Origin of the sequence: Kineococcus deserti (assembly GCF_050871945.1) — a bacterium.
GTDB lineage: Bacteria > Actinomycetota > Actinomycetes > Actinomycetales > Kineococcaceae > Kineococcus.
The window spans coordinates 1-57,671 of the sequence record NZ_JBJLSI010000006.1; the positions used below are offsets into that span (position 1 = coordinate 1).

The 57,671-nt window shown below is 72.9% G+C and carries 52 protein-coding genes, 1 tRNA gene and 1 pseudogene (1 of these 54 running past the window's edge); 29 read left to right on the plus strand and 25 right to left on the minus strand.

Annotation, left to right across the window (positions count from 1 at the left end; all coding sequences use genetic code 11):
* Positions 1 to 223: 223 nt before the first annotated feature.
* A complete protein-coding gene (locus tag ACRYR2_RS06465) occupies positions 224 to 1,123 on the minus strand; it encodes a sigma-70 family RNA polymerase sigma factor (protein ID WP_432562017.1) in 900 nt (299 codons plus the stop codon).
* 252 nt (positions 1,124 to 1,375) lie between these two features.
* Between ACRYR2_RS06465 and ACRYR2_RS06470 the strand changes: the two genes are divergently transcribed.
* From ACRYR2_RS06470 to ACRYR2_RS06510, 9 genes are all read left to right on the plus strand, one after another.
* Positions 1,376 to 1,723 (plus strand): hypothetical protein, encoded by a 348-nt coding sequence (locus ACRYR2_RS06470; RefSeq protein ID WP_432562018.1) that lies wholly within the window; start codon positions 1,376 to 1,378, stop codon positions 1,721 to 1,723.
* A gap of 97 nt (positions 1,724 to 1,820) precedes the next feature.
* Entirely contained in the window at positions 1,821 to 2,312 is a 492-nt protein-coding gene (flgN, locus tag ACRYR2_RS06475; protein WP_432562019.1) for a flagellar export chaperone FlgN, read from the plus strand.
* 26 nt (positions 2,313 to 2,338) lie between these two features.
* A complete protein-coding gene (gene flgK, locus ACRYR2_RS06480) occupies positions 2,339 to 3,721 on the plus strand; it encodes a flagellar hook-associated protein FlgK (RefSeq protein WP_432562020.1) in 1,383 nt (460 codons plus the stop codon).
* Positions 3,722 to 3,758: 37 nt separating this feature from the next.
* Positions 3,759 to 4,658, plus strand: a complete 900-nt coding sequence (gene flgL, locus ACRYR2_RS06485; RefSeq protein WP_432562021.1) for a flagellar hook-associated protein FlgL — start codon at positions 3,759 to 3,761, stop codon at positions 4,656 to 4,658.
* Positions 4,659 to 4,733: 75 nt separating this feature from the next.
* Positions 4,734 to 5,135, plus strand: coding sequence for a flagellar assembly protein FliW (locus tag ACRYR2_RS06490; protein WP_432562022.1), 402 nt, complete (start codon positions 4,734 to 4,736; stop codon positions 5,133 to 5,135).
* 207 nt (positions 5,136 to 5,342) lie between these two features.
* Positions 5,343 to 5,750, plus strand: coding sequence for a flagellar assembly protein FliW (locus ACRYR2_RS06495; protein ID WP_432562023.1), 408 nt, complete (start codon positions 5,343 to 5,345; stop codon positions 5,748 to 5,750).
* Positions 5,751 to 5,844: 94 nt separating this feature from the next.
* Positions 5,845 to 6,351, plus strand: coding sequence for a YbhB/YbcL family Raf kinase inhibitor-like protein (locus tag ACRYR2_RS06500; protein ID WP_432562024.1), 507 nt, complete (start codon positions 5,845 to 5,847; stop codon positions 6,349 to 6,351).
* Complete coding sequence (locus ACRYR2_RS06505) at positions 6,348 to 6,887, plus strand: YbaK/EbsC family protein (RefSeq protein ID WP_432562025.1); 540 nt, start codon at positions 6,348 to 6,350, stop codon at positions 6,885 to 6,887. Before ACRYR2_RS06500 ends, ACRYR2_RS06505 begins: the two co-directional genes overlap by 4 nt.
* Positions 6,884 to 7,255 (plus strand): SRPBCC family protein, encoded by a 372-nt coding sequence (locus tag ACRYR2_RS06510; RefSeq protein WP_432562026.1) that lies wholly within the window; start codon positions 6,884 to 6,886, stop codon positions 7,253 to 7,255. The genes ACRYR2_RS06505 and ACRYR2_RS06510 overlap by 4 nt, the downstream gene beginning before the upstream one ends.
* Here the strand turns inward: ACRYR2_RS06510 and ACRYR2_RS06515 are convergent.
* The 5 genes from ACRYR2_RS06515 to ACRYR2_RS06535 all read right to left on the minus strand — a co-directional run bounded on the left by ACRYR2_RS06515 (position 7,214) and on the right by ACRYR2_RS06535 (position 13,109).
* Positions 7,214 to 8,179 (minus strand): NAD(P)H-dependent glycerol-3-phosphate dehydrogenase, encoded by a 966-nt coding sequence (locus tag ACRYR2_RS06515; RefSeq protein WP_432562027.1) that lies wholly within the window; start codon positions 8,177 to 8,179, stop codon positions 7,214 to 7,216. The two genes, ACRYR2_RS06510 and ACRYR2_RS06515, sit on opposite strands and share 42 nt — an antisense overlap.
* 1 nt (position 8,180) lies before the next feature.
* On the minus strand, positions 8,181 to 8,756 hold the full coding sequence (locus ACRYR2_RS06520; protein ID WP_432562028.1) for a Uma2 family endonuclease: 576 nt from the start codon (positions 8,754 to 8,756) through the stop codon (positions 8,181 to 8,183).
* Positions 8,757 to 8,760: 4 nt separating this feature from the next.
* Complete coding sequence (locus ACRYR2_RS06525) at positions 8,761 to 9,582, minus strand: TrmH family RNA methyltransferase (protein WP_432562029.1); 822 nt, start codon at positions 9,580 to 9,582, stop codon at positions 8,761 to 8,763.
* Positions 9,583 to 9,830: 248 nt separating this feature from the next.
* The gene (locus tag ACRYR2_RS06530; RefSeq protein ID WP_432562030.1) at positions 9,831 to 11,405 is read right to left on the minus strand and encodes a methyl-accepting chemotaxis protein; all 1,575 of its coding nucleotides are present in this window, start codon (positions 11,403 to 11,405) and stop codon (positions 9,831 to 9,833) included.
* A 105-nt stretch (positions 11,406 to 11,510) separates the two neighbouring features.
* Positions 11,511 to 13,109, minus strand: coding sequence for a putative bifunctional diguanylate cyclase/phosphodiesterase (locus tag ACRYR2_RS06535; RefSeq protein WP_432562031.1), 1,599 nt, complete (start codon positions 13,107 to 13,109; stop codon positions 11,511 to 11,513).
* A 298-nt stretch (positions 13,110 to 13,407) separates the two neighbouring features.
* Here ACRYR2_RS06535 and ACRYR2_RS06540 point away from each other — a divergent pair, with 298 nt between their 5' ends.
* On the plus strand, positions 13,408 to 16,011 hold the full coding sequence (locus ACRYR2_RS06540; RefSeq protein WP_432562032.1) for a fibronectin type III domain-containing protein: 2,604 nt from the start codon (positions 13,408 to 13,410) through the stop codon (positions 16,009 to 16,011).
* Entirely contained in the window at positions 16,008 to 17,432 is a 1,425-nt protein-coding gene (locus ACRYR2_RS06545) for a GGDEF domain-containing protein (RefSeq protein WP_432562033.1), read from the plus strand. The genes ACRYR2_RS06540 and ACRYR2_RS06545 overlap by 4 nt, the downstream gene beginning before the upstream one ends.
* A gap of 4 nt (positions 17,433 to 17,436) precedes the next feature.
* Here ACRYR2_RS06545 and ACRYR2_RS06550 read toward each other — a convergent pair whose 3' ends face one another.
* The gene (locus tag ACRYR2_RS06550; RefSeq protein ID WP_432562034.1) at positions 17,437 to 18,123 is read right to left on the minus strand and encodes a response regulator transcription factor; all 687 of its coding nucleotides are present in this window, start codon (positions 18,121 to 18,123) and stop codon (positions 17,437 to 17,439) included.
* A complete protein-coding gene (locus tag ACRYR2_RS06555) occupies positions 18,123 to 19,742 on the minus strand; it encodes a sensor histidine kinase (RefSeq protein ID WP_432562035.1) in 1,620 nt (539 codons plus the stop codon). The genes ACRYR2_RS06550 and ACRYR2_RS06555 overlap by 1 nt, the downstream gene beginning before the upstream one ends.
* Positions 19,743 to 19,906: 164 nt before the next feature.
* On the opposite strand from ACRYR2_RS06555, the gene ACRYR2_RS06560 reads away from it, so the two are divergent.
* Positions 19,907 to 21,328 (plus strand): CitMHS family transporter, encoded by a 1,422-nt coding sequence (locus tag ACRYR2_RS06560; protein WP_432562036.1) that lies wholly within the window; start codon positions 19,907 to 19,909, stop codon positions 21,326 to 21,328.
* Here ACRYR2_RS06560 and ACRYR2_RS06565 read toward each other — a convergent pair.
* From ACRYR2_RS06565 to ACRYR2_RS06580, 4 genes are all read right to left on the minus strand, one after another.
* Positions 21,312 to 22,451: an anhydro-N-acetylmuramic acid kinase gene (locus ACRYR2_RS06565; protein ID WP_432562037.1), complete on the minus strand. Its 1,140-nt coding sequence runs from the start codon at positions 22,449 to 22,451 to the stop codon at positions 21,312 to 21,314. The two genes, ACRYR2_RS06560 and ACRYR2_RS06565, sit on opposite strands and share 17 nt — an antisense overlap.
* Before the next feature lies 1 nt (position 22,452).
* Positions 22,453 to 24,186: a selenocysteine-specific translation elongation factor gene (gene selB, locus ACRYR2_RS06570; RefSeq protein WP_432562038.1), complete on the minus strand. Its 1,734-nt coding sequence runs from the start codon at positions 24,184 to 24,186 to the stop codon at positions 22,453 to 22,455.
* Positions 24,186 to 25,478, minus strand: coding sequence for an L-seryl-tRNA(Sec) selenium transferase (selA, locus tag ACRYR2_RS06575; RefSeq protein WP_432562039.1), 1,293 nt, complete (start codon positions 25,476 to 25,478; stop codon positions 24,186 to 24,188). Before selA ends, selB begins: the two co-directional genes overlap by 1 nt.
* Before the next feature lie 38 nt (positions 25,479 to 25,516).
* Positions 25,517 to 25,612: transfer RNA gene (locus ACRYR2_RS06580), tRNA-Sec, on the minus strand.
* 51 nt (positions 25,613 to 25,663) lie between these two features.
* On the opposite strand from ACRYR2_RS06580, the gene selD reads away from it, so the two are divergent.
* Positions 25,664 to 26,635, plus strand: a complete 972-nt coding sequence (selD, locus tag ACRYR2_RS06585; protein WP_432562040.1) for a selenide, water dikinase SelD — start codon at positions 25,664 to 25,666, stop codon at positions 26,633 to 26,635.
* Between the two features lie 148 nt (positions 26,636 to 26,783).
* Here selD and ACRYR2_RS06590 read toward each other — a convergent pair whose 3' ends face one another.
* The 4 genes and pseudogenes from ACRYR2_RS06590 to fdh all read right to left on the minus strand — a co-directional run.
* Positions 26,784 to 27,581: a formate/nitrite transporter family protein gene (locus ACRYR2_RS06590; protein ID WP_432562041.1), complete on the minus strand. Its 798-nt coding sequence runs from the start codon at positions 27,579 to 27,581 to the stop codon at positions 26,784 to 26,786.
* A 16-nt stretch (positions 27,582 to 27,597) separates the two neighbouring features.
* Positions 27,598 to 28,599: an NrfD/PsrC family molybdoenzyme membrane anchor subunit gene (nrfD, locus tag ACRYR2_RS06595; RefSeq protein WP_432562203.1), complete on the minus strand. Its 1,002-nt coding sequence runs from the start codon at positions 28,597 to 28,599 to the stop codon at positions 27,598 to 27,600.
* Between the two features lie 98 nt (positions 28,600 to 28,697).
* Entirely contained in the window at positions 28,698 to 29,852 is a 1,155-nt protein-coding gene (locus tag ACRYR2_RS06600) for a 4Fe-4S dicluster domain-containing protein (protein ID WP_432562042.1), read from the minus strand.
* A 218-nt stretch (positions 29,853 to 30,070) separates the two neighbouring features.
* A pseudogene (gene fdh / locus ACRYR2_RS06605) lies at positions 30,071 to 33,316 on the minus strand (formate dehydrogenase); the annotation flags it as partial.
* Positions 33,317 to 33,344: 28 nt separating this feature from the next.
* Here fdh and ACRYR2_RS06610 point away from each other — a divergent pair.
* Together ACRYR2_RS06610 and ACRYR2_RS06615 are read left to right on the plus strand one after the other, a co-directional pair.
* On the plus strand, positions 33,345 to 34,223 hold the full coding sequence (locus tag ACRYR2_RS06610; RefSeq protein WP_432562043.1) for an aldo/keto reductase: 879 nt from the start codon (positions 33,345 to 33,347) through the stop codon (positions 34,221 to 34,223).
* 16 nt (positions 34,224 to 34,239) lie between these two features.
* Complete coding sequence (locus ACRYR2_RS06615; RefSeq protein WP_432562044.1) at positions 34,240 to 35,349, plus strand: DNA glycosylase AlkZ-like family protein; 1,110 nt, start codon at positions 34,240 to 34,242, stop codon at positions 35,347 to 35,349.
* A 20-nt stretch (positions 35,350 to 35,369) separates the two neighbouring features.
* On the opposite strand, the gene ACRYR2_RS06620 is transcribed toward ACRYR2_RS06615, so the two are convergent.
* Complete coding sequence (locus ACRYR2_RS06620; RefSeq protein ID WP_432562045.1) at positions 35,370 to 36,755, minus strand: Gfo/Idh/MocA family protein; 1,386 nt, start codon at positions 36,753 to 36,755, stop codon at positions 35,370 to 35,372.
* A 469-nt stretch (positions 36,756 to 37,224) separates the two neighbouring features.
* On the opposite strand from ACRYR2_RS06620, the gene ACRYR2_RS06625 reads away from it, so the two are divergent.
* From ACRYR2_RS06625 to ACRYR2_RS06655, 7 genes are read left to right on the plus strand one after another with little or no spacing between them, the layout of a single operon-like run.
* Positions 37,225 to 38,544 carry an ABC transporter substrate-binding protein gene (locus tag ACRYR2_RS06625; RefSeq protein ID WP_432562046.1) on the plus strand — a complete coding sequence of 440 codons (1,320 nt, stop codon included), beginning with the start codon at positions 37,225 to 37,227 and terminating at the stop codon, positions 38,542 to 38,544.
* 21 nt (positions 38,545 to 38,565) lie between these two features.
* Positions 38,566 to 39,534, plus strand: coding sequence for a carbohydrate ABC transporter permease (locus ACRYR2_RS06630; RefSeq protein ID WP_432562047.1), 969 nt, complete (start codon positions 38,566 to 38,568; stop codon positions 39,532 to 39,534).
* Positions 39,527 to 40,477 carry a carbohydrate ABC transporter permease gene (locus ACRYR2_RS06635; protein WP_432562048.1) on the plus strand — a complete coding sequence of 317 codons (951 nt, stop codon included), beginning with the start codon at positions 39,527 to 39,529 and terminating at the stop codon, positions 40,475 to 40,477. Before ACRYR2_RS06630 ends, ACRYR2_RS06635 begins: the two co-directional genes overlap by 8 nt.
* Complete coding sequence (locus ACRYR2_RS06640) at positions 40,474 to 42,069, plus strand: glycoside hydrolase family 43 protein (protein ID WP_432562049.1); 1,596 nt, start codon at positions 40,474 to 40,476, stop codon at positions 42,067 to 42,069. The genes ACRYR2_RS06635 and ACRYR2_RS06640 overlap by 4 nt, the downstream gene beginning before the upstream one ends.
* Complete coding sequence (locus ACRYR2_RS06645) at positions 42,066 to 43,124, plus strand: LacI family DNA-binding transcriptional regulator (protein ID WP_432562050.1); 1,059 nt, start codon at positions 42,066 to 42,068, stop codon at positions 43,122 to 43,124. The genes ACRYR2_RS06640 and ACRYR2_RS06645 overlap by 4 nt, the downstream gene beginning before the upstream one ends.
* Positions 43,121 to 43,993 (plus strand): DUF6807 family protein, encoded by an 873-nt coding sequence (locus tag ACRYR2_RS06650; RefSeq protein WP_432562051.1) that lies wholly within the window; start codon positions 43,121 to 43,123, stop codon positions 43,991 to 43,993. The genes ACRYR2_RS06645 and ACRYR2_RS06650 overlap by 4 nt, the downstream gene beginning before the upstream one ends.
* Positions 43,990 to 45,153, plus strand: coding sequence for a Gfo/Idh/MocA family protein (locus ACRYR2_RS06655; RefSeq protein WP_432562052.1), 1,164 nt, complete (start codon positions 43,990 to 43,992; stop codon positions 45,151 to 45,153). The genes ACRYR2_RS06650 and ACRYR2_RS06655 overlap by 4 nt, the downstream gene beginning before the upstream one ends.
* 66 nt (positions 45,154 to 45,219) lie before the next feature.
* Here ACRYR2_RS06655 and ACRYR2_RS06660 read toward each other — a convergent pair whose 3' ends face one another.
* From ACRYR2_RS06660 to ACRYR2_RS06680, 5 genes are all read right to left on the minus strand, one after another.
* Entirely contained in the window at positions 45,220 to 45,591 is a 372-nt protein-coding gene (locus tag ACRYR2_RS06660) for a hypothetical protein (RefSeq protein WP_432562053.1), read from the minus strand.
* A gap of 212 nt (positions 45,592 to 45,803) precedes the next feature.
* Positions 45,804 to 46,922 carry a glycoside hydrolase family 16 protein gene (locus ACRYR2_RS06665; RefSeq protein WP_432562054.1) on the minus strand — a complete coding sequence of 373 codons (1,119 nt, stop codon included), beginning with the start codon at positions 46,920 to 46,922 and terminating at the stop codon, positions 45,804 to 45,806.
* Between the two features lie 567 nt (positions 46,923 to 47,489).
* Positions 47,490 to 48,467, minus strand: coding sequence for a zinc-dependent alcohol dehydrogenase (locus tag ACRYR2_RS06670; RefSeq protein WP_432562055.1), 978 nt, complete (start codon positions 48,465 to 48,467; stop codon positions 47,490 to 47,492).
* A complete protein-coding gene (locus tag ACRYR2_RS06675; protein ID WP_432562056.1) occupies positions 48,464 to 49,621 on the minus strand; it encodes an alpha/beta hydrolase in 1,158 nt (385 codons plus the stop codon). The genes ACRYR2_RS06670 and ACRYR2_RS06675 overlap by 4 nt, the downstream gene beginning before the upstream one ends.
* 20 nt (positions 49,622 to 49,641) lie before the next feature.
* A complete protein-coding gene (locus ACRYR2_RS06680; RefSeq protein WP_432562057.1) occupies positions 49,642 to 50,022 on the minus strand; it encodes a DoxX family protein in 381 nt (126 codons plus the stop codon).
* 105 nt (positions 50,023 to 50,127) lie between these two features.
* Between ACRYR2_RS06680 and ACRYR2_RS06685 the strand changes: the two genes are divergently transcribed.
* From ACRYR2_RS06685 to ACRYR2_RS06700, 4 genes are read left to right on the plus strand one after another with little or no spacing between them, the layout of a single operon-like run.
* Entirely contained in the window at positions 50,128 to 50,643 is a 516-nt protein-coding gene (locus tag ACRYR2_RS06685) for a hypothetical protein (RefSeq protein ID WP_432562058.1), read from the plus strand.
* Positions 50,644 to 50,678: 35 nt separating this feature from the next.
* Positions 50,679 to 51,116: a peptide-methionine (R)-S-oxide reductase MsrB gene (msrB, locus tag ACRYR2_RS06690; protein WP_432562059.1), complete on the plus strand. Its 438-nt coding sequence runs from the start codon at positions 50,679 to 50,681 to the stop codon at positions 51,114 to 51,116.
* Positions 51,116 to 51,919, plus strand: coding sequence for an aldo/keto reductase (locus ACRYR2_RS06695; RefSeq protein WP_432562060.1), 804 nt, complete (start codon positions 51,116 to 51,118; stop codon positions 51,917 to 51,919). The genes msrB and ACRYR2_RS06695 overlap by 1 nt, the downstream gene beginning before the upstream one ends.
* Positions 51,920 to 51,936: 17 nt before the next feature.
* Positions 51,937 to 52,251, plus strand: coding sequence for a hypothetical protein (locus ACRYR2_RS06700; protein ID WP_432562061.1), 315 nt, complete (start codon positions 51,937 to 51,939; stop codon positions 52,249 to 52,251).
* 3 nt (positions 52,252 to 52,254) lie between these two features.
* Here ACRYR2_RS06700 and hemQ read toward each other — a convergent pair whose 3' ends face one another.
* The 3 genes from hemQ to hemE are packed head-to-tail and all read right to left on the minus strand — an operon-like array spanning position 52,255 to position 55,397.
* Positions 52,255 to 52,962, minus strand: coding sequence for a hydrogen peroxide-dependent heme synthase (hemQ, locus tag ACRYR2_RS06705; protein ID WP_432562062.1), 708 nt, complete (start codon positions 52,960 to 52,962; stop codon positions 52,255 to 52,257).
* 15 nt (positions 52,963 to 52,977) lie between these two features.
* Entirely contained in the window at positions 52,978 to 54,345 is a 1,368-nt protein-coding gene (hemG, locus tag ACRYR2_RS06710; protein WP_432562063.1) for a protoporphyrinogen oxidase, read from the minus strand.
* On the minus strand, positions 54,333 to 55,397 hold the full coding sequence (hemE, locus tag ACRYR2_RS06715; RefSeq protein ID WP_432562064.1) for a uroporphyrinogen decarboxylase: 1,065 nt from the start codon (positions 55,395 to 55,397) through the stop codon (positions 54,333 to 54,335). Before hemE ends, hemG begins: the two co-directional genes overlap by 13 nt.
* A 64-nt stretch (positions 55,398 to 55,461) precedes the next feature.
* Between hemE and ACRYR2_RS06720 the strand changes: the two genes are divergently transcribed.
* The 3 genes from ACRYR2_RS06720 to ACRYR2_RS06730 form a co-directional block, all read left to right on the plus strand.
* On the plus strand, positions 55,462 to 56,046 hold the full coding sequence (locus ACRYR2_RS06720; RefSeq protein WP_432562065.1) for a DUF3000 domain-containing protein: 585 nt from the start codon (positions 55,462 to 55,464) through the stop codon (positions 56,044 to 56,046).
* A gap of 144 nt (positions 56,047 to 56,190) precedes the next feature.
* Complete coding sequence (locus ACRYR2_RS06725; RefSeq protein WP_432562066.1) at positions 56,191 to 56,793, plus strand: response regulator transcription factor; 603 nt, start codon at positions 56,191 to 56,193, stop codon at positions 56,791 to 56,793.
* Between the two features lie 64 nt (positions 56,794 to 56,857).
* Positions 56,858 to 57,671, plus strand: partial view of a ribonuclease D gene (locus ACRYR2_RS06730; protein WP_432562067.1) — the 5' portion only. It continues 455 nt past the right edge of the window; the window shows 814 of its 1,269 coding nt (coding positions 1-814); the start codon lies at positions 56,858 to 56,860; its stop codon lies off the right edge, out of view.

Below are 57,671 nucleotides of genomic sequence, written 5' to 3' on the forward strand. Positions count from 1 at the left end.
CCCCCCCCCCCCCCCCCCCCCCCCCCCCCCCCCCCCCCCCCCCCCCCCCCCCCCCCCCCCCCCCCCCCCCCCCCCCCCCCCCCCCCCCCCCCCCCCCCCCCCCCCCCCCCCCCCACGACTGCTCTTCCATGGAACCACAGAGGGTGACGAGTTGTCGCGCTAAGTGAGGAACGACGAAGGCCCCGCTCGACCAGGTCGGAGCGGGGCCTTCAAGGGGCGTGGATCAGGCGGTGCGCGCCACCGCCGGCGCGGCGTACGACCCGAAGGCCGACAGCGCCAGGCGCGACTTGAAGTCGCTCTGCGCCCCGACGGCCGCGTAGTAGGACTCCTTGCGCTTGGTCGCGGCACCGGCGCCCTTCGGGGCGACGACCATCTCGGGCGCGAGGTGCGTGTTCATCCCGTCGCGCAGCAGGACCAGCGCCTCGGCGCGCATCTGCGAGATGCGGGACTCGGTGACACCCAGCTCCTCGGCCAGCTCGGCCATCGGCCGCTCCTGGATGAAGTAGCCCTCGATGACGACCTTCAGGCGCTCGGGCAGCACCGCGATCGCCGAGCGCAGGTAGCCGATGCGCTCGCGGTGCAGCAGCTCCTGCTCCGGGCCGGGGGTGTGCGTGGGCAGGTGGTCGTCCAGGGAGGCGCCGTCGGCGGTGAAGCCCTGCATCGACAGGACCATGGAGCGCTGCGCCTCGTCGCGGGTCTCGGCCAGCTCCTTCTCCGAGACGCCGAGCGTGGCGGCCAGCTCGGAGGCGGTGGGCGTGCGCCCGAGCTCGACGGTCAGCTGGTCCTCGGTCTGCGACAGCTTGCGCTGGCGGCTGCGGACACCGCGGGAGGCCCAGTCGGCGCCGCGCAGGTCATCCAGGATCGCGCCGCGGATGCGGGTGTTGGCGTAGCGGTTGAACGGCACGCCCGTGTTGGGGTCGTAGGACCGGGAGGCCTGGAACAGCGCCATGAGACCGGCCGAGGTGAGGTCGTCGCGGCTCACGTGCGACGGCAGACGGCCGATGAACTCGCTGGTGATGTAGCCGACGAGCGGCAGGTTCTTCTCCACCAGCGCATGGCGCTGGGCAGCAGAAAGCTCGATGATGGGGAGCTCCCGGGTGGCGGAGGCGGTGTCTGCGGTCACACACGCCTTCTCGGCAGGACACCCCATGGGACTTGAGCGCCTATCGGGGGTCAACGTACCCCAACCGCGCTGGGCCGATCGAGTTGCATCGTTCCACGCCGTGTCGTCACCGACCGCGGAACGGGTGACAGCCGTCACCCACGGACCCCTCCCCTTCAGCTGAGACGTTCCACCAGCCGAATGAGTGACGTCGCGCGCATCTTCTGGCGTGACCAGCGTCGCTGGAGTGTTTCGAGTGGTTGGAGGGACGGCGTGAAGCCGCTGTGGGAGGTCGTGCGCGACCTGGAGTTCGCTCACCAGAAGGGCCGGCTGACGCCGACCTTCATCGACGAGTACGCGGTCAAGCACGGTGAACGCGTCAGTGCTCTCTACGCCCTGTGCGCGAAGAACTTCCTCGAGGTCGAGCACGAGATCGGGCGCAACGACCACATCGCCCGCGAGCGGACGATGGGCGTGGACCAGCGAGCCGTCGACCGCGCCATGGAAGAAGAGGCGCGAATCCTGCACCAGGAGCTGCGGAGCGCACGCGAGGACGGCCGGCCCTACGCCCTGCGCAAGCCCGGCAAGAACGCCCAGTTCATCCGCAAGACCGGGCGCTGAGTCTCCCGTTCCGCCCACGCCGGCGCCTCAGCTCGTGGTACCGGAAGCCGATGGACAGCCCGAGCACGTCACGTTGAAGGCACGAGGAAGGACACGCATGGGACTCGCCGAGGTCTCCGGCATCCTCTGGAAGGAGCGGGAGCTGCTGGAGCTGCTCCTGTTCAAGCTCGAGGAGGAGCAGCTGGTGCTGGCCAGCGGCCGGACCCGCTGGCTGGCGCACGCGACCCGCGAGGTCGAGTTCGTCATGGAGCAGATCCGGATGACCGAGCTCCTGCGTGCCACCGAGGTCGACGCGATCGCGGCAGAGCTCGAGCTGGAGCCGGGCCCGAGCCTGAACGCCATCGCCGAGGCCGCCCCGGACCCGTGGGGGGACATCTTCCGCGGCCACCGCGACTCCTTCCTCACGCTGACGGCCGAGATTCAAGACCTCGCCGACGCGAACCGAGACCTTCTCAACGCCGGTTCCCGCGCCCTGCGCGAGACCCTGCTCGGGCTGGACCAGCCCCTCGACACCTACACCTCCCGGGGCAAGAACACGGCCACGTCGGCCGGCGGGTCCCGCGCCCACTTCGTCGACGAAGCCCTCTGACCGGGCCCTGAAAGGAACTGCTGACGATGAGCACCTTCTCCGGCATCAACACCGCCGCCCGCGCCCTGTCCGCCTCGCAGCGCGGCATGGAGGTCACCGGCCAGAACATCGCCAACGCGAACACCGAGGGCTACTCCCGCCAGCGGGTCGACCAGAGCGCCAGCGTTCTGAACCAGACCGGCCAGTTCTCGCAGAAGTTCACGCCGGGTGACGGGGTCGTCGTCAACGGCCTCACCCGCATCACCGACGCGCTGTCGACCGCGACCGCCCGCCAAGACTCGGCCAACGCCAAGGAGCAGTCGACCGCGGCCACCATCTGGGCCGGCGTTGAGAACGCCATCGGTGACACCGGCACTTCCGGCCTGTCGCAGAACCTCGCCGACCTGTCCTCGGCGTGGAACGACCTGGCCTCCAAGAGCGGCACGGACGGACTGGACGGCGCGCGTTCGCTGGTCATCACGCGCAGCCAGGCGGTCGCCGCATCGGTCAACGGGATGAACACCCAGCTCGAGGCGCAGTACGACCAGCTCAACCTGCAGGCCGACGCCATCACCTCGCAGGTGAACACGCTGGCCCAGAACGTGGCCAAGCTCAACACGTCCATCCGCGAGACCACGGCCAACGGCGCCTCGGCCAACGAGCTGATGGACCAGCGCGACCAGCTGCTCAACCAGCTCGCCGACCTCTCCGGGTCCCGCGTCGTGAACCGCGACAACGGCACCGTCGACGTCCTCATCGGCAACGCCACGCTTGTGACCGGGGACTTCTCCTACGAGCTGACCGTCACGCCCACCAACGCGGCCGGCGAAGCGATCGAGGAAGCCAACATCGACAACGACTTCGTCGCCAGGATCAACGGCCAGGTGGCCTCGCCGGCTGCCGGCTCGCTCAAGGCCACGATGGACGGCGCGAACACGACACTGGCCAAGCAGAAGGAGGAGCTGAACGGCTTCGCCAAGCAGCTGGCCGACGACACCAACGCGGCCTACGGGCAGCCTTTCTTCGCCAACAGCGACGGCAGCACGCCGGTCAACGCCAAGCTGCTGACCGTGGTCGAGACCGCGGCGAACCTGCGGGACAGCACCAACCTCACCGGCGCCCAGTCGGCCGACCGCGTCCACGCCAAGGCCGTGACCTCCGCGTTCGAGGGCATCAAGTCCTCCTGGCGGACCAACGTCACCAACCTGGCTGCTTCAACTCAGTCCGCGTCCAACCGTGCCGACCTGGCCTCGCAGGTGTCGCTGAAGTCCGCCGCGGTCCGCGACGGGGTCTCCGGCGTCAACTTGGACGAGGAGATGACCAACCTCGTCGCCTACCAGCACGCCTACTCGGCCGCTGCTCGCGTCCTCACCGCGATCGACGAAGCGCTGGACACCCTGATCTCCCGCACCGGCCTCGTCGGCCGCTGACGACTGACCTGACCGGAGGAAGACCATGCTCGGCCGTGTGACCCAGCGCAGCATCGCCATGAACTCGCTGACCAATCTGCAGAACATGCAGGCCCGCAGCGCTCAGCTGCGCGAGCAGATCACCAGCGGCACGTCGCTGTCGAAGGGCTCGGACGACTCCGTTCGCGCAGCAGCCGCCCTGCGACTGAACGATCAGGTCGCGGTCAACACCCAGAACTCGCGCAATCTCACCGAGGCCCGCGCTTGGATGACGACGCAGGAACCGGCGCTGCAGAGCACCACCGACGCCTTGCAGCGGGTCCGCGACCTGACCGTCCAGGCCGGCAACGGCGCGCTGGACGACAAGGGACGTGCGGCGATCGCCGCCGAGATCCGCGAGCTCAAAAACACGATCCTCGGGGACGCGAACACCCAGTACCAGGGCCGTGCCGTGTTCGCAGGCACCTCGGCGGCCGAGCAGGCCTACGACCCGGAAGGCTACGCGACGACCGACGACACCGGCGTGCTCGCCGGCAAGCAGATCGGCATCGTCACGCGGACCATCTCCCCCGGTGTCGAGATGCAGGTCAACATCTCCGGCAAGGCCGTCTACGGCTCCGGAGACGACAGCGTCTTCAAGGAGCTGGATGTTCTCGCCGAGAACATCAGCCTGGGCAAGGTTGCCGACGCCACGGCCGCGCTTGCCACGATCGACAAGCGCATCAACCTCGCCACGACCGCGATGGCCACGATCGGCGCGAAGACCAACCAGCTCGACCACGCCGAAGAGGTCAACACCAACCAGCTGCAGTACCTCACCACCCAGCTGGAGGACGTCTCGGGCGTCGACACCGCCAAGGCGTACATGGAGATCACTGCACAGAGCGTCGCCTACCAGGCCGCCCTGCAGGTGACCGCCAAGACGATCCAGTCCAGCCTGGTCGACTTCCTGCGCTGACCCGACCGACGCGCCGACCACCCCCGTCATCGTTTCACCCTGTTCCCCACCCCCGGAGTTCCTAGAGTGACCCTCATGACCGACGCGCCCGTGACCGCCCCCACGATCGAGTTCGTCTCGCCCATCATGGGCTTCGCCGAGCACACCGCCTTCCACCTCGTCCCCCTGGACGAGGAGGGCACGCTGTACTCGCTGCGGGCCGTCGACGGCACGGGGATCCGCCTGGTCGTCGTCGCGCCGCAGAAGTTCTTCCCGGGCTACTCCCCCGAGATCGACGACGAGACGGTCGCGGCGCTGGACCTGCGGGACGCCACGGAGGCGGCGGTCCTGAACGTGGTGAACATCGGGGACGACCCGGCCAACGCCACGGTGAACCTGCTGGCTCCCATCGTCATCAACCACCGGACGATGCGGGCCGCCCAGGCCGTCCTGGTCGGCACCGATCTGCCGCTGCGGGCGCCTCTCCTGGCCGCCTGAGTCACACCTGTCACAGACGCCCCGCCGGGCCACCGGCGGGGCGTTCGTGCGTCCAGGGATCGACACGATTGGCGCGACGGATTGCACCTTCTTCGCTACTGTCTGTAGTGGTCGAGAAGCCGCCAGGCCGCCCCCAACGAGCCTGTCGGTGACCAGGACAGGCCCGGGTCGGAATCCCCGGGAACCGAAGACGAAGGGATCCCTGACGTGAGCATCGCTTCCGACACCAAGCCCAAGATCGAATTCGTGACGCCCCTCATGGGCTTCGAGGACACCAGCTTCGAACTCGACGCCCTCGACGACGACGGCATGTTCTACACCATGCAGTCGACGTCGGACCCGAGCCTGCGCCTCGTCCTCGCCGACCCGTCGCCGTTCTACCCCGAGTACGACGCGGTCATCAACGACGAGACGGCTCAGGCCCTGGACATCCAGGACGAGGGCGACGGGGCCGTCCTGACCATCGTCAACATGGCACAGGGCATGGAGAAGGCCACCATCAACCTGTTCGCCCCCATCGTCGTCAACCCCAAGTCCCACAAGGCGTTGCAGACGCTGCAGTACGGCACCGACGACTCTCCGCTCGACGCGCCGCTCCAGCGCCCCGGCGCCTGAGTCCCGACGCGCAGGGCACGTTGACCCCGCGGGGCCGATGATCGAACCCGTGGGGTCGACGTGCCGCTCCCACCAGCCCTCGTAGAGTCGCGGCATGGATCTCGAACGTCCCCTCGCCCCCGAGCCCTACTCCCTGCTCCCCCGTGTCCCGAGCTTCGCCCTGCACTCGGCCGACGTCACCTCCGGTGAGCAGATGGACGTCCGGCACGCCGACGGCAACGTCTCGCCGCAGCTGAGCTGGGACGGCTTCCCGGAGGGCACCAAGAGCTTCCTGGTCAACTGCTTCGACCCGGACGCCCCGACGCCGGCCGGCTTCTGGCACTGGACCCTCGTCGACGTGCCACTGAGCGTGACGAGCCTGGAGCGGGGCGCGGAGGTGCCCGACGGCGCCTACGCCCTGAAGAACGACGGCGGCAGCCCGGACTTCGCCGGCGCCGCTCCCCCGCCCGGGGACCGCCCGCACCGCTACGTCTTCGCGGTGCACGCCCTCGACGTCGAGTCCCTCGGCGTTCCGGCCGAGGCCACCCCCACGGTCGCGGCGTTCATGTCGCTGGGCCACGTCCTGGCCCGCGCGACGCTCAGCCCCGTCTACTCGCGGTGAGCGCGCCCCAGGACGCGGCCGGCACCCTCGAGCTGCGACCCGCCGCCGAGCACCCCGACCTCCTGCCCGAGGCCGTCCTCAAGGCACTGCCCGAGGGCGCCTGGGTCACCGAGATCGACCCGGACCTGGCCGACACCCAGGCCCTCGTCGAGGCCACCGGCGCCCCCCTGGAGGCCTCCGGCAACTGCGTCGTCGTGGCCGGCAAGCGCGAAGGCGAGGAGCGGGTCGCGGCGTGCGTGGTCCTGGCCAGCACCCGCGCGGACGTCAACAACGCCGTGAAGAAGGCGCTGGCCGTCCGCAAGGCGTCGTTCCTGCCGATGGACCGCGCCGTCGAGGAGTCCGGCATGGAGTACGGCGGCATCACGCCCGTCGGGCTCCCGGACGGCTGGCGCATCCTCGTCGACACCAAGGTCGCCCAGGCCGACTGGGTCCTCATCGGGTCCGGGCTGCGCCGTTCCAAACTCGTCGTGCGGGGAGCGGACATCGCCGCGCTGCCGGGCGCCGAGGTCGTCGACATCAGCATGCCCGCGAAGTGATCGTCCGGGGGAACAGGTCGGCCGCGGACGTCTGGGAGGACTACGCCCGGATCGACCGCTGGCCGACCTGGTCCCCGCAGATGACCGGCGTCGAGGCGGACGGCGACCGCATCGCCGACGGCGTCACCGGGCGCGTCCACTGCGGCCCGATCCGGTTGCCCTTCACCATCACCCACGTCGACGAGGACGCGATGACGTGGACGTGGCGGGTCCTCGGCATCGAACTGCGCCACGGCGTCCAGGCCACCCCGGCCGGCTGCCTCACGACGTTCCAGGGCCCGCTGCCCTACCTGCCCGCCGCGTGGATCGCGTTGCGGCGGCTGGTGTCAGGTCGCCGACAGCAACCGGGACACCGCCTCGACGGGTGAGCGCTCCCCCGCCAGGACGGCCACGACGTCGCGCACGAACGGCAGGTCGGGGTCGCGGCGCAGCAACGCCGGTGCGGTGGCCACGCCCTCGGCCGTTCCCCCGGCGCGCGAGACCGCCTCGGGCAGCGGCAGACCTTGCCCGAGCGCGACCCCGACGCGGTGGTTGCGCGACAACGTCGACGTGCTGGTCGCCACGAGGTCGCCGGCCCCGGCCAGTCCGAGGAACGTCTGCTGGGACGCCCCGAGCCGCACGCCGAGCGCCGACATCTCGCTCAACCCCAGCGTCAGCACGGCCGCGCGCGCGTTCGCCCCGAGACCGGCGCCCTCGACCATCCCGACGGCCAGGGCGACGACGTTCTTGAACGCCCCGGCCACGTCGACGCCCAGGACGTCGGTCAGCGGGTGGGCGTGGAACACCGGCGTGGTGAAACTCGTCGAGACCTCCTGGGCCACGTCGGGGTTCCCGCAGGCCACGACCGTCGCCGCAGGTTGCCCGCGCGCGATTTCGGCGGCCAGGTTCGGCCCGGACAACGCCAGCACGTGCTCGGGGGCCAGGACCTCGGCGACGATCTCCGTGCCGAACTCCCCCGTGGCCGTCTCGACCCCCTTGGCCAGGTTCACGACCGGGACCGACGGCACCACCGGAGCCCACTCGAGCAGGCGGGACCGCAACTGCTGCAACGGCACCGCGAGCACGACCAGCGACGCCCCGTCCACCACCGCGGCGACGTCGGAACTTGCGGCGACCCGCGGGGACAACGCGACCCCGGGCAGGTACTGCTCGTTGCGGCCCGTCGCGCGGATCTGCGCGGCGAGCTCGGGCCGCCGGCACCACAACCCGACGCTGGCAGCGTTGGCCGCGAGGATCCCGGCGACCGCCGTTCCCCACGCTCCCGATCCCAGGACGGCGACGTGCGAAACCACGTCAGCGACGCAGCAACGTGTTCGGCACCACGGCGAAGGCCTCGTGGACCCCCGACAGAGCAGGGACGTCCAGGATCGTGTCGCCCTCACTGGCCGCGACCGTCGACCAGTGCGAGCGGAGGTTCACCATCCAGTCCAGGTGGACGTCGCCGGAGTCGCTGAGGAACGCCTCGAGCAGCACCGGCAGGCCGGCGTTCCGGTACTCGGCGCGCTTCTCGTTCATCTCCCGCAGCATGTTGCTCGGGGACCAGACCTCGACGGCGGCGACCGGAACCCCGACGTGCACGTCCTCGGTGAAGAGCTCGGGCCCGTTCACCAAGACGTCCGGGATCCTGCCCCGCACCACACTGCCGTCAGGCGCCATCTCGACCGCCCAGTTGCCCGGCGCCGTCGCCACGACATCCCACTGCCGCTCGAACTCGTCGGCGAGGCGTCGAGCGATGATGTGGTGCGGGTTGCCGCCGACCTTCTTGATCACCAGTACCCCGTCGACGACTTCGACCACTTCGAGGAAGCCGGCGGGCGCGCTCAGCCAGGTGTCCACCGGGACACCGAGCTGGGCCGCTCCGAGACTCACCCGGTCAGGATAGGACGCGCGTCTCCCACAGAGCCACCGCGCTCGCCGCCGCCACGTTGAGGCTGTCGACGCGGGCGTCCATGGGGATGCGCACGACCAGGTCGGAGGCCGCCAGCGCGCGCCGGCTCAGCCCGTCCCCTTCAGTGCCCAGCAGGAACGCCAGCCGCTGCGGCGCCTCGAAGGACCCCAACGCCACGGAGTCGTCCGACAGCGCGAGCGCCGCCACGGTGAAGCCGCTGGAGCGCAACAGGTCCAGGTCACCGGGCCACGACGTCGCCCGCGCCCAGGGCAGGTGCAGCACCGTGCCCATCGACACCCGCACGCTGCGCCGGTACAGCGGGTCGGCGCACCGGGGGCTGACGATCACGCCGTCGACGCCGAAGGCCGCGACCGAGCGGATGATGGCGCCCACGTTCGTGGCGTCGGCGACGTCCTCGAGCACGACCAGCCGCGCCGGGCCGGGCGGCAGCGCCGCGAGCACTTCGGAGACGGTGCGCGGGACCGGCCGCACGAACGACCCCAGCGCCCCCCGGTGCAGGTCGACGCCGGTGAGTTCCTCGACGACCGCGGCGGGCGCGACGAAGGCGGGCGCGTCGGTGGGCAGGTCGTCGGCTAGCTCGGCGTAGCGGTGCGGCGAGACCAGGAACGAGCGCGGCACGTAGCCGGCCTCGAGGGCGCGGCGGATCACCTCGACGCTCTCGGCGAGGAACAACCCCTCGGCGGGTTCCCGGCGGGTCCGCAACTGCACGTCGCGCAGCGAGGTGTAGTCGCGCAGGAAACCCGCGTACTGCGGATCGGTCAGGTCGGTCAGGTCGATCCGCGGCACGCCGGAACGCTATCCCATGCAGGAAGCCTCAGAGGTCGGGCAGACGGGGCGTCAGACCGAGGCGGTCGGGGTCGAACTCGAGGTCGGCGCCGTCGGCGACGCTCAGCACGTCGACGAGCGTCGCCGGTTCCCGCTCGGGTTCCACCCCACCAGTCCCGTCCTGTCGACGGGTCCACCTGACCCCACCAACGCCGGAGGGCATGGTCCCACGAGGGAACTCGCGAGACCATGCCCCCGAAGTCGGTACCTCAGAGGCGGAAGCGCCCCACCAGCGTCCGCAGCTGCTCGCTGACCCCGGACACCTCGTCGGCCGCGGTGCGGGTCGCCACGACCGAGCGGTCGGTCGCGTCGGTCGCGGCCGACACCCCGTCGATGCCGGCGGTGATGCGGTCCGCGCCACCGGCGGCGTCGGCGATGGACCGCGAGATCTCGCTCGTCGTGGCGGTCTGCTCCTCCACGGCCGAGGCGATGGTGGTCTGCAGGTCGTTGATCCGGGCGATGACCTCGCTGATCGAGGAGATCGCGTTGACCGCGCCGGTGGTGTCGGATTGGATCGTGCTGACGCGGCGGGAGATGTCCTCGGTGGCCTGCGCGGTCTGCTGGGCCAGTTCCTTGACCTCACCGGCCACGACGGCGAACCCCTTGCCCATCTCGCCTGCGCGGGCGGCCTCGATGGTGGCGTTGAGCGCCAGCAGGTTGGTCTGCTCGGCGATGGCGGTGATGGCCTTGACGACGTTGCCGATCTCGACGGAGGACTCCCCCAGCCGCGCGACTGTGGCGGTGGTCTCCTCGGCGACCTGGACGGCGTGCGCCGCGACGCCGGTGGCCTCGGCGGCCGAGGCGGAGATCTCGCGGATGGCGGCGCCCATCTGCTCGGAGCCGGCCGAGACGGCCTGCAGGTTCGTCGAGACGGCGGCGATGTCGCCGGACACCGCACGCACCTCGGACCCGGCGCGGTCGGAGGCCGCGGACGACTCGGCCGAGGCGTCGGCGAGGGTGCGCGAGGAGTGGCCGAGGGTTTCGGCGCCGGCGGCGACCGAGGCGAACTCGGTGCGCAGGCGGGCGATCGCGCGGTCCAGCGAGGCGGCCATCCGGCCCAGTTCGTCGGTCCGCTCGATGCCCGAGGAGACCGTCAGGTCGCCCTGGTCGAGCGACTCGGCGACGGCGGCGATGCGGTTGGCGTCCCCGCGCACGCGGCGGATGACCACGGCGGACACGACGGCGGAGATCGCGAGGCCGACGACGAGCAGCAGGACGGTCAGCAGGGTCGTGCGCGAGGAAGCGGCCTGGGAGGAGGCGACGAGGTCGTCGACGGCCTGGTCCGAGCTGTCCTTCAGCGCGGCGATGTCCTGGGTGTAGGCCTCGTTGGCGGCGTTGTACTGGTCGTTCTGCCGGGCGATCTCGTCGGGGTCGGCGGTGCTCGCCCCGGCGGCCAGCAGCGCGTTCATCGCGTCGAGCTGCTTCTGCATGTCCGCGACGACCGCGGCCTGCTCACCGCTCGCCTTGTCGGCCAGGACCGCCATGCTCTCCTTCACGGAGGCCGCCGCGGCGTCCTGCTGGGCCTTGTACGAGTCGGCCAGGTTCGGCGCGATCATCGCCGAGAGCGACTTCAGCGCCTCGGTCTCGTGCTTCTCGGCGACGTTCTGCACGGCCTGCTGCACGACGAGCGCCTCGGACTTCAGCGACTCCAGCTGCGTGACCGTCGAGTGGCTCTGCTGCAGCCCCACGGCACCCAGGATGCACGCCACGACGGCCGCCGAACCGGCCGCGCTGATGATCCCCGTCGCCAGCGTCGTCTGCCGCTTGCGCTTGACCTCGCCCATCGTCCGCCCGCTCCCCGTCCCCGCGGCGTGCTCTGTTCACGCCGTCCACGACTTCATCGGCAGGTGTCGAGAAGGAGTTGACCGCTCCGGGACCGATTTCCGCAACTACCCCGCGATGGCCGGGCGTGGCACTGCGTCCAGCGCGCCGCGTTCGAGCTGCTGCAGGTCGATGACGTCCACCTCCGGCGTCGGCCGTCCCAGCAGGTATCCCTGGGCGGAGTCGCAGCCGAGCCGTTTCAGCGCCTGGAGCTGGTCGGTGGACTCCACGCCCTCGGCGACGACCCCCACGCCCATGTTCTTGGCCATCCCGATGATGCCCGCGACGACGGCCTCGTCCTGGCGGTGCCGGCCCAGTCCGGCGATGAAGTGCCGGTCGACCTTGACGTGGTCGATGGGCATCGTCTGCAGGTGGGCCAGCGACGAGACGCCGGCGCCGAAGTCGTCCACGGCCACCCGCACCCCCATCATCCGCAGAGCGTGCAGGGTCGAGAAGCCCGCGTTGGCGTCGGCCACGAGGAGTTCCTCGCTGACCTCGATGAGCAGCGCGTTGCCGGCCGGGCCGCTGGGTTGGGCGTTGGCGACGGCGTCGAGGAGTTCGGCGTTGGCCAGCTGCTTCTTCGACACGTTCACCGCGATCGTCAGACCGCAGTCCGGATCGGCGGTGTACCAGTTCTCCAGCGTCCGCCAGGCCTCGCAGATGACCCACTTGCCGATGTCGACGATCAGACCACTGCGTTCGGCCAGCGGGACGAAGTCCGCGGGCTGCAGCAGGCCTCGCCGCGGGTGCTGCCAGCGCAGCAGCGCCTCGACACCTTGCACGTGGCCGTCGCGCAGGTCGATGATCGGCTGGTAGTGCAGCCGCAGCTGCCCCTCGGCCACGGCCAGGGACAGGTCGTCCTCGGTCTGCAGGGCGTCGACCGCCTGGGCCTGCATGCGCTCGTCGAACAGTTCCGACCGGGCCTTGCCGCTCTCCTTGGCCCGGTACAGGGCGGCGTCGGCGCGGCGCAGGAGCTTGGAGGCGTCGGCCTCGTCGCGGGCCAGCGCGATGCCGACGCTGGGCGTGATGTGCAGCCTGCGCCCGTCGCCGAACTCCACGGGCCGGTCGGCGATGGAGTTCACGACGCGTTCGGCGATGCGCGAGGCGTTGAGTTCGTCGCTGAGGTCCTCGCACAGGACGGCGAACTCGTCGCCACCGAAGCGGGCGACGGTGTCCTCGGGGCGCACCGCGGCGCGCAGCCGCTGCGAGACCTCGATGAGCACGGTGTCGCCGACGGCGTGGCCGTGGGTGTCGTTGACGCCCTTGAACCCGTCGAGGTCGAGGTAGAGGACGGCGCACGCCTTGGACTCACGCCGGGCCAGCGCGTGCTGCAGCCGGTCGGTGAACAGCTGCCGGTTGCCCAGGTCGGTCAACGGGTCGTGCAGCGCCTGCCGCAGGGCGGCATCCAGCTCGCGCTGGCGGTTGCGGCCCTCGACGTCCAGCCGGACCGCAGACTGCAGCGCCAGCACGAGGAGCAGGCACGCCGCAACGCCGCCGCCCAGCAGCGCGGTGAGCAGCTCGGTGAGCGTCGGCTGACCGTCCAGGGCGACCTGCAGGAGGGCGACCACGCCCACCACGACGAGGGGTGAGGCGATCGCCCAGGGCACGACACGCGTCCGGACGTCGTCACCTGCCAGGTGCCGGGCCGACCAGGGCCAGCGGCTCATCCCCGGGTCCCCTTCCTCCGTCGTGTGCGGCACCCATCTGACTGAAAGCGATCAGATAACTGCTCATAGTCACCGGTTCGGCGCAGCCTGTCCACTGCAACCCGTTCGGACGGTGACTGACCGATTGCTCAGCGTGTTCACCTCACCACGGCCTCCCACCCCTCGTCCTCCCGGGCCCCTGGACGTCACCCGTTCGGCGGGACGGCGCCGAACGTGGTGACCGGAACGACGTTCCGGACGCTGGGCCGCCCGGAGGACCCCGGTCCAGCGACGACGACCGGCAACCGATGGTTGAACGGTGAAGTTCTCCCGGTGGGCCAGACCGAGTGCGGCCCGCGTCGCTCCCGTGCTGGCCGCCGCGCTCCTCGTCTTCACCCCGCTGCCGGCCCTCGCCGACGACGTGCGCGTGGGGTACACGGCCTCCGCCGTCGCCGACAACGTCGGCTACACCGGCGACCTCCTCCTGGACCGCGTCGTCGACGTCGCGGTCGACAGCCGGGGCAACACCTACGTCTCCGACGCCGGCGCGCGCCGCGTCTTCAAGATCGCGCCGGGCGGCGCGCGGACGGTGTTCGCCGGAACGGGACGCTGGCCCACCGCCTCGAGCCTCACGAGCGGCCCGGCCACCGCCGTGGACCTCGACCAGCCCTACGGCCTCGGCGTCGACGCGCAGGACAACGTCTACATCACCGACCTGGCCGGCGGCCGGCTCGTGAAGGTCGACACCTCCGGGCAGCTCACCCCTGTCGCCGGGAACAGGAAGCGCAGCACGGGCACCGACGTCAAGGCCGGCCCCGCGCTGAACACCCCCTTGTCTCCCGTGGAGGTCGCGGTCGCTGCCGACGGCACGGTCTACGTCATCGACGAGGACTCCCAGCTCGTCGTCGCCGTCCAGGACGGTGTGCTGCGCCTGGTGGCGGGCAAGGAGGAACTGAACACCACCCTCGGCATCACCGGCCGGCCGCTGAACGGCCCCCGCGGTCTGGTCGTGCGCGCCGACGGAACCCTGCTGGTCAGCAACAAGTTCTCGCACAACGTCGTCGCGATCCGCGACCACCAGATCACCGTCGTCGCCGGCGGCCGCGTCGGCCCCGTCGTGAAGGGGCCGGCCACGGCCAGCGGGCTGAACCACCCCGAGCGCATCGCCCTCGACGAGCAGGGCAACCTCTACATCGCCGACGCCGGCAACGACTCGATCGACGTGGTCGACTCCGACGGCTCGATCCGGGCCCTCGACGTGACCCTCGACGCCAAGAAGTTCGACGAACCCACCGGGGTCGCCGCCGCCCCCGACGGCACGGTCCTCATCGCCGACCAGCTCAACAAGCGCGTCGTCCGGTGGTCCCTCGACGAACGAGCGTCGATCACCGCGCCGTCACGGCTCACCTCCCAGGTGCGCCTGACCACCACGACGACACTGACCGGTACCGCGGCACGCCACTGGTCGCTGGTGGGTTCGGTTCCGGCGGAGGTCTCCCTGACGGGCGACCAGCTGACCTGGGCACCCCAGCGGGCGGGCACCGGTGCCGTCACCGTCCAGGCCTGCGCCTTCCTCTCCCGCGCGTGCACCCGCCTGACGGTTCAGCTCGACTCGACGGCCGTGCTTCCCGGGACTCCCAGGGATCTGACCGCGACCCCCGTCGACGGCACGGTCGAACTCGCCTGGGCCGCACCGGAGGACGACGGAGGCGACACCCTGGGGGGCTACACCGTCACGGTTCGGGACGAGACCGCAGGATCAACCACCACGCTGGACGCCAGTGGCACGACGCTCACCCTCTCGACGCCGAGCGCCGGGCACCGCTACTCGTTCGCCGTGGCCGCCCACAACAGCGCCGGCACCGGCTCGCCGTCGGAGCCCACCACTCTCAACCTGCCCGCGCCCCCCGAGGAAGAAACTCCGGTCGACGAGACTCCGGTCGAGGAGACTCCGGTCGACGAGACTCCGGTCGAGGAGACTCCGGTCGAGGAGACTCCGGTCGAGGAGACTCCGGTCGAGGAGACTCCGGTCGAGGAGACTCCGGTCGAGGAGACTCCGGTCGAGGGAACCTCGGGCGAGGAGGATCCAGCCGACGAGACCCCCATCGAGACCCCCGTGACGCAGCCCGTCGACGCGCCCGTCGTCGTCCCGACTCGTGAACCCGTCACACCGCCCACGCCGAGCCCCGTCGACACCCCGGCCGCGCCCCCGCCGGGCACTCCGACGTCGGAACCCACGTCGGAACCCACGTCGGAACCCACGTCGGAACCCACGTCGGAACCCACGTCGGAACCCACGTCGGAACCCACGTCGGAACCCACGTCGGAACCCACGTCGGAACCCACGTCGGAACCGACGGTCGCTCCCGTCGCACCGGTACCGACGACCGCCGCACCCACCGCGTCCACGCCTGCTTCCGCTGCCACCCCGAAGCGAACGCCGGCCCAGTCGCCGGCCCAGTCGCCGGCCACGGCGGCGCCCCCGCGCACCGGGTCGTCGACGCCGACACCCGCCGCCTCGGTGACCGCGCCGGAGGCTCCTGCAGCCTCCGGGCTGCAGGAGCAGTCGCCGCCGGAGGAGGCGCTGCCGAGCGCAGCGGGAACCTCCTCGGGAGGCACGCCCCGCGTGGCGTCGGCACCCGCCGCACCGCGGCGACACGCTGACGCCTCCGTCGTCGCGAGCGTGCGGGAGCGGATCACGCACCTGCCGCAAGCAGTCCGGACCGCCGTCGGGGCCATGGTCACGGTCGGCGCGGCGGTGGGTCGGGACGCGCAGTACCCCGTGGCGATCGCGGTGGCGGCGGGATTCTTCCTCCTCGTCCAGAACCGCATCGACCGCAACGACCCGAAGCTCGCCCTGGCACCCGTCGTCCCCGACGACCGGCTGACCTTCGAGGACCCGCGCGGACGGGGCCTGACGTGAGCACCGCCTCGCAGGACCGCAGCCTCATCCCGCTGGCCGACCGCATCCGCTGGACGGCCGTGCTCCGGCTGCTGCTCGTGACCGTGGCCGTGGTGCTGTGGTGGGCGGCGGGCGCCCGGCCGCAGGACGGCCGGGAACTGCTCGTCCTGGCGGGCGGGCACCTGCTGGTGACCGGCGTGCTGGTGCTGCTGACGCGCGCGGGTCGTCGCGCGGCGCGCCGGGGCCTGGACCTGTGCCTGCTCCTGGACAGCGTCGCCCTGACGATCGCCCTGCCCGCCCTGGGGGAACTCGGCGTCGCGTTGTTCGCCGTGCACGCCGCCGGGGTGACTCTGGCGACCTCGTTCCGCACCGGGGTGAAGGTGGCCGGCGCCCACACCGTCCTGGTGCTGTGCCTGCTGCAGGCCGACGTCACCGGCGTGGCCGACCTCGGAGGACGGCTCGGCGCCTTCCCCCGGAACTTCGTGGCCTTCGCCGCGCTGCTGTGGGTGGCGACGCTGAGCACGGCGACGTTCGCGGCCGTCAACGAACGGGAACTGCGGCGCCGCCGCCTGGACGCCGAGGCGCTGCACGGGCTGCTGTCCGACCTGGCCACCGCCGCCGACGCGCCGGCCGTCGCCGACCTGCTGACGTCGTTCGCCCGCACCGAGCTGCCGGCCCGCCGGGCGCAGCTGGTGCGCGGGGACGTCACCGACGCCTCGTTCGTGCGCGCCCGCCGCAGCGGCCGCCCGGTCCTGCTGCGCAGCCCGGAGCCCGGTGTCGACCCGTGGCTGGCCCGCACCTGGCCCGACGCCCGCGGGATCGCGGTCCTGCCGCTGCCCGTCGGAACGGCCGAGGGCTGGCTCGTCGTCGACTTCGGCGGCCGGCGCGGGCTGGAGCGACGCGTCCTGCGCACCGCCGAACAGGCCGTGTCGCACGCGGCGCTGGCCCTGGCGCGCGCCGAGGCCGTGGCCGACCTGCGCCGGGCGGCGACCTCCGACGGCCTGACCGGCGTCGCCAACCGCCGCACGCTGGACGAGGCGCTGGCCCAGCAGGACCACACCGTGTGGTCGCTGGCCCTCATCGACCTCGACCACTTCAAGGCCGTGAACGACACCCACGGTCACCAGGCCGGGGACGACGTCCTGCGGGCGGCCGCCGCGGCGCTGTCGACCACGGCCCGGGAGGGCGACCTGGTCGCGCGGTACGGCGGGGAGGAGTTCGCCGTCCTGCTGCCCGGCACCGACCAGGCGGCGGCGCTGCTGGTGGCCGAACGCCTGCGCGCCGCCGTGGCCGCGGCCACCCGGCCCCGGGTGACCTGCAGCATCGGGATCGCCACCGCCCGGGGACCGCGGCCGGCGGTGGACGTGCTGGCCGCGGCCGACCGGGCGCTGTACTCGGCCAAGGCCGCCGGCCGCGACCGGTGCGTGCCGGCCGGCCGGTGACGCCTCAGGACGTCGACAGCGGCGCGTACCGCTGCTCGGGCCGCCCGGTCGCGCCGTACCGCAGCCGCAGCGCCAGCCGCCCCTCCCCGTCCAGGGCGGCCAGGTGGCGCTGCGCGGTGGCCCGGGAGATCCCGGTGGCGGCGGCGACCTCGGCGGCCGACAGCGGTTCGGCCGCCTCGGCCAGCGCCCGCAGCACCAGGTCGCGGGTGGCGCCGGCGGCCGCGCTGGCGCCGCGGACGCCGGAGGAGTCGGCGTGCAGGGCCCGGAACGCCGCGTCGGCCAGGTCCTGGTCCAGCGGCTGGCCGTGCTCGGCGGCCGTGGCCAGCACCCGCCGGTACCGGGCGTAGGCCCGCAGCCGGGTGTGCAGCAGCGCCTCACCGAACGGTTTGACCAGGTACCCCAGGGCTCCGGAACGGACCGCGCGCCGGAACGTCTCCGGTTCCCCCGCGGCGGTCACGACGAAGGCGTCGCACTCGCCGAGCAGTTCCAGCCCCGAGCCGTCGGGCAGGTAGACGTCGAGCAGGGCCAGGTCGACCGGCTCGCCCGCCTCCCGGCAGCGCGAGACCGCCAGCCGGGCCTGGGCCAGCGTTCCCGCCGTCCCGGCCACCGAGAAACCCGCGACGGCCTCGACGTAGCCGGCGTGCAGGGAGGCGACGCGGAAGTCGTCGTCGACGACCAGGACCGTGGGCATCAGGGGACCTCCAGTTCGTGGACGGGCGTCAGCGCCCCGGGCAGCCGCGCCACGAACACCGCGCCCGACCCGGGGTTCGACGGCGCCAGCCAGGCATCGCCACCGCGGGAGCGCGCGACCTGGCGCACCAGGCCCAGGCCGATGCCGTGGCCGTCGTCTCGGGTGGTGACGCCGGTCTCGAACACGCTGTCGCGCAACGCCTGGGGAACCCCCGGGCCGGAGTCGGCGACGGCCAGGACCAGGTCGGCCCCTTCCTGCACCAGGTCGACCTCGACGCTGGCCGCGGAACTGCCGACGGCGGCCGCGACGGCGTTGTCGACGAGGTTGCCCAGCACGGTGGTGACGTCGACCGGGTCGGCGACGCGGCCGGCGACGGACACCTCGCCGAGCACCAGCGACACCTGCCGTTCCCGGGCGTGGGCGGCCTTGGCCGCCACGAACGCCTGCAGGTACGGGTCGGCGACGGCGTCCAGCCCCTCCACCCGGGTGCCCAGCGGGCCGGTGGCCAGCAGCGTGCGGACGTAGTTCCCGGCCTCGTCGGGCCGGCCGGTCTCCAGCAGCCCGGACACCAGGTGCAGCCGGTTGGCGAACTCGTGCCGCTGGGCGCGCAGCACCTGCCCGACGGCCTGCACGGCGTCGAGCTGGCGGGTCAGCAGTTCCACGTCGGTGCGGTCGTGCACCGTGACGACGTGCCCCAGCAACCGGCCGTCGCGGTCCACCCGCCGCGCCGACAGCAGCAGCGCGCGGTCGCCGACGACGGCGAGCGCCGGCACCGCGGGTGGTTCCCGGACGACCTGCTGGACCGCCGCCGGCAGTTCCTGCAGCCCCGCCCCGGAGGGCACCGGTTGCGACAGGAGCCGGACGGCCTCGCCGTTGGCCAGGACGACCCGTCCGTCCGGCCCGAGGGAGACGACGCCCTCGGCGATGCCGTGCAGGACGGCGTCGTGGGCCTGCAGGATGCCGCCGAGCTCCTCGGGCTGCAGGCCCAGGGTCAGCCGCCGCAACCGGCGGGCCAGGACCGCGGCGCCGGCCAGGCCGACGACGAGGGCGCCGGCGGCCACCGCGAGGGCCGGCCACAACGCGTCCCGGGCGCGGTCGGCGACGGCGGCCGCGCCGATCCCGACGCTCACCTCCCCCACCACCCGGGAGGACCCGAGCGCGAAGACGGGCACCTTGGCCCGCGCCGAGGCTCCCAGCGTGCCGGTCTCGTCCTCCACGACCTCCCGGCCGGCCAGGGCCTGGGTGGGGTCGGTGCTGACCCGCTGCCCGAGCGCCTCGGGGTTGGGGTGCGCCAGCCGCAGCCCGCGGTCGTCGGTGACGACGACGAACAACGCCCCGGTGCGCCCGCGGACGTCCTCGGCCTCGGCCTGCACGAGCCCGGCGGCCAGCGTGGGGGCGTCGGCGGGTGGGGCGTCGCTGGCGGCCGTCACCGCGGCGCGGACCGCGTCGTCCTCGGCGAGGGTGCGGGCGACGTCGAGGCTGCGGGCGCGGGACTCGGCCACCGCCTGGGCGTGCAGCAGGTACAGGGAGCCGCCGCACCCGACGGCCAGCACGACGGCGACCAGCAGCAGCAGCACGGCCAGCACCTGCCGGCTGAACGGCCACCTCCTCGGGTCCACGTCCGCACCGTAACCCGTCGCAGGCCGGTGAGCACAACGCGCACAAGGCGCGGAACGCCCACTGCCGCGCTCAGTGCGCGCAACCCGCCGCCGGGGCCGCAGCCTGCCTAACGTGAGCCAGGTCACCAGTTCGACGGAGAACCCACGGAGAACACGGAGCAACGATGCTTGTCGCCCTCGGTTTCACCATGGTCGCGGCGTTCATGACCCTCATCATGACCAAGCGGCTCACCCCTGTCGTCGCCCTGATCCTCGTCCCGCTCGTCTTCGCGGTCCTGGCCGGAACCGGCACCGGTCTGGGGGACGCCGTCATGGACCAGGTCGGCCAGTTCGCCCCCACCGCGGCGCTGCTGTTCTTCGCGATCGTCTACTTCGGGCTGATGATCGACGTGGGGTTGTTCGACCCGCTCATCCGGCTCATCCTGCGCATCTGCGGGAACTCCCCGGTCCGCGTGGTCGTCGGCTCGGCGGTGCTGGCCGCGATCGTCTCCCTCGACGGGGACGGGTCGACGACCTTCATCATCACGGTGTCGGCCATGCTGCCGCTGTACCTGCGGCTGGGGTTGTCCCCGGTCGTGCTGACCGTCGTGGCGAACCTGTCCGCGGGCGTCATGAACATCATTCCGTGGGGCGGGCCGACGGTCCGCGCCGCCACCGCGCTGGGCGTCTCCCCGTCGGAACTGTTCAACCCGATGGTGCCGAGCATGCTGGCCGGGATGGCCGCGGTCGTCGTCATGGCCTGGACCCTGGGCCTGTCGGAGAAGCGCCGCCTGCAGCGCGCCGGCCGGGAACTGTCCCTGGACACCCTGGAGACCGTGCAGGTCGTGCAGGTCGTGCAGACCGTCGAGACCCGTGAACTCGTGCTGGCCGGTGGTGGTGGCAGGACGCGCCGCACCTCCGGCGCCAGCGCCGGCGCGACCGGCGGGGAAACCCCCGGCGGCGCCCTGGACCCGGGCCGTCCCACCCTGCGCCCGAAGCTGATCTGGTTCAACGGGACCCTGACCGCCGCCCTGCTGGTGCTGCTGGGCCTGGACGTCATGCCGTTGCCGTTCCTGTTCATGGTGGCCGCCGCGATCGCGCTGCTGGTGAACTTCCCGAAACCGGCCGAACAGGTCGAGCGGATCAAGGAGCACTCCTCGAGCATCGTCGCCGTCGTGTCGATGGTGTTCGCGGCCGCCGTGCTGACGGCGGTGCTGTCCTCGACGGGGATGGACACGGCGATGGCGAACTGGCTGGTGGACGTGGTGCCGCAGGCGTGGGGTCCGCACCTGGCCGTCATCACCGGGGTGCTGTCGATGCCGCTGACGTTCTTCCTGTCCAACGACGGTTTCTACTTCGGCGTCCTGCCGATCCTGTCGCAGGCCGCCGCCGAGTACGGCATCTCCGGCGTGGAGATGGCGCGGGCCTCGATCGTGGGCCAGCCCGTGCACTTCACCTCCCCGCTGGTGCCGGCGATGCTGCTGCTGGTCTCGCTGGCCCGGGTCGACCTCGCCGACCACCACCGCAAGGTCATCTGGCGGGCCGTCGTGGTCTCGCTGGTGATGCTGGTGGCCGCGGTGGCGACGGGCGTCATCCCGCTGGGCTGACGAACTCCAGCCGCGCCGGCCACGACGGAAGGCCCGGGACGGTGGGCACCCCCCGCCGGCCCGGGGCCAGTCGTCCCAGGACCCGTTCCCCGCGCGCCCCGGTGCAACCGGGCACGTTGCCCGGCAGCCCTGCGACGTGGGCGAAACCCAGCAGGGCGAACGCGACCGCCTCCTTGACGTCGCCGGGGCACCCGAGGGCGTCGGAGGTCAGGAGTTCCGTCTCGCCCAGCTCCTGGGCCAGCGCGCGCACGAGCGTGGGGTTGTGCAGCCCGCCGCCGGAGGCGACCACGACGTCCACCCCCCGCAGGGCGTCACCGACCGTGCGGGCGGTCAGCGCCGTGAGCGTGGCCAGCAGGTCGGGGCGGCTGACGTCCCGCGTCAGGAACTGCTGCACGTAGCCGGCGGTGAACAGTTCCTTGCCCGTGCTCTTGGGCGGGTCGAGCGCGTAGAACGGCTCCCGGAGCAGTTCGGCGAGCAGGCCGCGGTCGACGGTTCCCGCGGCCGCCAGCTCCCCGTCGCGGTCCAGGCCACCGGCCGCCGCGTCCAGCAGGGCGTTGGCGGGCCCGGTGTCCCACGCCCTGACCGGCCGGCCCGGTACGCACACGGTGACGTTGGCGATGCCGCCCAGGTTCAGCGCGGCCGCGGGCCGGCCGTCGGCGACGAACGGCGCCAGCAGCATCCGGTCCAGCAGCGGCACCAGCGGCGCGCCCTGACCGCCGGCGGCGACGTCGGCGGTCCGCAGGTCCGAGACGACGGGAACCCCCGTCGCCTCGGCGATCCAGGCGGGCTGGCCGATCTGCAGGGTCCCGCGCACCGCTCCGTCCTGGACCCAGTGGAACACCGTCTGCCCGTGCGAGCAGACCAGGTCGAACTCCTCGGTCACCGAGGCGGCCGCGGCGGCGAACTCCTGCCCGGTGCGGACGTCGAGCGCGCACACCTCGGCCATCCCGATCCGCCCGGGCGGCAACGCGGCGACGAGGTCGGCGCGCAATTCGTCGGAGTACGGCACGGTCCGGTGCTCCCCCAGCCGCGCCTGCAACACCTGGCCGGCCACGGAGAACTCCACCACCGCCAGGTCGATGCCGTCGTGGGAGGTTCCCGACAGCATCCCCAGGACGCGCACGTCAGCGCCCCGTGAGCCGGCGCCGGTCGTCGGCGTCCCGCACCGTGCGTCCCGCGGCGTCCAGCGCCTCCAGCAGCGGCACCGCGACCCGCCGCGAGGTTCCCAGCGCCCGGCGGGCCTCGCTCGTCGAGAACGGTTGCGGCACCCGCGAGAGCGCCTCGACGGCACGGTCGCGGAAACCCGGCGCGAGCACGATCCCCTCCGCCACCCGCTCCAGCCGGCCCGCCCGCACGGCCGCGGCCAGTTCCGACCGGCCCAGCCGCAGGTCCCGCAGCCGCTCCACGTCGGGGGCCAGGAACGGCTCGCGCGCCAGGTCGGTCAGCACCGCCGCCACCGACTTCTCCACCGCCGGCGGCAGGTCGTCGGTCCGCTCCACCACGCGGCCCTCGCGCACCCGCAACGGGTCCTGGACCAGCGCGGTCACCAGGTCCAAGTCGGGCAGGCCCAGCAGCCGGCGCGTCTGCTCCAGGGACGGGCCGGGCTGCAACGGGTTCGCGGCGGCGAAGGCCCGCACGACGGTCCGCAGCTGCTCACGGCGTCCGGCCCAGAAGTCGGGGTCGGCGTACCAGTCACCGGCCACCGGTGTCCCGGCGACGGGAACGCCCATCGCCCGCAGCCGCCGGCCGCGGACCAGCCGGCGGCGCCGCAGTTCCCCCGCCAGGTCCGGACCGGTGACGTCGGCCAGTTCGGCGGCCCGGGCGCGCGCCGCTCCCCGCCGCTGCAACGGCGGGGGGTCGACGTCCAGCACGGCCGCGGCCCCCAGCACCTCGTGCCGGGCGGGGTCGCGCAGCAGCAACCGGTCGCCCACGACCAGGGGCAGCGCGGTGCGCAGCTGCAACCTCACGAGGTCCCCCTCCAGCGGGCGCACCCGCGCCGGGACGGCCGCCGAGCCCAGGTGGACGACCAGTTCGGCCGGCACCTCACCGGGAACCCGCACGTCCACCACGTCGGTGGGCAGGTGCGTGCCGGGCGTCAGGAGCGCGTCCCCGCGCCGCACGTCGCGCCGGTCGACACCGCGCAGGTTCAGCGCCACCCGGGCCACGGCGGCGGCGCGCTCGACGGGCTGCTCCAGCGACTGCACGCCCCGGACGTGGACCGTCCGCTCGCCCAGCACCAGTTCGTCGCCCACCGCGATCGAGCCGGCCGGCAGGGTTCCGGTGACGACCGTCCCGGCGCCGGTCACCGAGAAGCTGCGGTCCACCCAGAACCGCACGGGCGCGCCGGCGTCGGGAGCCGGCAGGGACCGCAGCACGTCGGCCAGGACGCGGCGCACGTCCTCGAGCCCCGCCCCGGTCACGACGCTGCACGCGACCGCCGGCACGTCCCCCAGCGAGGACCCGCGCAGTTCGGCCAGCGCGGCCCGGCGCGCCGGTTCGGGGTCGGCCAGGTCGGCCCGCGTCACCACGAGCACCCCGTGCCGGACCCCGAGGGCGTCCAGGGCCGCGAGGTGCTCGGCCGACTGCGGCATCCACCCGCCGTCGGCGGCCACGACGAACACCGCGACCGGCACCGGCCCCACCCCGGCCAGCATCGTCGGCACGAACCGTTCGTGGCCGGGCACGTCGACGAAGGCGACCGCCCCCACCCCCGGCAGCTCCGTCCAGGCGTAGCCGAGGTCGATGGTCAGCCCGCGCCGCTTCTCCTCCGCGTACCGGTCGGGGTCGCGACCGGTCAGCGCCCGCACCAGCGAGGACTTCCCGTGGTCGACGTGCCCGGCGGTCGCCACGACGAACATCAGGACGCCCTCCGCACGGCGTCCAGGACCGCCCGGTCGGCCTCGGGCGCGACCGTGCGCAGGTCCAGCAGCAACCGCCCGCCCTCGACCCGCCCGGCGACCGGGGGCTCCCCCGTCCGCAACGGCACGACGAGCCCCGGCGGCAGCGACACGACCCAGGACGGCAACTCCACCCCCGGTGCCCCGCCGCCGCCGACGACGGCCACCGACGGCTCGAGGCGGGCGTCGACCCCCTCGCCGCGCAACGCCTCCACCACCGCCGCGCACCGCGACCGCAGCTGCCCGACGTCGGCGTGCACGGCGTCGCGCGTCGGGTTGGCCGCCGAGCGCAGCGTCGCCTCGAGCGCGGCGAGCGTGAACTTGTCGACCCGCAGGGCCCGGGCCAGCGGGTGGCGCCGCAACCGCTCGACGAGGTCGGCCGACCCCAGCAGCAGACCCGCCTGCGGCCCCCCGAGGAGCTTGTCCCCCGAGGCGGTGACGAGGTCCGCCCCGGTCGCCAGGACCGAGGTCGCGTCCGGTTCGTCGGGCAGCAGCGGGTCGGGCGTCAGCAACCCCGACCCGATGTCGACGACGACGGGAACCCCCAGCCCGGTCAGCTCCCCCGGGTCGACGCCCGCGGTGAACCCGGAGACGACGAAGTTCGACGGGTGCACCTTGAGGATGAACCCCGTCCGTTCCGACACCGCGTCGCGGTAGTCCGCCGGCGAGGTGCGGTTCGTCGTGCCCACCTCACGCAGCCGTGCGCCGGTGGACTTCAGCAGGTCCGGCAGGCGGAACCCGTCACCGATCTCGACGAGTTCGCCGCGGCTGACGACGATCTCCTTGCCGGCGGCCAGGGCGGTGGCCACCAGCACCAGCGCCGCGGCGCCGTTGCCGACCACGTGGACGTCGCCGGCCGCGGGCACCGCCGCGCGCAGCGCCGCCATCGTGCCCCGCCCGCGCCGGGCGCGTCGTCCGGTCCGCAGGTCCATCTCGACGTCGGTCGCGCCGGCTGCGGTGACGAGGGCGTCCACGGCCGCGGGCGCCAGCTGGGCCCGGCCCAGGTTGGTGTGCAGGATCGCGCCGGTGGCGTTGAGGACCCGGCGCAGCGTCGTCCCGGCCGGCGGCAATCCCGCCAGCACGGCCTCGACAGCGGCCTCGGGGGCCAGCCGCCCCTCCCGGACCTGCTGCTGCACGGCCCGCACGACGTCCTTGACGGCCTCGCGTCCCCGCTCGTCGACGGCCTGCGCCACCCGCGGCTCGGCCAGCAGGGCGTCGGTGCGCGGGACGGTCCGCCGGGAGTCGTGGTGCACGAGGCAGCAACCTACCCACCCGGGCGGTCGGCGGCGCGTGGCGGAGGCGGATGGGAATCGAACCCACCTGACCGAGGTGCTCGGTCACGACGGTGTTGAAGACCGCGGGGGCCACCAGGCACCCGTACGCCTCCCTCTCACGCGGTGCCCACCCTGCCACACGGGTCCCGGATAGGGTCACCCGCGTGAGACTGACCCAGTACGCCCACGGCGGTGGCTGCGCCTGCAAGATCCCCCCGGGCGAACTGGAGGAGATGGTCGCCGGCCTGACCCCGCCGCCCGCGGACGACCTGCTCGTCGGCGTCGGCGACGACGCGGCCGTGGTCCGGATCCAGGGCGGGCAGGCCGTCATCGCCACGGCCGACTTCTTCACCCCCGTCGTCGACGACGCCTACACCTTCGGCCGGATCGCGGCCACCAACGCGCTGTCCGACGTCTACGCCATGGGTGGCACCCCGCTGGTCGCGGTCAACCTGCTCGGCTGGCCCCGGGACGTCCTGCCGCGCGAGCTGGCCCGTGAGGTGCTGCGCGGCGGCGCCGACGCGGCGGCCGCGGCCGGCTGCCACCTCGGCGGCGGCCACAGCATCGACGACCCCGAACCCAAGTACGGCATGGCCGTGACGGGCATCGGCGACCCGGCCCGGCTGCTGCGCGGCGACGCGGCCAGGGCCGGGCTGCCCCTGACCCTCACCAAACCGCTCGGCCTGGGGGTGCTGAACAACCGCCACAAGCAGACCGGTGAGGTCTTCGAGGAGGCGATCGCCGTCATGACGACCCTGAACCGGGACGCCTCGGCGGCCGCCCTGGCCGCCGGTGCCCGCTGCGCCACCGACGTCACCGGCTTCGGGCTGCTCGGGCACCTGCACGAGGTCGCCCGCGCCAGCGGTGTCACCGCGGTCGTCGACGCCGCCGCCGTCCCGTACGTCGAGGGGGCCCGCCGGTCGCTGGCCGAGGGTTTCGTGCCCGGCGGCAGCCGCCGCAACCTCGACTGGGTCCGCCCGCACCTGGACGCCGGCGGGTTCGGCGAGGACGAGCTGGTCCTGCTCGCCGACGCCCAGACCTCCGGTGGGCTGCTGGTGGCCGGCGAGGTCCCCGGCTACCCCGTCGTCGGCGAGCTCGTCCCCGCCCGGAAGGGCACGACCCTCGTGGTGCGCTGACCCGACGGTGGGTGCCCGCGACAGTGTTCGATCACGAGAGTGCTTGATCACGGCGGGCGGGCGACCCCTCCACCGTGATCAAGCACTTCCGTGATCAAGCACAGTTCGCCGTCGGCGGGCGGCGCGCTTCCCCGACCGCCCGGGGAGGTCAGTCGGCGGCCCGGCCACGCAGGTACAGGAACCAGTACGCCAGCCCGACGAACACGCCACCGCCGATCACGTTCCCGCAGAAGGCGAACAGCCAGTTGTTGAGGATGTCGCCCCACCCGAAGCCCGGCACGCCGGCCCAGTACGCCGCGGGCAGGAAGAACATGTTCGCCACGACGTGGTCGAACCCCAGGGCCACGAACGCGGTGATGGGGAAGAAGATGGCCAGGACCTTGCCGGCGACGTCCTCGGCCGCCATGGCCATCCAGACCCCCAGGCAGACCAGCCAGTTGCAGCCGATGGCGCGCAGGAAGATCGTCAGCTCGTCCTCGGTGACGGCCTTGCCGGTCGCGATGGCGGCCAGCCGGGTGAAGGTGGCCGAACCCTCCTCCCCGATCACCCCGGTCTGCACGGCCAGGACGTAGGCGACGAACAACGCCCCGAGCAGGTTGGCCACCAGGACGACCGCCCAGTTCGCCACCAGCTGCCCGAACCGGACCCGCTGGTGCAGCAACGCGATCGGCACCAGGGCCATGTTCCCGGTGAGCAGTTCGGACCCGGCGATGATGACCAGCACCAGCCCGAGGCTGAAGACCGCGCCGGTGAGCAGGGTCGTCACCCCGCCCCAGATCGCCGGGTCCAGCCCGGCGGTGACGTCGACGGCCAGCAGGCCGGCGAAGGCGATGTAGGCGCCGGCGAGGAAACCGCCGACGACCATCTTCGACACCGGCAGGTGGGCCTTCTTCTCCCCCGCGGCGGCGGCCGCGACGGCGATCTGGTCCGGCGTCTTGAACGCCATGGCGCACTCCTCGCTCTCAGGAGGCGCGCTGACGTGCCTCCAGTCGTTCCCGCTGGGGAACCACGACGTACTTGGGATCCTTCGTGGAGGCGACTCCCGCCTCGAAGACCGCCATGCGGGTGAGGAACGAACCCGCGAGCAGGCTCGCCCCCGCGGCGGCCGACACCACCCGGGACCGGCGCCCCAGCACCGCACCGAGGGCTCCGACCGCGGTGAGGGCGCGAGCGGCCTTGAGAAACTTCCCCGGCCGCCCGAGGTGGAACGGTTCGCTGACCAGCCCGTGCGTGGTCTCCATCCGGTGCGCGGCAGCGAGTTCCACGGTGGCACCGATCGCCGCCAGGCGCGAGGCGGGACCGGTCTGGGACACCGGCGCCAGCACCAGGGCCGCGCCGGCGCTCGCCGCCAGTGCGCTGCCGCCGAACACGAACGGCAGCTCCCGGTAGGGCTCGTGCCAGCTGGGAACGGCCGTGTCGGCGAACAGCACCGCCGTGTACGTCGCGAGCAGCGGGGCGGTCAGGGCCGCACCCACCCCCGCCGCGGACGCCACCGGGCGGGCGAGACGCCGCGCGAGCCCCCACACCCCGCGGCGCGGCAGCAGGTCAGCGGCCTCGAGCACCGCCGCGACCCCGGACAGCGGCCCGAACGCGGACAGGATCCACGTCCCGACCGACATCGGCGAGGTCACCTTGGCCACGCGCAGCATGTTGTAGAACCGCTCGGGCCGGCCGAGGTCGGCGATGAGGAAGTACGCGCTGGCGCCCACCGCGCCCAGCGAAGTCAGGCGCAACCCCCGGCGCGCGGCCACGTCCCCGCGCACGTCGGCGACCGCGGCCAGCATGGACGAACCCGCCGCGAGCCCACCGGTGAACAGGTAGTAGGCGATCTCGTGCGTCCACACCGGGGGTTTGAGCACGGCCCGCCCGTAGTAGGACCGGAACTCGGCCTCGGGGACCACGGCGTTGACGTCGCCGCGTCTGCGGCCCTTCTTCTCGCGGCGCCCCATGCCGGCGTCCCACATCCGCGCCGCCTGGCCGCCGACGGGATCGGTGCCCGGAACGTGCTCGAAACCGGGTTGCCCCGGCTGGTGCGGGGTCTGTTGCGACGGTTTCGGCGCGTTCACCGTCGCCCCACCGCGGCCGCGACGGCACCCAGGACCATGAACCCCGCAGCCGCCACCATGTGCTTGTACATCGAGGGCAGGTCGCGCGTGGTGACGACCGGGTCCGGCGGCAGGCCGTAGACCTCGGGTTCGTCGAGCAGCAGGAAGAACGCCCCGTCGCCGCCGACGCCGTCCTCGGGGTTCTCGCCGTACAGCCGCGCCTCGGTCACACCGACGTCGTGCAGCTGCTGCCTGCGCCGCTCGGCGCGTTCCCGCAGCTCGTCGAGGTCGCCGTACTGGATGGACTCCGTGGGGCACGCCTTGGCGCACGCCGGGGTCTGGTCGTCGCCGAGGCGGTCGTAGCACAGCGTGCACTTCCAGGCCCGGCCGTCGACCTCCCGCTTGTCGATGACGCCGTACGGGCAGGCCGACACGCAGTACCCGCACCCGTTGCAGACGTCCTCCTGGACGACGACGGTGCCGAACTCGGTGCGGAACAGCGCGCCCGTCGGGCAGACGTCGAGGCAGGCGGCGTGCGTGCAGTGCTTGCAGACGTTGGACATCATCAGCCACCGCACGTCCGAGCGGCCGTCGCGGTCGGGCAGGGGCGCGGGAGCGAGCATCCCCGGCATCCCGAGGAACTGACCGCCAGGTCCTTCGGCCGCGGGCGCGGGGCTCGCGGGCGCCGCGGAGGCCGAGCCGCCGCCGCACCCTCCACCGCAGCCTCCGCCCGCACGGTTCTCGTGCGCCCGCTCGGCCAGGGGGTGCCCTCCAGCCACCGCGGTACCGAGGCGCTCGGCCTCGGCGAAGGCGTCGAACCCGGCGGCCACGGCGTCCTGCTGCAGCTGCTCGGAGGACGGTCCCGTCGCCGCACCGGCGAAGGGCGAGGTCTGGTTCCCCACGGGCCGGGACTGCTCGATGAACGCCACCGCCCGCCAGGAGTCGGCACCCAGCCCGCCGGTGTTGTCGTAGGACATCCCCAGCAGGTCGATGCCGTCCTCGGGGACGGCGTTCCACTCCTTGCAGGCCACCTCGCACGCCTTGCAGCCGATGCAGACCGAGGTGTCGGTGAAGAACCCCTTGCGCGGTGGCGGGTCGGCGTACCCGGCGTCGCGCGCCGGGTCGTCCAGCCGCCCGTACAAGCTGCTCGACAGGTTCTCCAGCGCGGCCACTAGCGGCCCCCTTCCTCGTCCAGCCCCTCCGCGGGGTGCGCGTCGATCACCGCCGGATCCACACCGTGCTGCTGCGGATCACCGGGGCGCGACCGCGTGTCGTGCCGGACACCGACGACCTTCTCGAGCAGGTCGGTCTGGTGCCCCGCGCCCACCTGGGTCGCACCGCCCTCGGCGAGGTCGGCGAGCCCCCGGCCACCGCGAGCGATGAGGTCGGCGGTGACGGCCACCGACCCGGAGGTCATCGTGACGCCACCCCGGTGCCGGTACTCGTCGATCAGTTCCAGCACCGCCTCGCCCCTCGGCCGACGGCCCGGCAGCACGTCGCACGTCCCGGCCTTGAACTCCTGGATGTGCACGTTCGGGTCCAGCGTGAGGTGCATGAGGTCGTTGACGACGTCTCCCGTGGTCAGGCCGCCCTGTCCCCAGTGGTAGGGCAGCCAGATCTGGTGGACCAGCTGGTTCTGGACCTTCAGCGGCGTGAGCCGGTCCGTCACGAGCACCCGTGCCTCGACGACGGCGCGGGCCGTCACCACGTGCGCCCACCCCAGGTGTTCCAGCCCCCGCAGCCGCGCCAGTTCCGGAGAGACCTCCATGAACAGGGCCGGCTGGAGTTCGGCGAGGTAGGGCAGGTAACGGCTCATGCCGCCGGCGGTGTGGTGCTCGGTCAGCCGGGAGGTGAGCCACACGAACGGGAACACCTGGCTGCCCAGTTCCGGCGGCGAGGGATGGACCTCGTTGAGGTGGTTGGTGTAGATCTCCCGGGCCGGGTTGGCCTGCTGGGTGTAGACGGCGTTGCGGAACGGCGACTCGGCCGGTTCGTAGTGCGCCGGCAGCGGGCCGTCGACGACGCCCTTGGGCGCGTACAGCCAGCCCTTGCCGTCGCTCTGCATGATGAACGGGTCGTCGCCGGCGATGGCCTCGACGCCCGTCGCCCCCTCCGGAGGACGGTACGACGGGGGTTTGGTCGCCTCGAAGTCGGCGATGTCGTCGCCGACCCAGCGCTGGGCGTCCTCGTCCCACCACACGAGCGCCTTGCGCTCGCTCCACGGCCTGCCGTCGGGGTCGGCCGAGGCCCGGTTGTAGAGCATGCGCCGGTTCATCGGCCACGCCCAGCCCCACTCGGGGGCGTGCAGCGACTGCTCACGGCCGGGTTTGCGCCGCGCGGCCTGGTTCACGCCGTCGGCGTAGACGCCGGAGTAGATCCAGCAGCCGCTGGAGGTGGACCCGTCCGCCTTCAGCGCCGTGTACCCGGGCAGCAGTTCCCCGGTGCCCTGGTCGTAGCCGTTGATCTCCTTGAGCACGTCCTCGGAGGACGGTTCCTGCTCCTCGCCGTGCAGCGGGTAGTCCCAGGCCAGCTTCAGCAGCAGCTGGTCACGGGGATCGGTGGAGCCCGCCAGCTTCTCCCGCATCCGGCGGCCCAGGTGGTAGAAGAACCACAACTCGCTGGTGGCGTCGCCCGGCGGGCTGACCGCCTTCTCGCGCCACTGCAGCAACCGCTGGGTCTGGGTGAACGTGCCCTCCTTCTCCACGTGGGAGGCGGCGGGCAGGAAGAACACCTCGGTGCGGCACTGCTCGGGGACGATCTCGCCGGTCTCGACCTCGGGCGCGTCCTTCCAGAACGTCGCGCTCTCGATCATCACCAGGTCGCGCACGACGAGCCAGTCGAGGTTGGCCATCCCCAGCCGCTGCGCGCGGCCGTTGGCCGAGCCGACGGCGGGGTTCTGCCCCAGCAGGAAGTACCCGAAGATCTTCCCGCCCTCGATCATGTCCATGACCTGGCTGTAGGTGCCGTGGTCACCGGTGATCTTGGGCAGGTCGTCGAACAGGTAGTCGTTCTCCGCCGTGGCGTTCTCGCCGAAGTAGGCCTTGAGCAGGCTGACGGTGTACGCGTCGGCGTTGGCCCAGAAACCCTTCTGGTTGGTGCCCTTGATGGCGTCGATGTACCCCGCGAGGTTCGGGTGCCGTTCGGCGTGCGGCATCTGCAGGTACCCGGGCAGCAGGTTGTACAGCGTCGGGATGTCCGTGGAGCCCTGGATCGAGGCGTGCCCACGCAGGGCCATGACGCCCCCGCCGGGGCGGCCCATGTTCCCCAGCAGCAGCTGCAGGATCGCGCCGGTGCGGATGTACTGCACGCCCGTGCCGCGCTGCGTCCAGCCCACGCTGTAGACCAGCGCACCGGTCTTCTCCCGGCCGGAGTTGGTGATCCAGGCCTCGGCGAGCTCGTCGAACAGGTCGACCGGGATGCCGCACACCTCGGCGACCATCTCCGGGGTGTAGCGGGCGAAGTGCCGTTTGAGGACCTGGTAGACGCAGCGCGGGTCCTGCAGGGTCTCGTCCCGCTGGATGTTCCGGTGCTCTATCGCGGCGCCACCGGAGCCGAGGGCGTGGCCGGACTCGCTGTCGCTGGACTCGGCGGTCTCCTCCTCCTCGTCACCCTGCTGTTCCGTGCCCGCGTACTGCCAGCTGGACGTGTCGTAGGAGCGCGTCTCGTGGTCGAACCCGGAGAACAGCCCGTCGAGGTCCTCGGTGTCCTGGAAGTCCTCGCTGACCAGGTGCGAGGCGTTGGTGTACGCCACGACGTACTCGCGGAAGTCCCGCTCCTGGGTCAGGACGCGGTTGATGATCGCCCCGAGCAGGACGATGTCCGTGCCGGTGCGGATCGGGACGTACGTGTCCGCGAGCGCACTGGTGCGGGTGAAGCGCGGGTCGATGTGGAAGACCTTCGCGCCGCGCGCCTTGGCCTCCATCACCCACTGGAACCCGACCGGGTGGCACTCGGCCATGTTCGAGCCCTGGATGACGATGACGTCGGCGTTGCTCAGGTCCTGCAGGTCACCGGTGGCTCCACCACGACCGAACGAGGCACCCAGACCGGGCACCGTGGCGGAGTGTCAAATGCGCGCCTGGTTCTCCACCTGGATCGCGCCCATGGCGGTGAACAGCTTCTTGATGAGGTAGTTCTCCTCGTTGTCCAGCGTGGCGCCACCGAGGCTGGCGATCCCCATCGTGCGGTTCAGCCGGCGACCCTGCGCGTCGCTGTCCTGCCAGCCGCGGCGGCGGGCGTCGATCACCCGGTCGGTGATCATGTCCATCGCGGTGTCGAGGTCGAGGTCGGTCCACTCCGTCGCGTACGGGGCGCGGTAGCGGATCCTGGTGGCGCGCGAGTCGCCGTTGACGAGCTGCTCGCTGGCCGAGCCCTTGGGGCACAGCCGGCCGCGCGAGTGCGGCGAGTCCGGGTCGCCCTCGATCTGGACGACCTTCTCGTCCTTGACGTAGACGCGCTGGCCGCAGCCGACGGCGCAGTACGGGCAGACCGACTTGGCGACGCGGTCGGCCGTGGCGGTGCGCGGCGTCAGGGACTTCGAGCGCGCCGACTGCGTCGCCGCACCGCGACCGAGCGGATCGTCGCCGGTCAGCTGGCGGTAGACCGGCCAGCCCTCCAGGAATGTCTTGAGCCCCACCCGAGGGAATCTAGACCCCCGGTTCCGGATGCGCACGCCGCCGGGGCGTACCAGCGTGTCCCCCGTGACTGTTCCCACCATCCTCCTCAACGACGGACGCGAGATCCCCCAGCTGGGCTTCGGGGTCTTCCAGATCGACCCGGCCGAGACCGCCGACGCGGTGCGCAAGGCCCTCGACCTCGGCTACCGGCACATCGACACGGCGCAGATGTACGGCAACGAGGCCGAGGTCCTCGACGGGCTGAAGGCCTCCGGGGTCGCCCGCGAGGACGTCTGGATCACCAGCAAGCTCAACAACGGGGCCCACGAACCGGACGCCGCCCGCGCCGCGATCGACTCCTCGGTCGCCAAGCTCGGCGGCCCCATCGACCTGTACCTCATCCACTGGCCGCTGCCGACGCTGTACGGCGGCGACTTCGTCTCGACGTGGAAGGTGCTCGAGGAGGCGCGCGCCGACGGCAAGCTGCTCTCGATCGGCGTCTCGAACTTCCAGGTCCCCCACCTGCAGCGGCTGGCGGCCGAGACCACCGTGGTCCCGGCGGTCAACCAGATCGAGGTGCACCCGTACTTCGGCAACGAGGCCGTGCGCACCTACTGCGGCGAGCACCAGATCGGTGTCGAGGCGTGGTCGCCCATCGCCCAGGGCAAGGTGCTGGACGACCCCACCATCACCGACGTCGCCCAGCGCGTCGGCAAGTCGCCGGCCCAGGTGGTCCTGCGCTGGCACATCGAGCGCGGCGACATCGTCTTCCCCAAGTCGGTGACCCCCTCGCGCATGGAGGAGAACTTCGCGCTGTTCGACTTCGAGCTGACCGGGGAGGACCTGGCCATGATCACCGCTCTGGACCAGGGCGACGAGGGCCGCATCGGCGGGCACCCCGACACCATGGACTACGTCCCGTCCTGACTGGTGCGATGGGTGGGTGACCACCCTGACACGCGCCCAGGTGCTCGCCCACCGCTGGCGGGCGCAGGGCCTCGACCGCCGGCACACCGACGTGCTGGCGGTCGACCTGCCCGTGCTGGACCTGGGCGTGGCCGACGTGCCCACCCCCGCCGCGGCGACCGCGCTGGCGATCCGGGGCGCCCAGGCGCCCGACGACACCCTCGCTCTGGTGTGGGGGGCCCGCGGCGCCCCCGCCCTGCACCGGCGCGCGTCGCTGCAGGCCGTGGCCGACGCGCTGTGGCCCGCCTCCGACGAGGACGCCACCCGGCGCGTCGCCAACTCCCGCATGCGACAGGGCGCCGAACTCGGGATCGCCTCCTTCCGCGCCGTGGCCGAGGCGGTGCGCGAGGTGCTCACCGGTGCCGACGGCTTGGTGTCCAAGGCGGAACTGTCGCGCGGGGTGAGCGACAGGATCCCCGACGACCTGAACTACGACTGCCCGCCGTGCGGAGCCCGGCACGTGTTCGGGTCGGTGCTGCAGGACGCCGGGCTCGCCGGTGGTGCCGAACTGGTCCGGGTGGGCCGCGGGACGGCGTTCCGGCTGCTGCCGGGTCTGCGCACTCCGACGGCGCGCGCCGGGTTCGACGCCCTGGTCCGCTCCTACCTGCACCTGCTGGGGCCGGCCGCGCCCGCGGACGTGGCCGCCTACTTCGGCGTCGCCGTCGCCGAGGTGCGCTCGGTCTGGCCCGACGACGTCGCCGGTTTCGTGGTGGCCGGCCGGACCGTGACGGCCCTGGCGGACGACGAGGCCTCGCTGCGCTCGCGGGCGACGGCGCGGGGCGTGCGCCTGCTGCCGCCGGGCGATCCCTGGCTGCAGGCCCGCGACCGCGCCTTCCTCGTGCCGAAGGAACGGCACTCCGCCGTGTGGAAGTCGATCTCTCCGCCGGGTGCGTTGCTCGTCGACGGTGAAGTCGTCGGCACGTGGCGAGCCGGCACGAAGGGCCGGCGCCTGGAGGTGACGGTGGCATCCTTCACGGACCTGTCGGCGCACGTGCTGAGCGCCCTGGAGGACGAACTGCCGGCCGTCGCCGCCGCCCGGGGAGCGACCGGGACGCGGCTGCTGCCCTTGCAGGTCTCGGACGAGTGAGGCTCCCGGGCGGCGTCGCCTCACACGAGGTGAGGCGCGTCCCCCAGGGGCAGCGCGTGGGAGCGCGTGTCGACGGCTCCTCCGCTGACCAGCGATGCGTTCGCGCAAACGCCCACCAGGACGCTGCGGACACCGTCGAGGTACCCGGCCGGACGACCCAGCGGGTCGTGGCCGGGGCCGCGGAAGACGTCGTCGAGCAGCATCGCGTCACCGCCGCCGTGCGCTCCGCCGCCGGTCGGGATCGGCACCTCGGCAGCCGCCTCCCACAGGGGCTGCAGAACCAGCCGCGACCCCCACGGGCGGCGCTCGCGGTGGTCGCCGGACCCGGACCCGTGCGTCCCGTCCGTCGCCGCGGCACTGGGGTCCACCGCCGGTGCGTCCTTGCCCGGACGCGCTCCCGCGGCCACGGCCGCGGCGTCGACCCGGCTGCGCTCCACCACCTCCAGTTCCAGGCGCCCGCCGGTGCCGTTGAAGGCGACCCGGTAGCCCTCCCAGGGTGCGTGGGCGGTCAGCGTGTAGGCCAGCGACGCCCCTCGGGCGTACCCGACGAGGACGCTGACGTTGTCCTCGATGGTGATGCCCTCGGAGAACACGTCCCGATCGCGGTGGTAACCGTCGAGGTGCTCGCCGGCCAGGAACAACCGCCGCATCTTCGGATCGGCGTCGAGGTCCAGGACGTAGGGATCCTCGCGGCCCAGCGCGTCCCGGCCCAGTTCCGGCCGTGGGGGCAGCCCACGCCGGGCGGCGTTCTGCGCGCCGTAGAAGCGCAGGCCGCCACGGGCGTAGACGCTGACGGGAACGTCGTCCAGCCACCAGTTCACGAGGTCGAAGTGGTGGGTGGACTTGTGGACGAGCAGACCACCGGAGTTCTCCTTCTCCCGGTGCCAGCGGCGGAAGTAGTCCGCACCGTGCACGGTGTCCAGGCACCACTCGAAGTGGACCGAGGTCACCTCGCCGATCGCGCCCTCCTGCAGGAGTCGGCGTACCACCGAGTTCCTCGGTGAGTAGCGGTAGTTGAACGTCACCGTCAGGTGGGCGGTCGACCGTTCGGCCGCGTCGACGATCGCCCGCAGGCCGGCCGCGTCGATCGTCAGGGGCTTCTCGCAGACCACGTCGACGCCTGCGTCCAGGGCCGCGACGACGTAGTGCGCGTGGGTGACGTCGGGGCTGGTCACGATGACGGCATCGGCCCGTTCCTCGCGCAACAGCTCGAGGAAACCCTCCGGTGCCGCGTGGCGGACGGGTGCGCCGCCGTGCGCTGCGACCAGCTCGTCGTAGTACGACATCCGCACCGCGTTGGTGTCCACGAAGCCCACGACCTGCCCGACGTCGGAGTGCGTCGTGAGCAGGGCTTCGACGTACATCTGCGACCGGCCGCCGGTTCCGACCACCACGTAGCGCTTCATCCAGTCCATCCGATCTCGGAGTTCCGTGTCGCCCGACGTCGCGGCCCGTCCACGGCCGCCCCGCTGCCGGTCGCTCCAGAGGGCGCGCCGTCGTCGACGTCCTCCGCGGGTCGGCATCCGGCGCGCCGTTCCACCGACCGGGAGCAACCGCTTTCCCTGTCGCGGCCCACTGTCGCACGGGGCATCGCCGCTTGGGAAGACTCTTCGGCACCTCGGCGGAAAGCGGTTGCTCGGAGGTCTGGACGCGGCTTTCGGGAAGCGGTTACTGTCCTGGCACGAGAGACCGGACGACCGCGGTCCGGCCTCTCCGGCACTGCGAAACGCCGCCGGTCGAAGTGGACCGGCCGCCCACCCGTGAGCCCGCACATCCGTCGCACGCAGCCCCGTGCGCGACCCATCCCCTGGAAGGGACAGGACGTCGATGCCGACACCCGCCGAACGACCCTCCCCCCGCACCGACCACTCACAGGTGACCGGCTCCCGCGTCACCGGAACCCGCGCCGTCGGCCGGCGCGCGTTCACGTTCGGCGCCGCCGCGCTCGGCACCACGGCCCTGGCCGGCTGCGGCCGCTTCAGCAACGACAGCGGCGGCAGTTCCGACGGATCGGTGGAACTGTCCTTCGTGTGGTGGGGTGACGCCGCCCGCGCCGAGGCCACCGAGGCCGCCGTGCGACGGTTCGAGGAGAAGAACCCCGGCATCACGGTCCGCACCGAGTACCAGGACTCCGGCCCCTACCAGGACAAGCTCGCCACCCGCATCGCCGCTGGTGACGCCCCCGACCTGTTCGCCGTGCCCAACCGCGGCCTGCGCGAGTACGCCTCGCGCGGCGCGCTCATGGACCTGTCCACCGCAGAGGTCGACACCACGACGGTCGAGGACAGCGTCCTGGACCTCGGCACCGTCGACGGCACCCTCTACGGCGTGGCCGCCGGCCTGAACACGCTGGGGGTCGTGTTCCGCAAGCAGCACCTCCTGGACGCCGGCCTCGAACTGCCGGACGGCCTGGACTGGAGCTGGGAGGACTACGAGGAGATGTGCCGGCGCATCACCGAGAACACCGGGGCCACCGTCTACGGCTCCGGTTACTCCACGGTCGCCGAGACCACCAACATCACCTGGACCCGGCAGCAGGGCGAGGACTTCTACACGGCCGACGCCGGGTTCGGCGCCTCCCGCGAGAGCATCGCCGCCTGGTACGCGATGAACAACCGCTTCCGCGCCAGCGGCGCCCTGCCCCCGCCCGGGTACTCCGACGTCCAGGGCAACAGCGCGGAACAGCAACTGATCTCCCAGAACAAGGTCGCCTCGCAGTTCTTCGCCACGAACAACTTCAAGGCCTACAACGCCGCGAGCGACGGTGACCTGCTCATCCTGCGCATGCCCGGGGAGACCACGGGGGTGCGGCGCGGGCACTCCATCGACTGCTCGATGCTGTGGTCGCTGTCGTCCCAGACCGATCACCCCGCCGAGGCCGCGGCGTTGCTGGACTACCTGGTCAACGACCCCGAGGCCTACACCGAGATGATGACGACCCGCGGGGTCCCGCCGAACCGCGAGGTCACCGAGTCCATCAAGGCGGACCTGCACCCCGACGACCTGGCCGCGACCGAGTACCTCCTGGCCCTGCAGGAGGAGGACCTCCCGACGATGTACGTCTACCCTCGCGGAGCCACGGCCATGGCCGACGAGATCGGCACCGTGTCGGTGGAGATCGAGTTCGGCCGCATGACGCCCGAGCAGGCGGCCGACGCCCTCATCCGCGTTGGTGAGTCCGAACTCAGCGCCTGAACCCGATCGCCCGGAGGAACCATGAGTGGCACGACCGTCGGATCGGTCCAGGCCCTGCCGCCCGATCCGTCCCCACCACGACCGACGCGGTGGCGACGCAGTGGCCCCGTCAACCAGGCCGCGGCCAGCGAGGAACGCGCGGCCTACGTCTTCCTGCTCCCCTGGTTCCTCGGCCTGGGGTTCACGGTCATCCCGTTCGGGGTGTCGCTGTACCTGGCGTTCACGGACTACAACCTCCTGCAGTCCCCGACCTGGATCGGGGCCGAGAACTTCACCCGGATGCTGGACGACCCGAAGGCCGTCACGGCCTCGAAGGTGACGCTCGTCTACACGTTCCTCTCCGTCCCCGCCTCCATCGTGTCGGCCCTGGCCGTCGCGATGCTGCTCAACAAGGGTGTGCGGGGGCTGAAGTTCTACCGGTCGGCCTTCTACCTGCCCTCGCTCATCGGCACGAGCGTGGCGATCGTCATGCTCTGGCGGTCGATCTTCGGTTACGACGGTGTGGTCAACAAGTTCCTGGGCGTCTTCGGCATCACCGGGCCGGGCTGGGTCACCGACCCCGACTGGGCGCTGGTGACCCTGGTGACGCTGAGCATCTGGTCCTTCGGCGCCTCGATGGTGATCTTCCTGGCCGGCCTGCGCCAGATCCCCGCGATGTACTACGAGGCGGCCTCGATCGACGGGGCCGGCTGGTGGCGCCAGTTCCGGTCCATCACCCTGCCGCTGCTGAGCCCGGTGATGTTCTTCAACCTCGTCCTCGGCCTCATCGGGTCGCTGCAGACCTTCACCCAGGGCTTCGTCTTCTCCGGCGGCACCGGCGGCCCGGCCGAGTCGACGCTGTTCTACAACCTCTACCTGTACCAGTGGGGGTTCCAGCGCTTCGACATGGGGTACGCCTCCGCCCTGGCGTGGGTGATGTTCATCGTCATCGCGTTCTTCACGGCTCTCAACTTCCTCGTCTCCAAGTACTGGGTGTTCTACGATGACTGACACAGCGACCACCGAGACGGTGGTGGAGCGACCGGCCAGGCGCTCGGCGTTCGGGCGGGGACTGCGCTCGGCGACGTCCCGACTGCGGACCGAGGGCTACCAGGAGGAGCTGACCGGGACCGCGCGGACACGGTTCCTGCGTCACTGCATCCTGGTCGGAGTCGGCCTCGTGATGCTCTACCCGCTGCTGTGGATGCTCTCGGCGTCGTTCAAGCCGAGCACGGACGTCTTCTCCGACACCGGCCTCCTGCCGGCCCGAGCCGAACTCGGCAACTACGCCGCGGGCTGGAACGCACTGGAACACCCCTTCGAGCTGTACCTGGTGAACTCGCTGATCCTGGCGGTGGCCAACATCGCCGGGAACCTGCTGTCCTGCTCGATGGCGGCGTACGCGTTCGCCCGGCTGCGCTTCCGCGGCCGCCGCACGTGGTTCGCGGCGATGCTCGGCACGATGCTGCTGCCCGCGCACGTGGTGCTCATCCCGCAGTACGTCATCTTCGCCAAGCTGGACTGGGTCAACACCTACCTGCCCCTGACCGTCCCGGCCTTCCTGGCGACGAACTCGTTCTACGTCTTCCTGCTCGTGCAGTTCATGCGGGCCCTGCCCATGGAACTGCAGGAGGCCGCGAAGATCGACGGCTGCGGCCCCTACCGCACCTACTTCAGCGTCATCATGCCGCTGACGATCCCGGCCATGGCCACCGTCGCGATCTTCACCTTCATCGCCAGCTGGAACGACTTCTTCGGCCCCCTGCTCTACCTCACCGACTCCGACCTGTTCACGGTCCCGCTGGCCCTGCGCCAGTTCATGTCCGCCGAGGGCGCCAGCGACTGGGGGCCGATGTTCGCGATGTCGGTCGTCTCCCTGCTGCCGGTCGTGGCCTTCTTCTTCATCGGTCAGCGCTACCTCCTCAACGGCATCGCGACGACGGGCCTGAAGTGAGCGTCCCCGACCAGCACCCCCTCTACCGCAACCCGGTCCTGGCCGCCGACTGGCCCGACCCCGACGCCGTCCGGGTCGGGAACGAGTACTACCTCGTCACCTCCAGCTTCAACCGGTCCCCGGGCCTGCCCGTGCTGCACTCGCGGGACCTGGTGAACTGGGACCTGCTGACGCACGCCCTGCCGGCCGTGCCCCCTGCGGACGCCTTCACCCTGCCGCGGCACGGCGGCGGGGTCTGGGCCCCGGCGATCCGGTTCCACGACGGCACCTTCCACATCACCTACCCCGACCCCGACCGCGGGGTGTCCGTCGTGAGCGCGACCGATCCGGCCGGCCCGTGGAGCGCGCCTCGGAACCTGCTGCCCGGCCTGGGCATCATCGACCCCTGCCCGTTCTGGGACGAGGACGGCAGCGCGTGGCTCGTCCACGGCTGGGCCCGCAGCCGCAGCGGCGTGAAGAACCGGCTGACCCTGGTCCCCGTCGATCCCGGGCTGACCCGGGCGACCGGACCGGGCACCACCGTCGTCGACGGCGAGCACGTCCCCGGCTGCCACACCCTGGAAGGGCCCAAGGTCCACCGGCGCGGCGGGTACTACTGGATCTTCGCGCCCGCGGGCGGCGTCGCCACGGGCTGGCAGTCGGTGTTCCGGGCCCGTGACGTGCGCGGACCCTACGAGCACCGGATCGTCATGACCCGGGGCGGGACCACCGTCAACGGCCCGCACCAGGGCGCGTGGATCGACACCCCGCACGGGACGGACTGGTTCCTGCACTTCCAGGACCTCGGCCCCGTGGGCCGGGTGGTGCACCTGCAGCCGTTGCGCTGGGCGGAGGACGGCTGGCCGGTCATCGGCGACGCCGCCGACGCGGGAACGTGCGGTGTCCCCGTCGCGCGCCACCCCACACCGCACGGCACCACGCAGGGGTCGCGCTACCCCGGCGGGGACGACGACTTCACGACCCCCGGCGCCGACGCCTCGGGCCGACCCGGTCCACAGTGGCGTTGGCAGGCCAATCCCGGCCGGCGGTGGGCGCAGACCGGCGACGGGCGACTGCGGTTGACCGCACTGCCCAACGACACCGGCAACCTCCGGTCCCTGCCGCAGGTCCTGGGGCAGCCCCTGCCGGGGATCGACGCGGTGGCCACGACGTCGCTGCGCCTGGAGGGACCGGACGGAGCCCGCGCCGGGCTCACGGTCCTGGGACGGGCCTACCTGTGGGCCGGGCTGGCGCGCTCCGGTGACCGGCTGGTCGTCGTGGCTGCCGAGCGCTCAGCCGGGTCCTTCGACGAGACGGTGCGCGAGATCGCCGCCGTCCCGGCCGGCACCCGGCTCGAGGTGCGGCTCGACGTGCGAGCGCACGCGGGATCCGACGAGCAGGACCCGGTGAGGGTGACGGTCGCCCTGCGGTGGCAGCAGGACCAGCGCTGGGTCACGGTCCTGGACGCGGTCCGGCCCGAAGCCGGCCACTGGATCGGTGCCGAACTGGCACTGTTCGCCGCCGCACCCCTCGGTGGTGCACCGGGAACGGCCGAGTTCGGGCCGTTCCGACTCGACACGGCGCTCCTGGCCGAGCCGGAGGACCGGCCGTGACGGACGGCGTGGACAGCGCCGCCAGGCGGGCGCCGCGGACGCGGCGCACCGGGTCACGACCCCCGACCATCCTGGACGTCGCCCGTGCGGCCGGTGTCTCCAGCGCCACGGTCTCGCGCGTCGTCAACGGGACCCCCAGCGTCAACGAGGTCCTCGCCGAACGCGTCCGGGCCACGGTGCGTGAACTCGACTACGTCCCCAGCGGAACGGCCCGGTCCTTGTCGTCGGGCGTCACCCGCACCGTGGCCATGCTCGTCCCCGACCTCGGCAACCCGATGTTCCACCAGGTCTTCCAGGGGTTGCACACCGCCGCCGCCGCCGACGGGTACCTGGTGCTGGTGGCCGACTCCCAGGAGGACGCCGGCAAGGAGGCGGTGCTGGTCCGCGACGCCCGCAAGCGGTGCGACGCCGCCGTCCTGTGCGCCCCGCGCATGGGCGACGCCGAACTGGCCGACGTCCTGGCCGGCCTGGCGCCCGCCGTGGTCGTGAACCGCGAGTCGGGGGTTCCCGGCGTCTGCTCGGTCAGCGTCGACTACGAGGCGGGGATCGTCGCCGTGGCCGAGTACCTGATCTCCCTGGGCCACCGGCGGCTCGCCTACCTGGCCGGCCCGTCGCGCAGCGCCTCCCAGCGCGCGCGCGAACGCGGTCTGGCGCGCATCGCCACGCAGCACCCGGGCGTCGCAGTCGTCCAGCTGCCGTGCGGGTCGACGATGGAGGACGGGTACCAGGCCTGGCCCGCGGTCGAGGCGTCCGGGGCCAGCGCCGTGATGGCCTTCAACGACGTCGTGGCCCTCGGGCTGCTCGGCCGGCTCGGGGAGCAACGTGTCCGGGTTCCCGAGCAGTTGTCCGTGACGGGGTTCGACGACATCATGTTCGCCCGGTTCAGCTCGCCCAGCCTCACCACGGTCTCGGTCGACCTGCCCGGCACCGGACGTGTCGTCTGGGCCACGTTGCGAGCCGCCATCGACGGGCAGGCCGCGCGTCCCTCGACGGTGTTCCGCCCGCAGCTCATCGTGCGCGGCAGCACCGGCGTGGCCCCGCGGACAGCCTCGTGACCCGCCTCGGCGCGGCCCGCTGGGACGGGCCGGTCGCGTACGCCGACGGGTGCCCGCTGCTCACCGTGGACCCCGGGGACCGGGTGCCCGGCCGGAGTTCCCCACGGCCCTTCGCGCACCCCGTGCGCACCCTGGGGGGAACGGTGGTCACCGACGTCGCCCCGCGCGACCACCGCCACCACCTGGGGGTGAGCATGGCCGTTCCGGACCTCGCCGGAACCAACCACTGGGGCGGGCGCACCCACGTCCGGGGAGCCGGCTCCACGCTGCTGCCCAACCACGGCCGGCAACGGACCACCGACGTCGCCATCGACGGGGCGACCCGCCGCGAGAGGGTCGAGTGGTGCGACGAGCACGCGCGACTTCAGGCCGTCGAGGACCGTGCGCTGACCGCCTCCCCCGCACCAGGTGACCGCGGCTGGGTGCTGGAGTGGCGCAGCGTCGTGGAACCCGTGCGAGAACTGTCCATCGGCAGTCCGGCGACCAACGGCCGCGAGGGAGCCTTCTACGGCGGCTGGTTCTGGCGCACCGGGTTCGACGGGGCGCGCACCACCGTGCGCGTCGGCACCGGATCCGCTGACCGCCGGACCGGCGGTGCCCACGGCTCCGCCTCGCCGTGGCTCCTGGTGGCCTCCACGTCCGCGCACCTGCTGGCCGTGCAGCACGGCGTGCCGCGACCGTGGTTCGTCAGGAGCTCGGGGTACGTGGGCTTCGGGCCGGCGCTCGCCGTGGGCGAACGGCTCCGCATCGCGCCGGCAGCGCCGCTCGTCCAGGACGTCTCGGTCCTCGTCGGCGACGGCCCGGCCCCGAGGGGCGAGGAGCTCGAGCAGCTCGCGGCCCGACTGGTGGAAGGTGGGAACGTCCGGTGAGCACCCCCCGCGTGGCCCTGGTCGGCGTGCACGGCTACGGAGCCCGCCACCTCGAGGTCCTCCTCCCGCGGCACCGCGACGGGGCGCTGGACCTCGTCGGCGTCGCCGATCCCCGGATCGACGAACCGGGCACCGGCCCGCTGCCGGCCTCAACGGCGCGGCACGCCGATCTCGGCGCGCTGCTGTCGGCGCAGGAACCGGACGTCGTCGTGGTCAGCACACCGCTGCACACGCACGCCGCGCTCGCGCAGGACGCGATGCGGGCCGGTGCCCACGTCCTGGTCGAGAAACCCCCGACGTCGGACCTGCCCTCGTTCGAGGCGCTGCTGCGCACGGCGACCGAGACCGGCCGGTCGTGCCAGGTGGGTTTCCAGAGCCTGGGTTCGGCGGCCGTGACGCACGTGCGGGCGCGGGTGGCGGAAGGGCGCATCGGTGAGGTCACCGGCTACTCCGCCGCAGGGTGCTGGGTACGGCCCCGCAGCTACTACCGGCGAACCCCGTGGGCCGGCCACCGCGTCCTCGACGGGCACGTCGTGGGGGACGGTGTCCTGACGAACCCGCTGTCCCACGCCGTCGCCACCGTCCTTGCCCTGGCCGGTGCGCGGCGCGTCGAGGACGTCGCCGAGGTCCAGTGCGACCTGTTCCACGTCAACGACATCGAGGCCGACGACACCTCCACGGCCCGCATCCGGCTGGTCGCGGGACCGGACGTGCTGGCGGCCGTGACGCTGGCCGCGGCTGAGCGCGGTGAGCCCTGGGTCCGCGTCGAGGGGAGCCAGGGGCGGATCACCCTGTACTACACGCTCGACGTCGCGGTGGAGGAACGTCCCGGTCGTCCTCCGCTGGTCACCCGGCACACCCGGGTGAACCTGCTGGACGACCTGCTGGCCGCCGTGTCCGAGGGACGGCCACCGGTGTCCGCGCTGGAGGACTCCGGCGGGTTCGTCCGGGTGCTCGACGCCGTGGTCACCGGGACGCCACCGCGCGCCGTCGACGGGCGCTGGACGCGAACCGTCGGTCTGGCCGACGGGGACGAGCGGGTGGAACTGCCGGGGGTCGAGGAGGCCGTCCACCTGGCGGTGGAGCGGCGGGCCCTGTTCAGCGAGCTGTCCCTGCCGTGGACCGCCCGGCCCGCGGACCGGGTCGCGGGGCCGAGGTGAGTCGCCGAGCAGTCCGGTGCCGCTGCCGGGAACCGGCGAGGGGTTTCGCGGCGCCGGGGTCCGCCGTCACGCCACGGCGAGCGTCGGAGCCACGAACCGCACCCCGGCCAGGCTGCGGTCGATCCCCATCAGGACCGCGGCGAGGGCGGCGGCCGCCCCGCGGTAGGCGAAACTCCCCCACCGCGACGCCGGCTGCCCGTGGTCGTCGACGAGCTCGACGTCGCACGCCTGCGCCGGCCCCGGGTCCTGCACGTGGCGGCGCACGTCGGGCAGCGTGTCGGCCGGGACGGGCATGACGACGACCATCCCCTTGCCGTCGCGCACGTACAGCCGGGGCTCGGTCGTCCCGTGTTCCTCCAGGGCCACGGTCAGCGGTCCCCGCCCGATGCGCTGCTTGACCATCGTGTCCTCCGTGACGTCGGTCGCCCGCGACGTCACGGGCGCAGGCCCGACTCTGGCGCCTGTGGCTGGAGCAACGCCGCGACGGAGCCGGCCGTTCCCCGCAGGACCCGGCCGGAGGGTGAACGGTGGGTGAAGACGTGCCCGGCCGGCCGCCGGCGCACGACGCCTCCGGTGAACGACGCCTCCGGTGAACGACGAGGAGCCGTCCCGCGTCGGGGCGACGCGGAACGACTCCTCCTGCCACGCGGTCAGGCGCGCTTCGACTGCACCATCCAGTCGATGAGCAGGTGACCCTCGACGTCGGCCGACGGCTTGCTGGCGCCGTCGGTCGCCGCCTGGATGACCCACCGGAACGGCGTCGTGGGAACGCCCTGGGTCGTCCGGCCGACCTCCTTGCCGTCGATCTTGAACACGATGAGGCCCGGGGTCCACTCCGTGGTCGCCACGTGCCAGTCCTGCCAGGAGGCGTCGGAGTAGTTCTTGTAGGCGACGGTTCCGGGGGAACCGACCTTGAACGTCACCATGTACTGCTTGGCGTTGAAGGGGCTCTCCGGGAAGTCGATCTCGCCCTCGGCCCAGTTGTTCGACGCGGGCCACAGCAGGAACGCCGAGCCGTACCCGTTCGCGGCGTCGGCGCGGTAGCGGACGGAGTACTTGCCGTACGTCTGCGCGCCCCAGTTGTTCGGGACGAGAACGCCACCGGAGGGGCAGCCGTTTACCGTGCGCAGGTGGATGTCGGCCATGCCGTCGTGCGCGGAGACGTTGGCGCCGTTGTTGTAGCAGCCGTTCTTCGAGGTGTCCGGCGTCGCGTCGCCGTAGTCACCGAGTTCGGGGTAGGTGCTGCGGAAGCTCCCGACCGGCGCGTCCTCGGTGAAGTCCTCGGCGTAGACCTGCTGCCAGCCAGGCGAAGTGCCCGACGGCATCGCCGTTCCACCCGAGGTCTGGGTGGGCGTCGGGGTGGGCGTCGCGGTCGGCGTCGCGGTCGGCGTCGCGGTCGGCGTCGGGGTCGGCGTCGGGGTCGGCGCCGGGGTGGACGATGACGGCACCGTGAACGTCTTGGTCGCACCCACGTTGTGCCACTGCCCGCCCGCGTAGACGCAGGAGAAGTAGCTGTAGGTCCCGGCGGGCAGCTTCTGGTCAGCGGTGATCTTCGTGCCGCTGGTGGTGAGGCGCACGTTGCGCCACTTGCCGAAGTCGACGTTGCGGCCCTGCGCGTCGCGGGCGCAGACGCCGGCCACCTCGGCGACCGTGGTGGGGCTGGCGGACAACGTGGTCGTCGCGGTGACGGTGGTTCCCGAGACGTTGACGGAACTCTTCGCGCTGTACGACGTGGCTGCTTCGGCGGCACCGGCCGTCGTCGTGATCAACCCTGCAGCGCAGAGCAGGGCGAATCCGGTCGTGGGGAGGCTTCGCATGGTCTCGCGTTTCGAGCGGGGGGCCCGAGTCCGGGGGTTACAAACTCGAGGGGGAGCCGACAGGGGGTCGTCGACAACCAGTGACGTTACACGCAGTGACGAAGCTTCTACAAATCGACATCATTGGGTATCACCCGAACGGCCTAGAACCCGACCCGACGCGCCGCGGCGAACCGTGGGTGAGGGACGTCACAGCGCGGAAGGCTCGAAACTCCGGACCGAACCGGGAGGTCTGAGTTGCGGGCGGTTCCAGCGCGCGGTGACCTCACGCCCGATCACCGCGCACGCGGTGACATCGCGCTCAAACCCCTTGACGCCCCCGTTCGGCGCGCGGTGACCTCACGCCCGATCACCGCGCACGCGGTGACATCGCGCTCAAACCCCCTGACGCCCCCGTTCGGCGCGCGGTGACCTCACGCCCGATCACCGCGCACGCGGTGACATCGCGCTCGAACCCCGCGACCGGCCCCCCTCGGCTCGCGGGCGGCCGGGGAGTCCACGCGAACCCCTCGACGACGTTCAGTAGCGGAAGCGGTGGCACAGGGCGTCGGCGCCGGGCGCGGCGATCTGCGACAGGACGTCGGCGGCCTGCTCGAACGGCGTCTCGCCGTCCAGCAGCGCGTCGAACCGTTCGTCGGCCAGCAGGTCCAGCGCCAGGGCCAGTCGCCGGCGCGTCGTCCACCGCGGCGCCCGCGCGGGGGGCACCCGCCCGACCTGCGAGGCCCGGACGGTCAGCCGGCGGGAGTGGAAACCCTCCCCCAGCCCGACCTCGACGCTGCGGTCGCCGTACCAGCTGAGTTCGGCCAGCAGTCCCTCGTCGCCGAGCAGACCCAGCCCGGTCGTCAGGCCGGCACCGGTCCCGCTGGTGTGCAGGACGACGTCCCGTTCGCGACGCGCGTCGTCGGGGGCCACCAGCTGGAAACCCAGCGCCGCGGCGGTGCGCGAGCGGTCCGCGCGCACGTCGACGGCCTCGACGTCGGTACCCGGCGTCCGCGCCGCCAGCGTCGCCACGAGCAGCCCCAGAACTCCCGCGCCCACCACGCTGACCCGGTCCCCGATGCCGAGTCCGGCGTCCCAGACACCGTTGACCGCCGCCTCCAGCATCCCCGCCAGCACGGCGCGCCCGGCCGGCACGGCCGCGGGCACCGCCAGCACCGAGGAGGCGGGCACGACGTACCGGTCCTGGTGCGGGTGCAGGCAGAACACCCTGCGGCCCACCATGTCCTGGACCCGCGGGCCCGCCTGGGTGACCGTCCCGACCGACAGGTGGCCGTACTTGACCGGGTACGGGAACTCCCCGGCCTGGAACGGGGCCCGCATCGTGTCGTGCTGGCTCTGCGGGACGGCGCCGGCCAGCACGAGCGCCTCGGTGCCGCGGCTGACGGCGGAGAACTCGGTCCGTACCTCCACGTCGGCGTTGCCGATGACGGGCAGGAACTCCTCACGCAGTTCCACCCGTCCCGGCCCCGTGGTCCACAACGCCCGGGCAACGCTCACGAACCCGCCTCCAGTCTGGCCGTGACGAACTCGCGGACCGCGCTCTCCCAGCGACCGGGATCGACGTTCCACTCCTTGGTGTGCCGGGCGGTGCCGCTGGCCACGTACGTCACCAGGTCCGGGCGGGCCTGCGCCAGCCGCTGCGAAGGACCCGAGGGCACGTAGTCGTCGGCGTCGGAGTGGACCAGCAGCACCGGCAGCACGAGTTCCTCGGCGCGGGTGACCCAGTCCATCTTCCGCAGGTCGACGGGCCCCTGGACCCCGACCAGCCGCCGGCCCAGCGGGTGCGCCAGCAACTGCAACCCGTAGCGCCCCAGGCGCACCGGAACCCCGCGCTGACGGGCCTGGTGGTCCAGGACGTCGTACCAGTCGACGACCGGGCCGTCCAGGACGAGGCCGGCGACCTTCTCGGCCAGCGGCGAACGGGCGACGAACTGCAGCAGGATCGCCCCGCCCATCGACCAGCCGACCACCAGCAGCCGGCGCGCGCCGTGGTCGAGGGCGTGCCGGGCGACGGCCTCCACGTCGACCCACTCGGTGTCGCCCAGACCGTAGAAGCCGGGTCCCGCCTCCGGGGCGTCGGCGTCGTTGCGGTAGCTGGGCACCAGGCACGGCAGGCCCAGCTCGTGCAGCACGGGCACGGCCCGCAGCGCCTCCTCGCGGGTCGCGCCGCGGCCGTGCACGAGGACGGCCCAGGTGTCGCTCGAGCTGCCCGGGCCACCCGGCACGAACCAGCACGGCAGGTCGCCGACCTCGCTGGGGACCAGCAGGTCCTCGTGGGGCAGGCCGAGCGCCCGGGTCGGGTTCCCGGCGTAGTAGTACTGGTTCCAGCGCGCCGAGCCCGGCACCACGGTCCCGGAGTCCACGCCGAGCAGTTCGCGGGTGACCCGTTCCGGCGTCGCCTCCAGGACCTCCCCGACCCGGAAGTGCCCGCGGCCGGCCTCGGTCCACACGCCGTACCGGCCCGGCACCACGGTGTCGGCGGTGGCGGTCAGCACGACCCGGCGGGGACCGGCCTGCAGGACCTCCAGGTCGTCCGGCTTGTGCCGGCGCGGGGTGACGACGGCGCGGGCGAACCCGGCGGCCACGCCGGTGAGCGCGGCGCCGGTGAGCGTGGCGGCCACTCCCGTGGCGACCGCGCTCAGGGCGGCCACCTTGCGACCTCCGCTGATCATCACGACCCGGCCCGCCACGCCGCTCGCAGCAACGGGACCTGCAGGGGCAGCCGGGCCGTGGTCACCGCGCGGCGGGCGGGCGATCCGGTGCGCCAGGCGTCCACGCACATCTGGGCGTTGGCCGGCCAGACCGCCAGCAGGAAGGCGACGGCGGCGCGGCACGCCAGCGGCCGGGTGGCGGGGACGGCGTACCCCGCGGCGAGGGCGAGCTCGGCGACGCCGGACCAGGTCGTCCAGGCGCGCGCCCTGCCGGGCAGCACCCGCGGGACGATGGCGTCGAACCCCCGCGGCCGCAGCAGGTGCGCGAGTCCGGCCGCGCCGAACAGCACCGTGAGCGGGACCCACCGCGGGGGCACGCGCGGGGACACGGCGCTGATCACGTCCCGATCCTGCCCGACGTCGTGCGGCCCGGCGTCGGCACCCCCGCCGGTGCCGCGATCGCGCTCGCGCTGCCCGGCGCGGGCAGCCCCGTTAGGGTCGCGGTCGTGCCTGGAACAGCTCCCTGGACCGTGGTCGTGCTCACCGAGGCGGCGTTCGGCGAGGTCGACGCCCGCAACGTGGCCCAGTTGCACGCCGCCGAGCGTGCCGAGGGCCAGGACGTGCGGCACCTGGTCCTCGTGCCGGCCGACACCCACCGCAGCCTGCTGGCCGACGTCGTGGACCGGCTGAGCCTGGGCGAGCTGCGCGAGGCCCTGGCCGACCTGCGCCAGGGCCAGCCGGACGCGGGCGAGGCCCGGGCCGGTGCCGAGACGGCGCTGCGCGTGACGCTGGAGAGGCTGCGGGCGCAGGGTCTGACCGCACAGGGCCGCACGACCGAGGACGATCCGCTGCCCGCGGTGCGCCAGGCGCTGGCGGAGGAGCCGGACGCCCGCGAACTGGTGGTGGTGACCCGCCCGCACGCCGTGGAGGACACCTTCCACGCCGACTGGGCCTCCAAGGCCCGCGACAGCCTGGGCGTGCCGGTGCTGCACGTGTACGCGGGCACCACGAGACTGGGCTGAGGAACAGCCGTCACCGGCAGGAGGTTGATCGGGACATGACCGCGCACACACCCCAGACCAGCACCAAGTCCTACAACGTCAGCAAGACCGACGAGCAGTGGCGGGCCGAGCTGGACCCCGCGGAGTACCACGTGCTGCGCCAGGCCGGGACCGAACGTCCGTTCACCGGCGAGTACGAGAACACCACCACCGAGGGCGTCTACGCCTGCCGCGGCTGCGGCGCCGAGTTGTTCACCAGCAACGAGAAGTTCGCCTCGCACTGCGGGTGGCCCTCGTTCTTCGACCCCAAGCAGAGCGAGGCCGTCGAACTGCTCGAGGACGACTCCCTGGGCATGCGCCGGGTGGAGGTGCGCTGCGCCAACTGCGGCTCGCACCTCGGGCACGTCTTCGAGGGCGAGGGGTACCCGACGCCGACCGACCAGCGCTACTGCATCAACTCGATCAGCCTGACCCTGCGACCCACGGAGGCGTGATGCTGGACCTGCCGGAGATCGGCCTCGGCACGGCCCGCAACGACGACGCGACCACTCGCCGCGTCGTCGCCGAGGCGATCGAGGTGGGTTACCGCCTCATCGACACCGCCGCGAAGTACGAGAACGAGGTCGGCGTCGGGCAGGGCATCGCCGACGCCGGGCTCGCGCGTGACGAACTCTTCGTCACGACGAAGCTCCGCGGCGCCGACCAGGGGTACGAGCAGGCACGGAAGGCGTTGCGCGCCAGCCTGGACCGGTTGCAGCTCGACCACGTCGACCTGTACCTGATCCACTGGCCGCTGCCCCGGCTCGGCAAGTTCGTCGACAGCTACCGCGCCATGGTCGAGATGCAGGCCGAGGGCCTGACCCGGCACGTGGGGGTCTCCAACTTCCTGCCCGAGCACCTGCAGGCGCTGGCGGACGCGGGGCTGCCGACGCCGGCGGTGAACCAGGTGGAGTTCCACCCGCGCCTGCAGCAGGCCGACGTCGTCGCCGAGAACTCCCGGCGCGGCGTCGTCACCGAGGCGTGGTCGCCGCTGGGGGCCGGGACCGGGATCCTGGAGGAACCCGCGATCGTCTCGATCGCCGACGCGCACGGCGTCAGCCCGGCGCAGGTCGTGCTGCGCTGGGACCTGCAGCGGGGCGTCGTGACGATCCCCAAGGCCTCCAGCCGGGAACGGCTGGTCGCCAACCTGGACGTGCACGGTTTCGAACTCCTCCCCGAGCAGGTCGCCGCGATCGACGCCCTCGAACGGGGTGAGCGCACCAGCGGACAGGATCCCGCCGTGCACGAGGAGTTCTGAGGGGGCAGGCTGGAACCATGAGTGACCAGTCCTACGAAGCGAACGACCCGGACCTCGACCCGCTGGACGACCCGGACCTGCAGCAGGTCGACCCCGACGCCGCCCCCCAGGACGACTCCGAGGTGCTGACGACGGACACGCTGATGCGCGACGACCAGGACGAGTCCGGCTGGGAGCCGGACTACAACCTGACCAACGCGACGGCGGAGCTGATCACCAGCGACGACCCGGACAACGAGACGCTCACCGAGCGCCTGGCCCAGGAGGAGCCCGACGTCGACGTGAGCCGCGGGGGCGCCGTCGACGCCGAGCACGAGGTCCGCGAGGTCTGAACCTCAGGGCAGGGCGGCCACGAGGTCGGCCAGCGCGACCCGGGGCCCGGTGAAGAACGGCACCTCCTCGCGGACGTGCCGGCGGGCCTCGGTGGCGCGCAGGTCGCGCATGAGGTCGACGATGCGGTGCAGCTCGTCGGCCTCGAAGGCCAGGATCCACTCGTAGTCGCCCAGCGCGAAGGCGGACACGGTGTTGGCGCGCACGTCCTCGTAGGGACGGGCCGCCAGCCCGTGGTCCCGCAACATCTTCCGGCGTTCGTCGTCGGGCAGCAGGTACCAGTCGTAGGACCGCACGAACGGGTACACGGTCATGTAGTCGCGGGCCCGCTCCCCGGACATGAACGCCGGGACGTGGCCGCGGTTGAACTCCGCCGGCCGGTGCAGGCCGACGACGGACCAGACGGGCGTCACGTGCTTGCCCAGGCGCGTGGTGCGGAACCGGCGGTAGGCCTCCTGGACGATCTCGATCGTCGGCCCGTACCACCAGAACATCAGGTCGGCGTCGGCGCGCAGACCGGCGACGTCGTACGACCCGCGCACCGTCAGGCCCTTGCCGGTGAGTTCGTCGAGGAGGTCGCTGACCTCCTGCGCCACCTCGGCGCGGTCGGCGTCACCGAGGGGCGTCTCGACGGCGAACACCGACCACATCGTGTACGCGATGGTCTGGTTGATCTCGTCGGCGGTGGGGGCTGGGCTTCGCTGGTCGGACATGCCCCCAATCATCCCTCAGCCGTTCGACAGGGCGGCGCGGACCTCGGCACCGGCCCGGCGGGCCGCGCCGATGCACGCCGGCACCCCCACCCCGTCGAGCACGGACCCGCAGATCGCCAGCCGCCCGGCCGCCGCGACGGCCGCTCGCACCCGCGCGACCCGGTCGACGTGCCCGACGGCGTACTGCGGCAGACCGTCGAACCAGCGCACGACCGCGGTGTCCACCGGGTGCAGTTCCCGGCCCAGCAGCCGGGACGCGTCGGCGGTGGCCCAGCCCAGGACGTCGGCGTCGTCGGCCTCCAGCGCCTCGGTCTCCCCCGCGCGCCCGAGCGACACGCGCAGCACGGCGAGGTCGGCGGACTGCTCCCGCACCCAGTCCCACTTGTTCCCCGACAGCGTCAACGCCTTGGCGCGCAGGCCTTCGGCGGCGGCGACGACAGGCGGGACGAGAACTCCCGAACCGCCCAGGCCGGCCAGTTCGGCGGCCGGGACCGCCAGCGCCGTGATGACCATGCTCGCGGTCTCGACGTCGGACAGCTCGGCCGCGGCGGCCGGCGCGGCGTGGGCGAGCAGGCGGGCGGCGGCGGGTGCGGGGACGGCCAGGACGACGGCGTCGGCGGGCTGGTCGTCCACCAGCCAACCGTGCGGGGTGCGTTCCAGGCGGGTCACGGGCGTGCTGGTGCGGACCGTGACGCCCCGGGCGGCCAGCCGGGCGGCCAGGACCTGCGGCAGGCGGGCCAGGCCGCCGTCGAGACCGGCGAAGACGGGGTGCGCGCCGGGTTCGGGAGCCGGGCCCAGCGCCTGCAGCAGGGAGCCGCCGGCGCGGGCGTGGGCCCACAGGGCGGGCACGGTGGCCTGCAGGGACAGCCGGGCCGCGTGGCCGGCGTAGACGCCACCCAGGAGCGGTTCGACGAGGCGGTCGACGACGGCCTGACCGACGCGCTCGGCGACGTAGTCGGCGACGGGCACGTCGTGGGTCAGCGGTGCGGCCGGGCGGTCGGGTTCGGTGCGGACGCGCTCGAGGTCGGCGGCCTGCAGGAAGCCTTCCAGGCCGTCCGCCGAGCGGGGGACGCCCATGACGGTGCCGGCCGGCAGCGGGTCGAGCCGGCCGGGCGAGCGGACGGCGGCGCGGGTGGTGGCGGGGTGTTCCAGCGGCAGCCCGAGTTCGCGGGCCAGGGCGACACCCTCGGGGCGGCGGGCGAGCATGGACTCGGCGCCGAGGTCGACGAGGAGGCCGCCGACCTCCGTGCGCTGCAGCACTCCCCCGACGACGGGCGCGGCCTCCAGCACCTCCACGTCGTGGTCGGCGGAGGAGTCGGCGGCGAGTTCCCAGGCGGCCGTGAGACCGGAGATCCCGCCGCCGACCACCACTACCCGCGCCACGCGTGGACCTCGTCGACGACCCGCTTGAGCACGTCGGGGTCGGCGCTGGGCGGGACGCCGTGCCCGAGGTTGACGATGTGCCCGCCGCCGGCGCGTTCGCCCTCGGCCAGGATGCGGTGCAGGTCGGCGCGCAGCACCTCCCAGGGGGCGAACAGCAGCGCGGGGTCGAGGTTGCCCTGGACGGCCAGGGGCCGGCCGGTCCCGGCGCGGCCGCGGGCGGCGCCGACGTCCAGCGGTACCCGGAAGTCGATGCCCAGGACGTCGACGCCACCGTCGACGGCGGCCATGGCGCCGAGCAGTTCCCCGGTGCCGGTGCCGAAGTGGGTCCGGGGGACCCCCAGGTCCTTCACGGCGGCGAGCGCGGCGGCCGAGTGGGGGGCGACGTGGCGTTCGTAGTCGGCCAGCGACAGCGACCCGACCCAGGAGTCGAACAGCTGCACGGCCGAGGCGCCGGCCTGCACCTGGGCCCGCAGGAACGTTCCGGTGATCTGGGCCAGGCGAGCGGCCAGGTCGTGCCAGAGTTCGGGATCGGCGTGCATCATCGCCTTGGTGCGCAGCAGGTCCCGCGAGGGTCCACCCTCGACGAGGTAGCTGGCGAGGGTGAACGGGGCGCCGGCGAAACCGATGAGCGGCACCCCGTCGCCGATGCCGGCGAGCTGTTCGGTCGTCAGCCGCACGGCGTCGGTGATGTGGGTCAGGGCGTCGGGGGACAGTTCCGGGATCCGGTCCAGGTCGGCGCGGGTGCGGACCGGCTCGGCGATGACGGGGCCGGTGCCCGGCACGATCTCGACGCCGACCCCGGCGGCCTCCAGCGGCACGACGATGTCGGAGTAGAACACCGCGGCGTCCACGTCGTAGCGCCGGACGGGCTGCAGGGTGATCTCGGCGACCAGTTCGGGACGCCGGCAGGACTCCAGCATCGTCGTGCCGGCGCGCACCTTGCGGTACTCCGGCAGCGAGCGGCCGGCCTGGCGCATGAACCAGACGGGGGTGCGTGCGGGGTCGGTGCCCCCGCGGGCGGCGTGCAGGTAGGGGGAGCTGGCGAGCGGCACGGGCCGATCGTCCCACGGCGTGGCTGCACCCCTCCGGGGGGCGTGGGTGCCTAGGCTCGCCGCCGTGACCGTGCACCGAACACCGGGTGCGCCTGGTGTCCCGCCCGCCTTCGAGGCGGCGGTGGCCGAGGTGCGCGACGTCCGCCTGCGCTCGGAGGTCTCGCTCACCGAGGTGCCCGCGCCGGCGCGGATCGCGCCGTACGCGTGGGCGGTGGCCGGGGACGTCGTGGTCGAGGACGAGGAGCTGGCGACCGGCCGGTTCATCCTGCTGCACGATCCCTCGAGCCCGCAGGAGTGGGGCGGGGACTTCCGGGTCGTGACGTACGTGCGCGCCGACCTGGAGGCCGAGCTGGGCGGTGACCCGCTGCTGGGGCAGGTCGGGTGGTCCTGGCTGGAGGAGGGGCTGGCCGCGGCCGGCGCCTCGGCCAGCGGGGTGGGTGGCACCGTGACGCGGGTGCTGTCGGAGGGCTACGGCGCGCTGGCCGGGCGGCCGCCGTCGGTGGACGTGGAACTGCGGGCGTCGTGGACGCCGGGCGATCCGGCGCAGCTGAGCGCGCACCTGCAGGCCTGGGGCGTCCTGGTGTGCACGGTGGCGGGCCTGCCCCCGCTGCCCGAGGGCGTGGTGTCCCTCGGCCGCCGCACCCGCTGAGCCGGGCCGTTGGGCCGTCCGGCTGACGAGCCGTGCGGGCGATCACGAATCGTTCAAGGCGCATCCTCCGAAGGCCGATCACCTCCTCAGCACTTCAGAGGCGGGCCGCACACGGCGCTCGCCGATCGCTGCAGGAGGACGACGGTGACTGCGCTCGTCGAACGCCCCGGGATGGCTGTTCCTTCCCGTCTCGGCCGCTTCGCGGCCCTGGTCGCTGTCGCGGACCCCGCGGTCCGCGAATCCGTGACGCGCACGCTGCGCATGCTCGGCGCCGTGAACGTCGAGCACGCCACCAGCGTGGCCCAGGCCCGCGCCATGGCCCGCACGGGCCCGCGGGCCCTGTTCATCGCCGACGCCGGCCTGCCGGACGGTTCCGGTGCCCAGCTGGTCTCGGAGCTGCGCGCGGCGGGCTGGAACCGCTGCGTCGTGCTGTCCTCCAACGCCGACCCGTTCGCCGTGCGCGGCGCGGTCGCGGCCGGCGTGCGCTGCTACCTGGTGACGACCCGCCCCGAGGGCGTCGGGTTCGAGGGCCGCGGCGGGGAGTCCGGTGTGGACTCGCTGTCCGAGCGCGAGATCGAGGTGCTCCAGCACGTCGCCGACGGCCGGTCCAACAAGGACACCGGCGCGCTGCTGGGGCTGTCCGCGCTGACGGTCAAGAGCCACCTGGCCCGCATCGCCCGCAAGCTCGGCACGGGCGACCGCGCCGAGATGGTCGCCATCACCCTGCGCGCCGGCGTCATCCAGTGATGCGGTGACGTTCCGGTGACGATGCCGTGACTCGCACGCACCACCCGTCACGTACGGTGGTGCGGTGACATCCACCCCGACGGAGCCGGACCAGGTGCAGGAACCTGAGCTCCCGCTCCTGTCGGCCCCCGCCGACGGCCTGCCGCCCGTCGTGGCCGACGAGGCCGCGCTGGCGCAGGTCGTCGCTGCGTTCGCGGCCGGCACCGGGCCGGTCGCGGTCGACGCCGAACGGGCCTCGGGCTACCGCTACGGCCAGCGCGCCTTCCTGGTGCAGCTGCGCCGCGAGGGTGCGGGGACGGCGTTGATCGACCCGGCGGCGCTGCCGGACCTGTCCGCCCTCGGCGAGGTCCTGGCCGACGTGGAGTGGGTGCTGCACGCGGCGAACCAGGACCTGCCGTGCCTGGCCGAACTGGGCATGCGCCCCAGCAGGTTGTTCGACACCGAGCTCGGTTCCCGCATCGCCGGGCTGCCGCGGGTGGGCCTGAGCGCCGTCCTGGAGGAACTGCTGGGCCTGCGGCTGGCCAAGGAGCACTCGGCGGTCGACTGGTCGACCCGGCCGTTGCCCGAACCCTGGCTGAACTACGCCGCCCTCGACGTCGAGGTCCTCGTGCAGTTGCGCGACGCCCTCGCCGAACGCCTCGCCGCGCAGGGCAAGCTCGACTGGGCGCTGCAGGAGTTCGCCCACGTCGCGGCCACTCCCCCGCCGGTCCCGCTCGCCGAACCGTGGCGCCGGGTCTCGGGCCTGCACGCGGTCCGGTCGCGGCGGCAACTGGCCGTCGTGCGTGAGCTGTGGCTGGCCCGCGACGCCGAGGCGCGACGCAAGGACACCTCCCCGGGGCGGCTGCTGCCGGACTCGGCCATCGTCGCCGCGGCCCGGG

Coding starts and splice junctions, on each gene's coding strand:
- flgN (WP_432562019.1), top strand. CDS start 1,821: ATGGGACTCGCCGAGGTCTCCGGCATCCTCTGGAAGGAGCGGGAGCTG.
- flgK (WP_432562020.1), top strand. CDS start 2,339: ATGAGCACCTTCTCCGGCATCAACACCGCCGCCCGCGCCCTGTCCGCC.
- ACRYR2_RS06490 (WP_432562022.1), top strand. CDS start 4,734: ATGACCGACGCGCCCGTGACCGCCCCCACGATCGAGTTCGTCTCGCCC.
- ACRYR2_RS06500 (WP_432562024.1), top strand. CDS start 5,845: ATGGATCTCGAACGTCCCCTCGCCCCCGAGCCCTACTCCCTGCTCCCC.
- ACRYR2_RS06530 (WP_432562030.1), bottom strand. CDS start 11,405: ATGGGCGAGGTCAAGCGCAAGCGGCAGACGACGCTGGCGACGGGGATC.
- ACRYR2_RS06535 (WP_432562031.1), bottom strand. CDS start 13,109: ATGAGCCGCTGGCCCTGGTCGGCCCGGCACCTGGCAGGTGACGACGTC.
- ACRYR2_RS06550 (WP_432562034.1), bottom strand. CDS start 18,123: ATGCCCACGGTCCTGGTCGTCGACGACGACTTCCGCGTCGCCTCCCTG.
- ACRYR2_RS06560 (WP_432562036.1), top strand. CDS start 19,907: ATGCTTGTCGCCCTCGGTTTCACCATGGTCGCGGCGTTCATGACCCTC.
- selB (WP_432562038.1), bottom strand. CDS start 24,186: ATGTTCGTCGTGGCGACCGCCGGGCACGTCGACCACGGGAAGTCCTCG.
- ACRYR2_RS06590 (WP_432562041.1), bottom strand. CDS start 27,581: ATGGCGTTCAAGACGCCGGACCAGATCGCCGTCGCGGCCGCCGCCGCG.
- nrfD (WP_432562203.1), bottom strand. CDS start 28,599: ATGTGGGACGCCGGCATGGGGCGCCGCGAGAAGAAGGGCCGCAGACGC.
- ACRYR2_RS06610 (WP_432562043.1), top strand. CDS start 33,345: ATGCGCACGCCGCCGGGGCGTACCAGCGTGTCCCCCGTGACTGTTCCC.
- ACRYR2_RS06620 (WP_432562045.1), bottom strand. CDS start 36,755: ATGAAGCGCTACGTGGTGGTCGGAACCGGCGGCCGGTCGCAGATGTAC.
- ACRYR2_RS06630 (WP_432562047.1), top strand. CDS start 38,566: ATGAGTGGCACGACCGTCGGATCGGTCCAGGCCCTGCCGCCCGATCCG.
- ACRYR2_RS06635 (WP_432562048.1), top strand. CDS start 39,527: ATGACTGACACAGCGACCACCGAGACGGTGGTGGAGCGACCGGCCAGG.
- msrB (WP_432562059.1), top strand. CDS start 50,679: ATGACCGCGCACACACCCCAGACCAGCACCAAGTCCTACAACGTCAGC.
- ACRYR2_RS06695 (WP_432562060.1), top strand. CDS start 51,116: ATGCTGGACCTGCCGGAGATCGGCCTCGGCACGGCCCGCAACGACGAC.
- ACRYR2_RS06700 (WP_432562061.1), top strand. CDS start 51,937: ATGAGTGACCAGTCCTACGAAGCGAACGACCCGGACCTCGACCCGCTG.
- hemQ (WP_432562062.1), bottom strand. CDS start 52,962: ATGTCCGACCAGCGAAGCCCAGCCCCCACCGCCGACGAGATCAACCAG.